The 57,671-nt window shown below is 72.2% G+C and carries 51 protein-coding genes; 36 read left to right on the top strand and 15 right to left on the bottom strand.

All coding sequences use genetic code 11. The annotated features are described in order from the left end of the window. Positions 1-61: 61 nt before the first annotated feature. On the top strand, positions 62-772 hold the full coding sequence (locus ABZX75_RS29780; RefSeq protein WP_355415931.1) for a ScbR family autoregulator-binding transcription factor: 711 nt from the start codon (positions 62-64) through the stop codon (positions 770-772). 209 nt (positions 773-981) lie between these two features. On the opposite strand, the gene ABZX75_RS29775 is transcribed toward ABZX75_RS29780, so the two are convergent. Then, positions 982-1,434, bottom strand: a complete 453-nt coding sequence (locus ABZX75_RS29775) for a DUF5959 family protein (RefSeq protein ID WP_355415929.1) — start codon at positions 1,432-1,434, stop codon at positions 982-984. A gap of 272 nt (positions 1,435-1,706) precedes the next feature. Between ABZX75_RS29775 and ABZX75_RS29770 the strand changes: the two genes are divergently transcribed. Together ABZX75_RS29770 and ABZX75_RS29765 are read left to right on the top strand one after the other, a co-directional pair. Further along, complete coding sequence (locus ABZX75_RS29770) at positions 1,707-2,129, top strand: hypothetical protein (protein ID WP_355415927.1); 423 nt, start codon at positions 1,707-1,709, stop codon at positions 2,127-2,129. 280 nt (positions 2,130-2,409) lie between these two features. After that, a complete protein-coding gene (locus tag ABZX75_RS29765; RefSeq protein WP_355415925.1) occupies positions 2,410-3,075 on the top strand; it encodes an IS5 family transposase in 666 nt (221 codons plus the stop codon). Positions 3,076-3,503: 428 nt separating this feature from the next. On the opposite strand, the gene ABZX75_RS29760 is transcribed toward ABZX75_RS29765, so the two are convergent. Continuing rightward, complete coding sequence (locus ABZX75_RS29760) at positions 3,504-3,638, bottom strand: hypothetical protein (protein ID WP_355415923.1); 135 nt, start codon at positions 3,636-3,638, stop codon at positions 3,504-3,506. 354 nt (positions 3,639-3,992) lie between these two features. Here ABZX75_RS29760 and ABZX75_RS29755 point away from each other — a divergent pair, with 354 nt between their 5' ends. The 8 genes from ABZX75_RS29755 (at position 3,993) to ABZX75_RS29720 (ending at position 18,692) form a co-directional block, all read left to right on the top strand. Next, on the top strand, positions 3,993-4,961 hold the full coding sequence (locus ABZX75_RS29755) for a helix-turn-helix domain-containing protein (RefSeq protein ID WP_355415921.1): 969 nt from the start codon (positions 3,993-3,995) through the stop codon (positions 4,959-4,961). A gap of 1,745 nt (positions 4,962-6,706) precedes the next feature. Then, entirely contained in the window at positions 6,707-7,552 is an 846-nt protein-coding gene (locus ABZX75_RS29750) for an AfsR/SARP family transcriptional regulator (protein WP_355415919.1), read from the top strand. A 372-nt stretch (positions 7,553-7,924) separates the two neighbouring features. Further along, positions 7,925-8,698 carry a ScbR family autoregulator-binding transcription factor gene (locus ABZX75_RS29745; protein WP_355415917.1) on the top strand — a complete coding sequence of 258 codons (774 nt, stop codon included), beginning with the start codon at positions 7,925-7,927 and terminating at the stop codon, positions 8,696-8,698. 1,706 nt (positions 8,699-10,404) lie between these two features. After that, positions 10,405-11,235, top strand: a complete 831-nt coding sequence (locus ABZX75_RS29740; protein ID WP_355415915.1) for an AfsR/SARP family transcriptional regulator — start codon at positions 10,405-10,407, stop codon at positions 11,233-11,235. Between the two features lie 1,313 nt (positions 11,236-12,548). After that, positions 12,549-13,937: a helix-turn-helix transcriptional regulator gene (locus ABZX75_RS29735; RefSeq protein WP_355415913.1), complete on the top strand. Its 1,389-nt coding sequence runs from the start codon at positions 12,549-12,551 to the stop codon at positions 13,935-13,937. Positions 13,938-14,006: 69 nt separating this feature from the next. Further along, on the top strand, positions 14,007-14,975 hold the full coding sequence (locus ABZX75_RS29730) for an SRPBCC family protein (protein ID WP_355415911.1): 969 nt from the start codon (positions 14,007-14,009) through the stop codon (positions 14,973-14,975). A 484-nt stretch (positions 14,976-15,459) separates the two neighbouring features. Continuing rightward, on the top strand, positions 15,460-16,401 hold the full coding sequence (locus ABZX75_RS29725) for a 4'-phosphopantetheinyl transferase superfamily protein (protein ID WP_355415909.1): 942 nt from the start codon (positions 15,460-15,462) through the stop codon (positions 16,399-16,401). Positions 16,402-16,517: 116 nt separating this feature from the next. Then, positions 16,518-18,692 carry a condensation domain-containing protein gene (locus ABZX75_RS29720; protein ID WP_355415907.1) on the top strand — a complete coding sequence of 725 codons (2,175 nt, stop codon included), beginning with the start codon at positions 16,518-16,520 and terminating at the stop codon, positions 18,690-18,692. Between the two features lie 264 nt (positions 18,693-18,956). Here ABZX75_RS29720 and ABZX75_RS29715 read toward each other — a convergent pair whose 3' ends face one another. Then, complete coding sequence (locus ABZX75_RS29715) at positions 18,957-19,778, bottom strand: AfsR/SARP family transcriptional regulator (RefSeq protein WP_355415905.1); 822 nt, start codon at positions 19,776-19,778, stop codon at positions 18,957-18,959. Positions 19,779-20,073: 295 nt separating this feature from the next. Continuing rightward, positions 20,074-20,244, bottom strand: a complete 171-nt coding sequence (locus ABZX75_RS29710) for a hypothetical protein (RefSeq protein ID WP_355415904.1) — start codon at positions 20,242-20,244, stop codon at positions 20,074-20,076. A 377-nt stretch (positions 20,245-20,621) separates the two neighbouring features. On the opposite strand from ABZX75_RS29710, the gene ABZX75_RS29705 reads away from it, so the two are divergent. From ABZX75_RS29705 to ABZX75_RS29690, 4 genes are all read left to right on the top strand, one after another. After that, positions 20,622-21,824 carry an aminotransferase class V-fold PLP-dependent enzyme gene (locus ABZX75_RS29705; RefSeq protein ID WP_355415903.1) on the top strand — a complete coding sequence of 401 codons (1,203 nt, stop codon included), beginning with the start codon at positions 20,622-20,624 and terminating at the stop codon, positions 21,822-21,824. Between the two features lie 231 nt (positions 21,825-22,055). Next, a complete protein-coding gene (locus ABZX75_RS29700) occupies positions 22,056-23,630 on the top strand; it encodes an acyl-CoA carboxylase subunit beta (protein WP_355415902.1) in 1,575 nt (524 codons plus the stop codon). Beyond that, positions 23,627-23,872, top strand: coding sequence for an acyl-CoA carboxylase subunit epsilon (locus ABZX75_RS29695; protein ID WP_355415900.1), 246 nt, complete (start codon positions 23,627-23,629; stop codon positions 23,870-23,872). The genes ABZX75_RS29700 and ABZX75_RS29695 overlap by 4 nt, the downstream gene beginning before the upstream one ends. Before the next feature lie 221 nt (positions 23,873-24,093). Beyond that, a complete protein-coding gene (locus ABZX75_RS29690; RefSeq protein ID WP_355415898.1) occupies positions 24,094-24,900 on the top strand; it encodes an SDR family NAD(P)-dependent oxidoreductase in 807 nt (268 codons plus the stop codon). Positions 24,901-24,995: 95 nt separating this feature from the next. On the opposite strand, the gene ABZX75_RS29685 is transcribed toward ABZX75_RS29690, so the two are convergent. Next, a complete protein-coding gene (locus ABZX75_RS29685) occupies positions 24,996-25,991 on the bottom strand; it encodes an AMP-binding protein (RefSeq protein WP_355415896.1) in 996 nt (331 codons plus the stop codon). A 322-nt stretch (positions 25,992-26,313) separates the two neighbouring features. Between ABZX75_RS29685 and ABZX75_RS29680 the strand changes: the two genes are divergently transcribed. The 3 genes from ABZX75_RS29680 (at position 26,314) to ABZX75_RS29670 (ending at position 28,407) form a co-directional block, all read left to right on the top strand. After that, positions 26,314-27,132, top strand: coding sequence for an NAD(P)H-binding protein (locus tag ABZX75_RS29680; RefSeq protein ID WP_355415895.1), 819 nt, complete (start codon positions 26,314-26,316; stop codon positions 27,130-27,132). A gap of 147 nt (positions 27,133-27,279) precedes the next feature. After that, a complete protein-coding gene (locus ABZX75_RS29675) occupies positions 27,280-27,912 on the top strand; it encodes a hemerythrin domain-containing protein (RefSeq protein WP_355415893.1) in 633 nt (210 codons plus the stop codon). Beyond that, a complete protein-coding gene (locus ABZX75_RS29670; RefSeq protein ID WP_355415891.1) occupies positions 27,913-28,407 on the top strand; it encodes an anthrone oxygenase family protein in 495 nt (164 codons plus the stop codon). A gap of 133 nt (positions 28,408-28,540) precedes the next feature. Here the strand turns inward: ABZX75_RS29670 and ABZX75_RS29665 are convergent, their stop codons facing one another. From ABZX75_RS29665 to ABZX75_RS29640, 6 genes are all read right to left on the bottom strand, one after another. Next, positions 28,541-29,209: a 4'-phosphopantetheinyl transferase superfamily protein gene (locus ABZX75_RS29665; RefSeq protein ID WP_355415889.1), complete on the bottom strand. Its 669-nt coding sequence runs from the start codon at positions 29,207-29,209 to the stop codon at positions 28,541-28,543. 13 nt (positions 29,210-29,222) lie between these two features. After that, the gene (locus ABZX75_RS29660; RefSeq protein WP_355415887.1) at positions 29,223-30,059 is read right to left on the bottom strand and encodes an alpha/beta hydrolase; all 837 of its coding nucleotides are present in this window, start codon (positions 30,057-30,059) and stop codon (positions 29,223-29,225) included. Then, complete coding sequence (locus tag ABZX75_RS29655) at positions 30,056-30,532, bottom strand: SRPBCC family protein (protein WP_355415885.1); 477 nt, start codon at positions 30,530-30,532, stop codon at positions 30,056-30,058. The genes ABZX75_RS29660 and ABZX75_RS29655 overlap by 4 nt, the downstream gene beginning before the upstream one ends. A 108-nt stretch (positions 30,533-30,640) precedes the next feature. Continuing rightward, positions 30,641-32,179, bottom strand: coding sequence for an FAD-binding protein (locus tag ABZX75_RS29650; protein WP_355415883.1), 1,539 nt, complete (start codon positions 32,177-32,179; stop codon positions 30,641-30,643). A gap of 30 nt (positions 32,180-32,209) precedes the next feature. After that, the gene (locus tag ABZX75_RS29645; RefSeq protein ID WP_355415881.1) at positions 32,210-33,772 is read right to left on the bottom strand and encodes an NAD(P)/FAD-dependent oxidoreductase; all 1,563 of its coding nucleotides are present in this window, start codon (positions 33,770-33,772) and stop codon (positions 32,210-32,212) included. Positions 33,773-33,782: 10 nt separating this feature from the next. Next, the gene (locus ABZX75_RS29640; RefSeq protein ID WP_355415879.1) at positions 33,783-34,679 is read right to left on the bottom strand and encodes a class I SAM-dependent methyltransferase; all 897 of its coding nucleotides are present in this window, start codon (positions 34,677-34,679) and stop codon (positions 33,783-33,785) included. A gap of 206 nt (positions 34,680-34,885) precedes the next feature. On the opposite strand from ABZX75_RS29640, the gene ABZX75_RS29635 reads away from it, so the two are divergent. Genes ABZX75_RS29635 through ABZX75_RS29625 form a run of 3 tightly spaced genes read left to right on the top strand, consistent with a single transcriptional unit; the run spans position 34,886 to position 36,887 of the window. Next, positions 34,886-35,140 (top strand): hypothetical protein, encoded by a 255-nt coding sequence (locus tag ABZX75_RS29635; protein WP_355415877.1) that lies wholly within the window; start codon positions 34,886-34,888, stop codon positions 35,138-35,140. Positions 35,141-35,151: 11 nt separating this feature from the next. Beyond that, positions 35,152-36,138, top strand: coding sequence for a ketoacyl-ACP synthase III (locus ABZX75_RS29630; protein WP_355415875.1), 987 nt, complete (start codon positions 35,152-35,154; stop codon positions 36,136-36,138). Then, positions 36,135-36,887, top strand: coding sequence for an SDR family NAD(P)-dependent oxidoreductase (locus ABZX75_RS29625; RefSeq protein WP_355415873.1), 753 nt, complete (start codon positions 36,135-36,137; stop codon positions 36,885-36,887). Before ABZX75_RS29630 ends, ABZX75_RS29625 begins: the two co-directional genes overlap by 4 nt. Positions 36,888-37,118: 231 nt before the next feature. Here ABZX75_RS29625 and ABZX75_RS29620 read toward each other — a convergent pair whose 3' ends face one another. After that, the gene (locus ABZX75_RS29620) at positions 37,119-38,021 is read right to left on the bottom strand and encodes a bacterial transcriptional activator domain-containing protein (protein WP_355415871.1); all 903 of its coding nucleotides are present in this window, start codon (positions 38,019-38,021) and stop codon (positions 37,119-37,121) included. 294 nt (positions 38,022-38,315) lie between these two features. Between ABZX75_RS29620 and ABZX75_RS29615 the strand changes: the two genes are divergently transcribed. The 12 genes from ABZX75_RS29615 (at position 38,316) to ABZX75_RS29560 (ending at position 49,708) form a co-directional block, all read left to right on the top strand. Then, positions 38,316-39,527, top strand: a complete 1,212-nt coding sequence (locus tag ABZX75_RS29615; RefSeq protein WP_355415869.1) for an aminotransferase class I/II-fold pyridoxal phosphate-dependent enzyme — start codon at positions 38,316-38,318, stop codon at positions 39,525-39,527. A gap of 46 nt (positions 39,528-39,573) precedes the next feature. Then, positions 39,574-40,827 (top strand): beta-ketoacyl-[acyl-carrier-protein] synthase family protein, encoded by a 1,254-nt coding sequence (locus ABZX75_RS29610; RefSeq protein ID WP_355415867.1) that lies wholly within the window; start codon positions 39,574-39,576, stop codon positions 40,825-40,827. Next, on the top strand, positions 40,824-41,681 hold the full coding sequence (locus tag ABZX75_RS29605) for a MaoC/PaaZ C-terminal domain-containing protein (RefSeq protein ID WP_355415865.1): 858 nt from the start codon (positions 40,824-40,826) through the stop codon (positions 41,679-41,681). Before ABZX75_RS29610 ends, ABZX75_RS29605 begins: the two co-directional genes overlap by 4 nt. Further along, positions 41,678-43,264 carry an AMP-binding protein gene (locus ABZX75_RS29600; protein WP_355415863.1) on the top strand — a complete coding sequence of 529 codons (1,587 nt, stop codon included), beginning with the start codon at positions 41,678-41,680 and terminating at the stop codon, positions 43,262-43,264. The genes ABZX75_RS29605 and ABZX75_RS29600 overlap by 4 nt, the downstream gene beginning before the upstream one ends. Then, positions 43,261-43,518 (top strand): phosphopantetheine-binding protein, encoded by a 258-nt coding sequence (locus tag ABZX75_RS29595; protein ID WP_355415861.1) that lies wholly within the window; start codon positions 43,261-43,263, stop codon positions 43,516-43,518. Before ABZX75_RS29600 ends, ABZX75_RS29595 begins: the two co-directional genes overlap by 4 nt. A gap of 54 nt (positions 43,519-43,572) precedes the next feature. Beyond that, positions 43,573-44,625, top strand: coding sequence for a hypothetical protein (locus ABZX75_RS29590; RefSeq protein WP_355415859.1), 1,053 nt, complete (start codon positions 43,573-43,575; stop codon positions 44,623-44,625). Positions 44,626-44,635: 10 nt separating this feature from the next. Beyond that, positions 44,636-45,598 (top strand): tryptophan synthase subunit alpha, encoded by a 963-nt coding sequence (gene trpA / locus ABZX75_RS29585; protein WP_355415857.1) that lies wholly within the window; start codon positions 44,636-44,638, stop codon positions 45,596-45,598. A 105-nt stretch (positions 45,599-45,703) separates the two neighbouring features. After that, a complete protein-coding gene (locus ABZX75_RS29580) occupies positions 45,704-46,078 on the top strand; it encodes an ectoine synthase (protein ID WP_030721055.1) in 375 nt (124 codons plus the stop codon). A gap of 78 nt (positions 46,079-46,156) precedes the next feature. After that, entirely contained in the window at positions 46,157-47,308 is a 1,152-nt protein-coding gene (locus ABZX75_RS29575) for an acyl-CoA dehydrogenase family protein (RefSeq protein WP_355415855.1), read from the top strand. Continuing rightward, positions 47,305-48,042 (top strand): N-(5'-phosphoribosyl)anthranilate isomerase, encoded by a 738-nt coding sequence (locus ABZX75_RS29570; protein ID WP_355415853.1) that lies wholly within the window; start codon positions 47,305-47,307, stop codon positions 48,040-48,042. Before ABZX75_RS29575 ends, ABZX75_RS29570 begins: the two co-directional genes overlap by 4 nt. Next, entirely contained in the window at positions 48,039-48,761 is a 723-nt protein-coding gene (locus tag ABZX75_RS29565) for an indole-3-glycerol-phosphate synthase (RefSeq protein ID WP_355415851.1), read from the top strand. Before ABZX75_RS29570 ends, ABZX75_RS29565 begins: the two co-directional genes overlap by 4 nt. Beyond that, entirely contained in the window at positions 48,758-49,708 is a 951-nt protein-coding gene (locus tag ABZX75_RS29560; protein WP_355415849.1) for an alpha/beta fold hydrolase, read from the top strand. Before ABZX75_RS29565 ends, ABZX75_RS29560 begins: the two co-directional genes overlap by 4 nt. 184 nt (positions 49,709-49,892) lie before the next feature. On the opposite strand, the gene ABZX75_RS29555 is transcribed toward ABZX75_RS29560, so the two are convergent. The 3 genes from ABZX75_RS29555 to ABZX75_RS29545 form a co-directional block, all read right to left on the bottom strand. Continuing rightward, complete coding sequence (locus ABZX75_RS29555) at positions 49,893-50,528, bottom strand: DUF6875 domain-containing protein (RefSeq protein ID WP_355415847.1); 636 nt, start codon at positions 50,526-50,528, stop codon at positions 49,893-49,895. Further along, on the bottom strand, positions 50,525-51,124 hold the full coding sequence (locus ABZX75_RS29550) for a hypothetical protein (RefSeq protein ID WP_355415845.1): 600 nt from the start codon (positions 51,122-51,124) through the stop codon (positions 50,525-50,527). Before ABZX75_RS29550 ends, ABZX75_RS29555 begins: the two co-directional genes overlap by 4 nt. Positions 51,125-51,303: 179 nt before the next feature. Continuing rightward, positions 51,304-52,647 (bottom strand): aminotransferase class V-fold PLP-dependent enzyme, encoded by a 1,344-nt coding sequence (locus tag ABZX75_RS29545; protein WP_355415933.1) that lies wholly within the window; start codon positions 52,645-52,647, stop codon positions 51,304-51,306. Between the two features lie 397 nt (positions 52,648-53,044). On the opposite strand from ABZX75_RS29545, the gene ABZX75_RS29540 reads away from it, so the two are divergent. The 3 genes from ABZX75_RS29540 to ABZX75_RS29530 all read left to right on the top strand — a co-directional run bounded on the left by ABZX75_RS29540 (position 53,045) and on the right by ABZX75_RS29530 (position 57,565). Next, positions 53,045-54,535 carry a multicopper oxidase family protein gene (locus ABZX75_RS29540; RefSeq protein WP_355415843.1) on the top strand — a complete coding sequence of 497 codons (1,491 nt, stop codon included), beginning with the start codon at positions 53,045-53,047 and terminating at the stop codon, positions 54,533-54,535. Between the two features lie 698 nt (positions 54,536-55,233). Then, positions 55,234-56,460 carry a methionine adenosyltransferase gene (gene metK, locus ABZX75_RS29535; protein ID WP_355415841.1) on the top strand — a complete coding sequence of 409 codons (1,227 nt, stop codon included), beginning with the start codon at positions 55,234-55,236 and terminating at the stop codon, positions 56,458-56,460. Between the two features lie 124 nt (positions 56,461-56,584). Beyond that, the gene (locus ABZX75_RS29530; RefSeq protein ID WP_355415839.1) at positions 56,585-57,565 is read left to right on the top strand and encodes a carbohydrate kinase family protein; all 981 of its coding nucleotides are present in this window, start codon (positions 56,585-56,587) and stop codon (positions 57,563-57,565) included. Positions 57,566-57,671: the final 106 nt, after the last annotated feature.

Raw genomic sequence — 57,671 nt, 5'->3', positions numbered from 1 at the left:
GGGTTGGGTGGGGGTTGTGGTTGGTGGGTTTCTCTTTTTTTGGGTTGGTTGTGGAGGTGTGGTGGCTCGGCAGGAGCGTGCGGTTCGTACGCGTCGCGCGATTTTGGAGGCGGCGGCGGCGGTCTTTGATGAGCGTGGTTATGACGCGGCTACGATCGCGGACATTCTTTCCCGGGCGGGTGTGACGAAGGGTGCGTTGTATTTTCATTTTTCGTCGAAGCGGGAGCTGGCTCAGGGTGTGCTTGATGAGCAGTTCGCGGAGGGTGGGGTGCCTCAGCGGGAGAGTAAGCTGCAGGAGTTGGTGGATGTGGCGATGGTGTTGGCGTATCGGATGAAGCGTGAGCCGATGCTGAGTGCGGGGGCCCGGTTGTCTTTGGGGCCGGGGATGCGTGAGGTTTTCGGTGCGGGTTCGGTGCCGGGGTGGATCGAGTTCACGCGGACGCTGTTGTGCCGGGCCAAGGAGCAGGGTGAGTTGCTGCCGCATGTGGATCCTGCTGAGACGGCCTGGGTTTTGTCCGCGTGTTGGACGGGCGCGCAGATTTATTCGCATACGTTGAGTGACCGCGAGGACATTGAGCAGCGGGTGGCGGCGGTTTATCAGCATATTTGTCCGAGTATCGCGACGCCGGCGATGCTCAACCGGCTGGATATGGCTGCGGACCGGGGGCGGCGGGTGACCGCGGAGATGGGGCTCGCGCCCGGACCCGGGCCCGGGCCGGGGCCGGGGGCGGGGGTGGGGGCGGGGCAGGAGCCCGAGACGGTGTTGTCCTGAGGGTCGGTTTCTCTGTGTGTCGGGGGGCTGCTGTTTTGGTGTGTGCTGGGGCTGCGGTGTGCGGGGTCGGGGCGGGGGTTGGTGGGGCTGGTCGGTTTCGCCTGTGGGCGGGAGCCTGACGGGGTGTTGTCCTGAAAGAGCGTTTTGTCCCGGCAGGGGTGTTTGAGAAGTAATCGATTTAGTTGATCTTTGGGGGCATGCGTACCGACTTAGCGTTTGCGGTTGGAGCTCCACTCGTAGGTCATGGGAGCCGTCTCCACGACTTCGCTGGGCCAGGTCTCTCGAAGGTGCTCAAGTCGCTGGTGGTGGTCCTGGATCCAGGTCTCCTGCGGTCCGATCCCTAGCGCGAGGCTCATGCGGTCGGGGTCCTGGACCATCAACGACAACGTGCGGTCCTCGTGCATGAAGAAGTCGAGACTCAGCCCGCGGTCGCCACCGATGGTTGCGCCTTTGCCCGGTGCGAGCTGTGTCAAGTCGTGCTGCCAGGTGTCGAGGTCCTGCTGGAACAGGTAGAGCTCAAGTCTGGCATCGACAAAGCACGCGGAGACCAGGACATCGGCTTGCAGAATGTCGTGGCCGGTCAGTACTCCGGGTTGGTAGCGGCCGGTCACGCGGACGACGCAGCGGTTGCCATCCGCGTCTCCCAGATCGATCAGGTTCACCGGGGCCGGTTCAGTCACCGTACGTCTCGCTCTCTTGAGAGGGGCTGACCTGCATCCTCTCGTGTCGCCGGGTGGGCTTGTCGGGCCGGCGAGTCTGCTTCTCGCGCTCTGACTATGAGTCCTTCCAGTTCGGAGTGGACTCTGGGGTGAGAAGTCGTTTCTCTACCGATCACGGTGGGCGTGAGTTCGAGTGTGACTGCCCGGCCGGGTGATCTTTCGGCGGTCTGGGTATCAAGCCAAGGGTGATCGGCGAGCGAGGGGGCGGACTTCGAATGGGGGCAGCGGACGAGCAGGACCTTGAGGACGGGGAAGGCTGGCTGACGAAGGCCGAAGTCCGGGAGATCTGGCCGCAGATCAGGCCGAGCAGCATCAGGGCCGTGGCGCGGGCCAACAGCGTACGTACGTCGGCTGGGCCCTCCCCGGACCTGACCCGCGAGCCGACCTACCACGCGGCCGACGTACGCCACGTGGCCGCGCGGATCGCCCGGGGTGAGGCCGATGTCGCGCCCTGGCAGCGCGCCGACTCCGACGCTGCACGCGACGACGCCACACCCGGCCCACCGGTTCGGGAGCCCGTCAGTTGGGGGCCCGAGAACGTGCCGGGGCTGATCCTGCTGGCAATCATCGTGGGGCTGATCCTCTGGGGCCTGGCCTCTCCCGACAACCACGGCACAGTAACGTACTTCGTGCGCTGAGTGCGTTAACTAGCGGTTTCTCTATCGATCTTGGTGATCGTGAGTTCGAGTCTGCCGACTCGGTCGGGCGATCTCCTGGTGGGCAGGGCATGAAAGTGGGGCCTCCCGTACAGCTCGTGGGTGTCGAATCCAGTCGAGCAGCAGGAGGCCCCTGGTGCCGCAGTTTTCCGTGTCCGTGACATTGCCGTCCAACTCCGCGTCGCTGTCGTGTGATTGCCTCGCTCACCGGTTCGGGAGCGCCGGGGACCGGCCGCACAGGCGTCCGAGGTACCCCTCGGACATGACCGGCGCGGAGTGGGCAGTCGTGCGCGACGCGATGCCCGTGCCCGCCTGGCTGGAGGGAAGGGGCGGGCAGCCGGAGAGCTACTGCCACCGGCAGCTGGTCGACGCGGTGCGCTACCTGGTTGCGGGCGGCATTGCCTGGAGAGCGGTGCCTGCGGACTTCCCCGCATGGGACCGCGTCTGCGCCTTCTTCCGGCGCTGGCGGGACAAGGGCCTGGTCGCCGAGTTCCACGACCGGCTGCGCGACCGGGTCCGCGAGGCGTCGGGCCGTGATCCGGAGCCGACCGCCGGGATCATCGACGCGCAGTCGGTGAAAGGGGCCGCGTCGGTGCCGGTTGCCAGCCGGGGGTTCGACGGCGGGAAGAAGGTGAACGGCCGCAAGAGGCACATCGTCGTGGACACCCTCGGGCTTCTGCTGGCCGTGATGGTCACCGCCGCATCCGTCACCGACCGCGAGGCCGGCCGGACGCCGCTGGAGCGGCTGCGGATGCGGCACTGGCGCATCTCGCTGGTGTGGACCGACGGCGGCTGCACCGGACGCCTGGTCGACCTCGCCCGCGATGTCCTGCGGATCGCGCTGACGGTGGTCAGACGCACCGACGACGCCACGGGCTTCGTGGTGCTGCCGAAAGGTGGCTGGTGGAACGGACGTTCGCATGGCTGATGCACTCACGCCGCCTGGTCCGCGACTGCGAGACCCGCACCGACACCTCCGAGGCGATGATCCGGTGGTCGATGAGCATCGTCATGAGCCGCCGGCTCGCCCGGCGAGCACGCTGAACATCCCCGGACGTTTCTCGGCCATCCAGCCCCGCGCGGCCAGGCGCTTCACCTTCGACCGCACTCCCTCCACCTTCGCCGCGACCACCTCCAGACCCAAGGCCGCCGCGAGCTGCCGGCAGTCCATCTCCTCCCCGCCCCGCCAGGACCTCCACGAGCCGTTGGTAGTCCGGCGCCAGTGAGTCGAGAGCGAGCCCTTCCCTTCCAGGCGGGAACCACCGAGCCGGGCACCGCCCCGGCGACCCGCGCAGGCCGTTCACCGGCCACCCCGGCCAGCGACGCCTCCTCGCCCACAGGAGGTTCTGCCAGGACTTAGGCCACCGTCTGACGGGCAACCACGAACCGCTCCCACGCGGCTTCCGCCTCCTGGAGCTCGGCCTGCAGGACCTCCACCCGCTGCCGAGCAGCACGCTCGCGCTCCTCAAGCAGCCCCATCACCGACGGCATCCGGCACCTCCACCGAAGAGACGACACCCCGCCTCTGCCACCGAGGCGCCGTCACTATGCCTGACCAGCGGAAACGCACCCGTCACTATCGGAAAGACAACGGCTTCTGAGGGCTGTTTTCTGTGTGTGGCCGGGGGTTGTCGTTTCGGTGTGCGCGGGGGCTGTGGCGTGGGGTGTGCGGGGTCGGGGCGGGGGGCTGGTGGGGTTGGGCGGGTTGGTGTGTGTGTGGGTGGGTGGGTGGGTGGTTTTCGGTTCGAGTGGGGTGCGAGTGGGGCTCTGGTGTCGGCGCGGATGGTGGCGGTGATGTGTTGGTAGCTCTTTGGTCAAACCGCGTTGGCGGTTTGTGGAGATTTCATGGTCACGCAGGAGCGTGCGGCTCGTACGCGGGAGGCTCTGGTCCGTGCTGCCGCGGAGGTGTTCGCGGGGCAGGGGTTTGCCGCGGCGTCGGTCGCGGTGATCAGCCGCCGGGCGGGTGTGAGTGCTGGTGGTCTGCATTTTCATTTCGAGAGTAAGACGGCGCTTGCGCGGGCTGTTGAGGACCGGGCTGCGCTGGCGTTGGGGCGGATCACTGTGGCCCGGCCCGGCGCGGCCGTGGCAGGTATACCGGGTGTGGCTGCTGCGGCGGGTGTGTGTGCTGGGTCTGGTGTCTGCGGTGTGGCTGGGGCGGCGGGTGGGTCTGGCACCTGTGGTGGGGCGGGTAGGGCTGGCGGGTGCGGGTGCGGGTGCGGGCAGGGTGTGGGGGTGGTGGGGGGTAATGCTCTGCAGGTGCTGGTGGATTCCACTCACGCGTTGATCGGTTTGCTCGCGGGGGACGTGGTGGTGCGGGCGGGTTTCGCTCTTTGTGCGGATGTCTCTCGCGGCAGCGGGGCTGACCTGCGCCGCCAGTGGCGTTTGTGGGTGGAGGAGGTGATACGGGCAGCGGCGTGTGAGGGGGTCCTGGCCGAGGGCGTGTGCCCGCAGGACGCGGCGAGGGCGGTGGTGGCCTGGACGGTGGGGCTGGAAGTCCTGGGTGCCCGTGAACGGGACTGGACCACCCCGCATACCCTGACCCGGCTGTGGACCCTGATGCTGCCGCTGCTCGCAGCGGGCGGGACTCTGGGCGCTGTGATGCCGCAGGGGACCGGGGGAGGGCCGTCCCGTCTGCGGCCTGGCGGCCCGTCAGATTCCGGTGCAGAGCGCTCTGCTGGTGCCGCCAGTCCCGCCGGTATGTGTTCCGCCGGTCCTGCCGGTCCCTCCGGTTGCGTTGGTCCTGCCGGTCCCGTTGGCCCGGGTGGTCCTGCCGGTTCTGGTGTCGGGCCGCCTTGCCGGGACGGATCGGGCTGAGGCGCCTGTAGCGTCCCGGTGTGCTGCTGTACCCAGTTCTGTTGCTCTGTCAGGTGCCGCTGCTCCTGTCGGTTTGGTCGCTGCTGGTCCCATTGGTCGGTCCCGCTGCCCCCGCCCGACCGGTCCTCCTGTGGACCCTGATGCTGCCGCTGCTCGCAGCGGGCGGGACCGTGGAGCGCTGTGATGCCGCAGGGGTTCGGGGGAGGGTTGTGCCGCCTACGGTCTGGTGGCCGTCAGGCTCCGGTGCGGAGCGCTCGGCTGGTGCCGGTGGTCTCGCTGGAATGTGTTCCGCCGGTCCTGCCGGTCCCGTTGGCCCGGGTGGTCCTGCCGGTTCTGGTGTGGGGCTGCCTTGCCGGGGCGGATCCGGCTGAGGCGTCTGTAGCGTCCCGGTGTGCTGCTGTACCCAGTTCTGTTGCCCTGCCAGGTGCTGCTCCTGTCGGTTTGGTTGCTGCTGGTCGCGTTGGCCGGTCCCGCTGCCCCCGCCCGGCCGGTCCTCCTGTGGACCCTGATGCTGCCGCTGCTTGCAGCGGGCGGGACCGTGGAGCGCTGTGATGCCGCAGGGGTTCGGGGGAGGGTCGTCCCGCCTGCCGTCTGGCGGGCCCGTCAGACTCCGGCGCTGAGTGCTCGGCTGGTGCCGGTGGTCCCGCTGGAATGTGTTCCGGTGGTCCCCCCGGTTCTCGTTGGTGCGGGTTCGGGTGGTTCTGCCGGTTCTGGTGTGGGGCTGCCCTGCTGGGGCGGATCCGGCTGAGGCGTTTGCAGCGTCCCGGCGTGCTGCTGGGCCTGGGGTCTGTTGTTCTGTCTGGTGCCGGTCCTGTCGGTTTGGTTGCTGCTGGTCCCGTTGGCCGGTCCCGCTGACCCGCCCGGCCGGTTCCTCGCGGGCGTGGGGTCTGCTGCTCTGCGGTGCCGGTCCTGCCGGTCGCGCCAGTTCCGCTGGTATGTGTTCCGGTGGTCCTGGCGCTGCCCGTCCTGGTGGTTCTGGTGTCGGGGCTGCCTTGTGGGGGCGGATCCGGCTGTCGCGTCTGCAGCGTCCCGGCGTGTTGCTGGGCGCGGTTCTGTTGCGCTGTCGGGTGCCAGTCCCCCAGCCCTGCCTCTTGCTGGTCCCGCTGACCCGGCTGGCGGGTCCTTGCCGGCCTGGGGTGTGTCTGCCCTGTCTGGTGCCGGTCCCGCTGGTCGGGTGGGTTGTGGGCTGCCTCGCCGGGTTGGATCGGGTGGGCAGGTGGCGGGTCTCTCGGTGGCCTGTTGGTTCTGTGGGTGTGCTGGTCTGGCGGGTGCTTTCTGCTGGTCTCGCCGGCCGGGCGGGTTGTGCTGGTTGTGAGGCTGTTGTTCCGTCAGGTGACCGTCCGCCCGTCCGCCCGTCCTGCCGGTGCCGGTCCCGCCGGTCGCGCGGTTCTGCCGGTTCTGTTGGTTCTGCCGGTTCTGTTGGTTCTGTTGGTTCGGCGGGGTGGCGGTGGGTTTTGGGGGTTCTGGTTTGGGTGGGTCTGGGTTGCGGCGGCGGATCAGACTGGATGGTCTGTTTGTGGGGGGTGCGGGGGTGTGTCTGTGGTGGGGTTGAGGGTGGCCGGGGCCTGCTGGGTTCCTTTGGGGGTTCGGGGTTTGGGTCTGAAGTGGCATGTGAGGGTGGTTAGTTGAGGGGGGTTGGGGTTCCGTTGGGCACCAAAACAGCACGACCGGTTTCATATTGACAAACCGTCGGTCCTGTTTTCTACTGGCGGTGCGACTCATCCAAGGGCAAAGGGGAGTACGGCGTGGACATCGATGTACTGGGTGCGTTGGCTGTGCGGGAGAACGGAGTTTCCGTCGCGCCGACTGCCCCCAAGCCCCGGCAGGTCCTGGCGCTTTTGGCGTTTCATGCCGATCGGGTGGTGCCTGTGTCGGCGTTGATAGAGGAGCTGTGGGCGGGTGAGCCGCCGCGCAGTGCGCGCACGACGCTGCAGACGTACGTGCTGCAGTTGAGGGCGTTGATCGCGGCCGCTTTGGAGCGGGGCGCGGAGGGTGGGGGGCAGCGGGGGGGGGGGGCGCGGACGGCCAAGGACGTACTGCTGACCCTGCCGGGTGGTTATCTGCTGAGCAGTGGTGGGGGGAGGCTGGATGTGCGGGAGTTCGACCGGCTCGCGGGGAGCGGTTACCGGGCGATGGACGCGGGGGACTTCTCCGGTGCGGCGCGGCTGCTGCGTGAGGCGCTGGCTTTGTGGTCGGGGCCGGCGTTCGCCGATGTGCAGAGCGGGGTCCAGCTGGATATGGAGATCCGGCGGCTGGAGGAGACGCGGCTGTGCGCGCTGGACCAGCGGATCGAGGCCGATCTGCGGCTGGGCCGGCACCGGGAGCTGCTGGCCGAGCTGACGGTGCTGGTGACCCGTTACCGCACGCACGAGAATCTGCACGGGCAGTTCATGCTGGCCCTGCACCGCTCGGGCCGGCGCGGGGAGGCGCTGGATGTGTACCAGCGGCTGCGCGGGACGCTGGTGCGCGAGCTGGGGCTGGAGCCGTCCGTGGCGCTGCGGCGTCTGCAGCGCTCGATCCTGATGGCGGGTCCGGAGAACCTGGCGGAGAGCGCCGCGCAGGCCGGCGGCGAGCGCCTCGTACGGGTCTGAACTCCCCGACACCCCCCCGGGCGGCCTGCGCCCCCCGGCGGACGGGCTGGGGACAAGGCTCCGGGCTCGGGGCTCCGGGCTCGGGGCTCCGGGGTGGGCTCGGGGCGTTGGGCTTCGGGGCTTCGGGGCTTCGGGGCTTCGGGGCTCGGGCTTGGGGCTTCGGGGCTCGGGGCGTTGGGCTTGGTGCTTGGGCGTTGGGCTTGGGGGCTTGCGGGTGGGCTTGGGACTTGGGCGCTTGGGCTCGGGTTTGGGGCGTTGCGCTTGGGGGCTGGGGGGCTCGGGGCGTGGGCGTGGGCTTGGGGGTTTGGGGCGTTGCGCTTGGGGGCTTGGGGGTTCGGGGTTTGGTCGGGGGTGGTGAGAGGAGACGGCTCGGTGCAGGAGAGGTCGGAGCGGACCCGTCGGCGGCTGGTGTATGCCGGGGCTCAGATGTTCCATCGCAACGGTTACGCCAACGCGACGCTGGGTGAGATCGCGGGCGCGGCGGGGGTGACGAAGGGGGCGCTGTATTTTCACTTCGCGTCCAAGGACGAGCTTGCGCTGGCGGTGCAGGAGCGGGGATGTGCGCTGCTGCACGAGTCGGTACGGGAACTGCGTGAGGCCGGTATCTCTCCGTTGCAGGCGCTGATCGACACCACGTACTGGCTGGCGCGGACGCTGCACGAGGACCCGGTGGTTCCGGCGAGTTTCCGGATCACCAGGGAGTATGGGACCCGGGTGTGGGGGCCGGTGGGGGCGCGGCCGGCGGTGGTGGACTTCCACGGGGCGTGGATCTCACAGGTCTGTACGCTGCTGCGGCTGGCGCGGGACGCGGGGGAACTGCCGGCGGCGGGCCGGGGGTGGCAGAGCGCGCAGGCGCTGGTGGCGGCCGCCTCGTGCGGGATCGAGGTCATGTCCGGGACGGGCATGTCATACGGGCAGTTGCAGCGCGAGGTGGCGGCGCTGTGGGCGCTGCTGCTGCCGAGCCTGGTGGCCGAGGGCAGGGCGCGCGAGTACCGCACGGAGCCGGAGACCCGTACCGGGGCCCGTACCGGCGCCGGTGCGGGCGCGGGTGTGGGTGCGGGCGGTGGGCTGTGGTGCCAGGAGGCTGCCGGGTTGGGTGTGAGCGGGCCGCCGGCGGCGCAGGTGGTAGGCGGCGCTGCGCTGTGAGGAGCGCCCAGGCCGTGGCCCGTTGCGGGCCGCCCTCCGCTGGCGGTGGCGGTGGTGTGTGGCTTTGTTCTGACGTGCGGGTTCTGGCTCACTTTCTGTGGGTCACCATGCTGAGTGGCGTTCGTCGGGCGGGCTCGCCTTCGGGTAGACGCCTGGAAAAGATGGCCTGTCCCCAGCGGGGTGTGGGTGAGGGTTCGGTCCGTGGGAGAAGTGGTGGGCGGGCTGGAGGAGTTACTGTTCCCGTCGTTCTCGGACGTGGCGGTGGTGTCGGCCGGCTGAACGATGAGGTGGTACGCATCGAGGCCCGCAACACGGTGGCCGGCTCCGTCTGCCTTGGCTGCGGGGGCTGGTCGCGGCGGATTCACAGCTCCTGCCGGTGGTTTCCGGGCTGATGTGACCAGTGGGGGCAGAGAGGCCGTCGTCTGTTGACGTGTCGGCCGGTTCCTCTGCCCGGTCGTCTCGTGCGGGCACCGGACCTTGGGCTTGGGCGCCGCGGGCCCCGGGGCACACGAACGCCAGCCTCTTCCTCCGCATCATCGAGATGGGCTGCACCGACGTATGTGTCCTCGCGGTGACCGGTCCCCTCACCGGCCGCGTCCTCAGGGGTAACAGCGACGGGTATGGGGGCCCCAACGTCTCCTCCGCCACCGACTTCCTCCACGGGTACGAACGCTGGCTCAACCCCATGAGCGCCGGACGCGACAACCGGGCCCTGGAACTCACCTCACCTCGGCTTCGGACCCGTCCGAACCGCCACCGCATGGCCCGAAGATCCAGCTCTCCGTAACGACTCCACGGAAGGTGAGCCAGAACCCGGACTCGCAAGCATGTCGAAAGGCCCAACGCGTGTTCTCTGCTGCTCATCCCGAGGTACGAGTGCTGCTCGCTGTCGCGGACAAAGCCAGCGTGTGGGAGCGCGGAGCCGGGGCGGCGTCCTGACTCGGCGGGGAGGGGATGGAGGGGATGCCGGTCAGGACGCCAGGGCGAGTGGAATGGGCCCGGGCGGCAGCGGGAGGGAAGGGGCGCCGCGCGCCAGGGAGCAGCCGCTTGCGGTGAGGTCGGTGCCGGGCCGAAGAAGGGCCCTGCTGTCGGGGCGAGCGGGGTGGGCGGGCTGTGCCAGGGGTGGTTTCGTGCCCGGTCCGCGCTGCGCGGGCGTGGCGGCGGGCGTGGTCCGTTGTGTTCTCTGGGTGTTTGTGGGGCTGTTCGCCGCGGGAGGGGGCTGTCGGGGGTGCGCCGGGCGCGGCCCGTTGTGAGAGCCGGGAGGATCACTACCGGCCCGCGGGCGCCGCTGGCGCCGGTCCGTGGGCTGTTTTCTTGACCGCCGGGCCGGTTGCCGTGCAGCGCCCGCCGTGCCCGTTGGGGGCGGGCGCCGGGCTGCGGGGGGGCGTGGCACCTGCGCCCGTTGGGGAGGGGGTAACCCGGGCCCGGCCGGGCCGGGGGCGGGAGGGTGGCAGGTCCCTGACGGCCCCGCACCCCCCTTCTCCTTTTTCTTTCTCTTTTTCTGTGTCTTTCTGGCTTTTTGTGTCGCCCTTGCGTGTGTCCGTACCGGGGGTGGCGGGCGGCCGGTTCAGGGGGTGGGTGTCCGGCGGCCTTGGAGGCGGGCTCGAAGGCAGCTCGAGAATCCGGTGACACGCTCAAGGGCCCGCTACGGTGCCCCCAGTCAAGGCCGGACAGCGAAGGGGACTGGACGAGTTGCGGAGGAGACCGTGAAGATTCAGGTGCTGGGTCCGTTGAGTGCCGAGGTCAACGGGGGTTCGATCGTTCCGACCGCGCGCAAGCCGCGCCAGCTCCTGACGCTCCTGGCGCTGCATCCGGGGCGGGTGATGCCGGTGTCGACGCTCATGGAGGAGATCTGGGGCACGGACCTGCCGCAGAGCGCGGTCACGACCCTGCAGACGTACATCCTCCAGCTGCGCCGCCGGCTCGGTACCGCCATGGGGCCCGGCGGCCCGGGCGGACCCGGTGGCGCGAAAGACGTCCTTGCCACGCGGCACGGCGGGTACCTGCTGCAGATACCGCCGCAGTCGGTGGATGTGCACGAGTACGAGAGCCTGGTCGCTTCGGGCCACAGCATCTGCGAGCGCGGCGACGACCAGGGCGCGGCGGCCACGCTGCGGGCGGCGCTCGCCCTGTGGCAGGGGCCCGCGCTGGTCGACGTACGGGTCGGCCCGGTCCTGGAGATCGAGGTGATGCGGCTGGAGGAGAGCCGGCTGGTCACCGTGGAGCGGCGGATCGACATCGACCTGAGGCTGGGCCGGCACAGCGAACTCCTGGCCGAGCTGACCGAACTGATCGCCCGGCATCCGCAGCACGAGGGACTGCACTCGCAGGCGATGGTGGCGCTGTACCGCTCGGGGCGCCAGGCCACGGCCCTGGACGTGTACCGCAGGCTGCGGGCCCGGCTGATCGAGGACCTGGGCGTGGAGCCCTCCCCGCAGCTGCAGCGCCTGCACCAGGCGATGCTGACGGTGGATCCGGCACTGGACGTGCAGGCGGGACCCAAACGCGGGTCGACCTTCGACCTGTACGCCGTCTGAGCCCCGCCGCACGCCGTGTGAGCCGCAGTTCTCCACCTCCCGGCGCTGATCCGTGGGCTGCAGAGCCCGCGCGGAGCGAGCCCGGGCCTGCGTGATGACCCGACGCCGCGTTCCTCCGCCACCCGGGGGGCTTGCGAAGAACGTGCCACGGCGTCCCTGCGCACTGCTGCCCCCGCAGGACGACGACCGGACGACCGGAAGAATTCTGGCCACCCCAGGGGACGCGTGGGGCGGCCGCCGCGGTTGATCTGCCCCGATGCCGTTTCCCGTCGGACCCGGACGGGAGGACCGCCCGGCCTGGGCCCCTGCGTCACCTCTGCCCTTCGAGTGAACGCCCCTGACGCAGTGACGCATTGACGCAGTGGCGCAGTGGCGCAGGAATGCGGGGATGCCGCGTGTCCGTTTGCCCGTGGCGCAAGGCGGCGGGCAGCCGCAGCATCCTCCCCAGCCCCGGGGGGCGGGCCACACGCTCTGCCCCGGCGGGCGGGCCCGCCGGCGGATGCCCGGGCAGAAGGTACGGGACCTTGCCGGGCCGGTGTGCTGCCGGTACGGGCAGCCGGCCCGCGTACGGGTACGGGTGCGGCGTGGCTGTACTTCCTGCCGCGGTCCGCCACGGCCAGTGGCCGGGCGCGGGTGCACAGGGCCACCCGCGCCCTCGCCGGGCCCCGGGCCGCTGCTGCCGGCTCAGGGCCGTCCGGCCGCGGCCGCGGCGGCTCTGCCTGCGGCTGTGCGTGCGGTACGGGACCTTGCCCGGGCCGGTGTGCTGCCGGTACGGGGCGGCCGGCCGGCGTACGGGTACGGGGTGCGGCGTGGCTGTACTCCCTGCCGCGGGTGCACAGGGCCACCCGCGCGCTCGCCGGGCCCCGGGCCGTTGCTGCCGGCTCAGGGCCGTCCGGCCGCGGCGGCTGTGCGTGCGGTACGGGGGTGGAGCGGGCGTCTGTCCGCTCGTCTCTTCGGCCAGCCGATGTCGTCGTCCGGCTGCGTGTCCTGGGCCGGGCCGGTGGTGGTGGCCGGCGCGGTGTGGGCTGCGGGCGTGCGGGAGCCGCGGGATGTGCGCACCGGTGGCCTCATCGTCGACTCCAAGGCGCTCACGTACGAGAAGAGCAGGGCGGGCGCCGGCCGGTATGAAGGCCGGGTTCTGGAGAGTCTGCCTCGACGGGGTCGAGGAACGCTCGACGAGCGCATGAGGTGCGCATGAGGCGGGCCGGAGACCGGTGGCGAAGACGTGGCAAAGGTTTGCCCGCGTGTTGCCGGGCCCCTACGCTCGGTGGCGGTTCCCGACAGATTTCTTGCCCGCGACCTCAGGGATGCTCATGCTGCGACAGCCCGCGTTCGGACACCGCCTGAGAAAGCTGCGGATGGCGCGCGGCCTGTCGCAGACGGCGCTGGCCGGCGAGGGCATGTCCACCGGCTACCTCTCCCGCCTGGAGTCCGGGGCACGTCAGCCCACCGACCGGGCCGTGGCGTACCTGGCCGGCCGGCTGGGCCTGGAGAGGGCCGACTTCCAGGAGCCGGCCACCGGTTCCCTGGCCCACGCGCTGACCCTCGCGGCGTCCACCGGTTCCCCCGACGCCATCGAAGCGCTCCGCCAGGCCCTGGCCGCCGAGGGCCACGAGAGCCCGGTACTGCGCTGGCAGGCGCTGTGGCTGCTGGCGCGGGCCGCCCGCGTCCAGGGCGACCACGCGGTGGAACACAGCCGGCTGTGCGAACTGGTCGAGCTCGGCGAGGACGTGGGCGTCAGCGAGCTGCGGGTGCGCGGTCTGACCCGGCTCGCCCGCTGCCTGCGCTCCATCGGTGAGATCCCCCCGGCCCTGGACGCGGCCGTCGAGGCCCACCGGATCGCGCTGGAGGAGAAGCTGGGCGTGGAGGACCGGGCCGCCGCCCTGCTGGCGCTGATCTCCGTACAGGCCGAGGCCGGCCGCGTCGGCGACGCCCGCGTGCACGCCGAGGAGTTGACCGCCCTGGTCGAGGGCCGCTGTGACGCGCTGTGGGCCGAGGCCATGTGGACGGCTGCCGCCGTCCACATGCGCCAGGGCGACTACCTCCGCGCCCAGGCCTGCCTGGACGAGGCACTCGACCGCTTCGGCAGCCAGGACGATCTGGTCCTGTGGATCCGGCTGCGTCTGGCCACCGCCCGGCTGCACCTGCAGAAACTTCCCGCCGACCCCGAACAGGCACAGCGCCGCGCCGAGGAGGCCGAGGCCGCCCTCGCCTTCGTGGGCACACCCGCCCTGCGGCAGGACCTGACCGCCCTCCAGGCCGATCTCGCCTTCGCCACCGGCCGCTACGGCGATGCGCGCGCCCTGCTCGGCGCGCTGGCCGGCGACCAGCCGAGGATGACCTACCGCGGCCAGGTACGGCTGGAGACCCTGCGCCACCAGCTGCGGATCCTGGACGGCGACCCCTCGGGAATCCAGGGCCTGCGCGCTCTGGCCCAGCAGGCCCAGCAGGACGCCAACATCGACCTGGCCGCCGAGATATGGCGGGTACTGGCCGATGCGCTCACCCGGCCCGACCCCTCCAACCCCCCCGTCCCCGGCCCCTCCAGCCCGTCCGTCCCCGACCCCTCCAACCCCCCCGTCCCCGGCCTCTCCGGCCCGTCCGTCCCCGGCCCCTCCAGCCCGTCAGGCCCCGGCCCCTCCGGCGCCGGCCCGTCCGGCCCCTCCGGTCTGTCCGGGCGGGCTTCGGCCGTCGGGGGTTGAGGAAGGCTCAAGTCCCCTGGTGCAGCCTTGAGGGTGTCGCGCACCAACGATGCAGGGGAGGCGGGTCTCATGTCGTCGCAGCGCGTGCACGCGAGCGAGCAGACGGCGTGGGTGGCCGCCCCGGCCGGTGTGGTCTACGGACTGCTGGCCGACGCCGTGCGCTGGCCCCTCCTGCTGCCCTCGCCCGTCCACGTCGAGCGCATCGACTTCGACGGGGTGCGGGAACGGCTGCGGCTGTGGCTGTGGGACGTGGCGCAGGAGCGGGTGCGTTCCTTCCACCTGCGCCGGGTGCTGCACCCGCAGTCCAGGACGGTGGAGTTCGAGCAGGAGGACACCGCCCGCCCGGGCGCGCCCACGACCGGCACCTGGACGGTCCGGGCGCGGGGCGAGAACACGTCCCTGCTGACACTGCGCCAGGAGCACACCCTTGAGGGCCTGCCCGGCGCCCAGAGCGCGCGCAGCCGCCAGGAATGGCAGGCGCAGGCGGCCGCGCAGCTCGCCGGCGTCAAAGAGATCGCCGAGCGCTGGGACCGCCTGGACGAACTGCTGCTGTCCTTCGAGGACAGCGTGCACGTCCAGGGCCCCGCCGAGCTGGTCTACGACTTCCTCTACCGCATCGAGGACTGGCCGCAGCGCGTCCCGCACGTGGAGGCGGCCAGCGTGAGCGAGGACCTGCCCGGCGTCCAGGTCGCCGCCGTGGACACCTGCGCCGCACCCGGCGGCCGGACGCTCACCACACGGGCGGTGCGGCTGTGTTTTCCCTCGGCCGTGCGGATCGTCTACAAGGAGCTGATCACACCCGAGCTGATCGCCGCACACAGCGGCGAATGGTCCCTGGTCCCCGAACGGGACGGCGTCAGGGTCCTGTGCAGCCGGCAGGTGATGCTGCGCGACGAAGCCGTCGAAGAAGTCCTGGGCAGCGGAACCGGACTCGTCGAGGCCCGCCGGCACGTGCGTACGTGGCTGGGGCGGGCCAGTACCGAGACGCTGCGCCTGGCCCAATGGCACGCACAGAGCACCGTGCGACGCCTGCGATGAGCCCCGCGACGAGCCCCGCGACGAGCCCCGTACTCAGCCCGGTGATGAGCCCGGGCCCGGCAAGGAGTCCCGTACTCAGCCCGGCGATGAGCCCGGGCCCGGCGAGGAGTCCCGTACTCGGCCCGGCGGTTGAGCCTGCGAGGAGTCCCGTACTCGCCCCGGCGGTTGAGCCTGCGAGGAGTCCCGTACTCGGCCCGGTGGCCAGTCCGGTGATGGGGTCCGTGTGGGGTGGGGCGGTTGAGTCTGCGATGTGGGGGAGAAGGTGGCTGTGGATGGCCCTGACCCGGCCCGGTCCGTGTTCAGAGGGTGAGGAGCGCACCGTACCGCCCGTGCCGTGGCCGTTCACCGCGCCGGAGCCGGGGACAGCGGCCGGGGCGGGGGCCGGCCCGCCGGGCCGGGCCCGGCGGCGGGGGAGCGGGGCCGGGCCGGCCCGGTGCGGTCCCCGGGGCGCCGGTCGCGGCGGGTATGTCACCGGGACACCGCGGTGAGCGGGCAGGCGCCGGCCCAGGGCCTCGGCGCGCCTCTGCACGTCCCGGGCCCGGAGGGTCCCTGGGAGGAGGTGAGCGACCGGCTGGAGGAGGCGGGCCGGGCGGTCATCTGCACGACGTGGGGCCAGTGGCTGACCGCCGTGCTGCTCGACCCGGCGCTGCGCCCGGTGCTGGGGGAGGACTGGGCGCGCTACCGGCAGGAGCCGGCCGCGGCCGGGCGGATGCGGTTCGCCGTCTCCCGCTTCGTGGTGAAGTACACCGCCGCGACCGCTCTGGAGGTGCCCGCGCACACCCTGGAGCTGGGCCGGCTCCCGGGCGGGCGGCCCGTACTGCGGGGGCCGGGCGTTGAGGTGGAGGTGAGCGTGGCGCACACCGGCGAGCTGATCGTGGTCGGTGTCAGCCGTACCGGGCCGATCGGCGTGGACGTGCAGAGCGCCGGGCGTGATCTCTCCTTCGAGCTGCTGCGCGAGCAGGTGTGCACCGCGCGGGAAGGCGCGGTGCTGGCCGCGCTGCCCGAGGGTGAACGCCGGGCCCGGCTGCTGGCGTTGTGGACCGTGAAGGAGGCCTACGCCAAGGCGCTCGGGCCGGGGCTGCGAGGCCCCTTGTCCGCTTTCGGGCTGGGCCGCGACCGTCAGGGCCGCCTCGTTCTGGACGAGGCACCGCACGCAGGGGCTGCGGGCGGGGCTGCGGGCGGGGTCGCGGGCGGGGCCGGGGGCGGTGAGTGGAGTTTCGCCACCCATCTCGTCCAGGACCGTTACCTGGTCGGTGAGGCGCACCAGCGGCGCCCCGCGGGCACGTCCGTCCGGGAGGCGGGGGCGGACACCGGTTCGCGAAGTGCTGCAGGCCCGCTTGAGGAAAGGGGGCCGGGCCCGGAGGGCGAACTACGCTTTCTGCGGCCGGTGACCTCCGGCCGTGACCAGGGAAGGCGGACGCGGTGAACGCAAGGGAAGGCGCCGTGGTGCCGTTCGTGCCGTGCCCGCTGTGTCGTGTCCGTGCTGAGGGCTGAGGCGGCGCGCCGCGCTCGCCCGCCCGCCGGCGGCGCCCAGGGCAGCGGGTGAGCGGCCGCGACGGCGCGGACGGGCCGGTCCGGCCGGTCCTCGCGGTGGTGCACGAGGTGGAGCGCGAGGTGGAGTGCGGGGTGGAGTGCGGGGTGCCCGGCTCCCCGCTCGTGCTGGAGCTGCGCGGTTTGGCAGACGACGCGGACGCCGAGCTGTTCGCCGCCCGCATCGCGCAGCGCCACCGAGGCTTCCAGGTCACCCTGCAGTGCCACGGGCCGGGCCGGCACACCCTGCGCCTGCTCCCGGACAGCCCTACGCCGCTGGGCCCCGCTCCGCTGAGCTCTGCCCCGTTGAGCTCTGCCCCGCTGGGCCCCGCTCCGCTGAGCTCTGCCCCACTGAGCTCTGACCCGTTGAGCTCTGCGCCGCTGGGCCCCGCCCCGTTGAGCGCCGAGTTGCTGGCCGATCTGCTGGGCCCGTATCGGGGTACCGGTGAGCCGCTGGCCCTGTGCGGGTATCGCGGCGAACTGCTCCGGCAGGCCCTGACCGGCCCCGGCGCGCCCGGGCGGCACCTGGAGCAGATCCACTGGAACTGGTCGGGGCCCCTGGACCGGGACCGCTTCCACAGGGCCTGGCAGTCCCTGTGCGAGCGGGAGTCGATCCTGCGGGCCGCCTTCGACTGGACGGCGGTCTCCCGGCTCGTGCTGCACCCGCGCGCCGCCCTCGACATCGTCCACCACACCCGCCGCGACATCAGCTGGAGCGACCTCCTGGAAGAGGACCGGCGCCGCGGCTTCGCCCTCCACCGCCCGCCGCTGCTGCGCGTCGGGGTGCTGGAGGCAGAAGCGGGGGAGGGGGCACGGGTGCTGCTGACCTGTCACCGCGCCCTGCTCGACGAGCGCGGCGTGCGGCTCCTGCTGCGCGAGTTCTACCGCGCCTACCTGGCCGAGGGCGTCCTGCCGGGCGGTGAACGCCGCCCCGACCTGCGCGACCACGCCCACTGGCTGGCCCGGCAGAGCAGCCAGGGCGCCCGGGAAGTGTGGACGCGCGCCGCGCCGGCGCCCCACGCCGCGACCGCGGTGGGCCGCCCGGGCGGCGACACCCGCCAGAGCGGCACCGGGCGCCTGCGCCGCCACCTCGGCGAGCCGCACAGCTCCCGGCTGCGGTCCTGGGCCGCGGCCCGGGGCGCCGGCGAGAGCAGCGCCCTGCACCTGGCGTGGGCGCTGCTGCTGTACCGGGCGGGGGGCACCCCGGGCCCGCTGCCGGTGAGTTTCGGTGTCCAGCTCTGCGCCCGCGACCTGCCGCTGCCCGGCGCCGCGGGCATCCCCGGGCTGCTCGCCGGCCCGCTGCCGATGACGGTGCGGGTGGATCCGCGGGCGCCGCTGGCCGGCCTGCTGCGGCACCTGCGCGACGCCCTGCTGGACATGGCGGCCTACCCCTGGGTCTGCGCGGACCGGATCCGCGAGTGGACCGGCCGCGGCGCGGGCGAGCCGCTCACCGCCACCGCTGTCTCCTTCGCCGGCCCGGCCCCGCTGCCGCCGCACCTGCACGCCGAACTGCGCGCGCAGGGCATCGAGGTGGACGAGCCGCGCACCGCCGGCGCCGCCGCGGCCCACCTGCCCCTGACCCTCGCCGCCCGCCACGACAGCGACGGCACGCTGGTCCTGGACGCCGTCTACGACCGGGCGCACCTGGCCGACGCCGACGCGCGTGCGGTCCTGGGACAGTGCGTCAGCCTGCTGGGTGCCCTGGCCCGGCTGCCCGGCCCCAGCCCCACCGTCGGCCAGGCCCTGGACGTGCTGGCGGATGCCGAAGTCCCCTCCATGGCCCCCCGCCCGCCCGCACCCCCGCGCGGCGCCACGGTGCGCACCCTGCGCAGGGGGGCGCCCGGGGCGGATGTGATCTGCCTGCTCACGGTCCCGGGCGCGGTGGGCGGCGTCCACGAGCGGTTCACCCGCCTCCACCAGGGCCCCGAGACGATCATGGCGCTGGATCTGGACGGCCCGCCGGGCCCGGTGGCGCCGGCCGGCGTACTGGCCGGCGTACGGGGCCCGGGCCGGCGGCTGGTGCTGTGCGGGTGGGGGCCCGGCGCCAGGGCGGCCTACGGCCTCGCGCGGGCTCTCGCGAACGCAAACGACCCCCTATACGTGGTCATGACACCCCTGGCCGGCGCCCACAGCAGCGCGGACGCACTCGCCCGGGGTGTTGCGGCGGTGGGGGCACGACGCCCCTGACCGCGCCCGGCCGCGCCCCGTGGTCCTGAGCCGGCCGCTCCACCGGCGGTGTGCGGGAAGGCCCCCGCACACCGCCCCGGCCCACCCAACCCGCCCCGCCCAACCCGACCCGCCCGCCCCGCCCGACCGGACCGACCGCCCGGCCGGGGCCGTCAGCCCGCGCCCGTGCAGAACGGCGCCCCGCCCCGCCCCGTCCGCCGCACTCACGGCCGGTCTGCCGCCGGCACGCGAGGAGGACCCGGATGCGGCGGCGGGAAGCAGTTCTCAGGCCGCGAAGAGGTCGAACGTCGAGGTGTGGCGCGGTCCGGCGAGCACGTCCAGCTGCGGGTCGACGGCCAGCATCGCCTGGTGCAGGCGCTGCAGTTGCGGGGAGGGCTCCACGCCCAGGTCCTCGATCAGCCGGGCCCGCAGTCTGCGGTACACGTCCAGGGCCGTGGCCTGGCGCCCCGAGCGGTACAGCGCCACCATGACCTGCGCGTGCAGTCCCTCGTGCTGGGGGTGACGCGCGGTCAGCTCGGTGAGTTCGGCGATCAGTTCGGTGTGCCGGCCCAGCCTCAGGTCGGCGTCGATCCGCCGCTCCACGGTGCCCAGGCGGCTCTCCTGCAGGCGCATCACCTCGATGTCGAGGATCGGCCCGACCCGTACGTCGACCAGTGCCGGGCCCCGCCACAGGTCCAGCGCGGCCCGCAGGCGGGCGGCGCACAGCCGGCTGTCGCCCGACTCGAAGGCGGCCTGGCCCTCGCGGACCAGGCGCTCGTAGTCGTGTACGTCGACACGGTCCGGGGGGATCTGGAGCAGGTAGCCGCCGTGCCGGGTGGCCAGGACCTCCTTGGCCCCGCCGGGCGCGCCCGGCCCCATCGCGGTCCCCAGCCGTCTGCGCAGCTGGAGGATGTACGTCTGCAGGGTGGTCAGCGCGCTCTGCGGCGGCTGGGTTCCCCAGATCTCTTCCATGAGGGTGGGTACGGGCAGCACGCGCCCGGGATAGAGCGCCAGAAGCGACAGGACCTGTCTCGGCTTACCCGCGGTCGGAACAATCGATCCCCCGTTGACCTCGGCACTCAACGGACCCAGAACCTGAATCCTCAACGTCTCCTCCGCAACTCGTCGAGTTCCTCGGCTCTTTTTCCTCCATCGGCCAAGGAACTGCCCCCGTTGCGGGCACGCTAGCCGGGGCAGGCGTTTTCCCTCTCCTTCCTGTAGCGGCTCTCAAGCCGCTTTCCGTCTGCGGCGCCGGCACCTCCACCCGCCCGCACCGCCCGCACATGCCGCCACGGGTATGCCGTCACGGGAACGCGGCAGCGCACTGCGCCCGGATCCGTGGGCCGGCCGCCGCGGCCGCGGCCGCGCGGTTTCACCGGGGCTGTTTCCGGATGGTTCGCGGTCACGGCCAGTCGATCTGTTCGGCGCTCTGGCCCGGGGCCGGGGCGGCGGCCGGGGCCGGGGCGGCCGGCCAGTCGATGTCGCCGCCGTCCGCGTGGGCGGCGCCGCCCACGGTGAGAACGGCCGCACCCAGCAGAGCGGCGGTGGCGACGAGGCGGGCGATGTTCTTCATGGTGACTCCTCCGGGGCAACGGGCTGATCCTGCTTGGCAACTCCTCTGCCGAAAAGATTGGCAACACCCGCTCGGAATTTGCTCGTCAATCGCTGGAGACCGGCTGGAGCAGGGACCGGAACACCCCCGATGACCACCCCCCCGGCCGCCTTTCAAACCCTCCCGGAAAGCTCTGACCTGCACGGAACACAAGGCGGCCGGAGCCGGACAGAACCTTGCCAAGAATTGCCAACACGCCCCGGACTAGAGCCTTGCCGGAGCGGGCGTTGCCAAAGCTCCCAAAGGATGGGCAAGGTATTGCCAAGCAGGTTGGCAACATTTGGTATTCCGGGTCGTGGACATTGCGGCGGCCCCAACAGCGGGGGGAGGCCCCTGAAGTGAACGCGCCTACGTACCACGGGGAACGGACGGCCCACCTGGACACCGCGGGAACGGGCCGGATGCCCGGCGCCGTACGCGCCGTGCTCGCCGACTGCACGGCCCGCGACGACCGCTCGGGGCACCGTGCCCTCCAAGCGCACCTCGGCGGCGTCCTGCACACCGAGATCCATCAACGCCTCGGCTCCCTGCTGGGCGTCCCCGCCCGCGACACGGCCCTGGCCGCCGGCGCGGCCGAGGCCTTCGAGGACTACGTCCGCCGCCTCCCGCTGGGCCCCCGCGACCGGATCTGGACCACGCCCCACGAAGGCGTGGCCAACCTGACCACCCTCTTCGACCTGCGCGACCGCACCCGGTGCAGGCTGGAGGTCGTTCCGCTGCGCGCGGACGGCGACCTCGACCTGGACTGGATGCGCGCCAACATCGACGAGGACCTCGCCCTGGTCTGCCTCGTCCACGTCTCCTCGGCCTGCGGAACCGTCAACCCGGTCGAAGAAGCCGGCCGGCTCCTGGCCCCCCACCGGGCCCGGTACGCCGTCGACGCCTCACACTCCGTCGGCCAGCTCCCCGTCGACGCCGCGCGCATCGGCGCCGACCTGCTGACGGCGGACGGCTGGAGGTTCCTGCGCGGCCCGCACGCCGCCGCCTTCGCCTACGTCAGACCCGGGGTGTGGGACGGCCTCACCCAGCCGCCCGCCCCGGCCGCCGCCGCCGCGCTGAACACGGCCCTGGCCCACCACACCGCCGCCACCAGCACGCCCCACGAGAACCTCCTGCCCCTGCTGCGCGCCACCATCGAGCGCACACCCGGCATCGCACCGCTGGCGGCCGGGCGCCGGCAGGCCGGCATCCTGGCCTTCCGGCACGGCGAGATCCCCGCCGCGCTCATCCGGCGCGGCCTGGCCCGGCGCGGGGTCGTCCTCGCCAAGACCGTCGCGCAGGAGAACCCGCTCCACCCGGCCGGACAAGACGGCGCCACCGCCGTACGCGCCTCGGTCCACTACGACAACACCGCATACGACATCCACCGCTTCGGGCAGGCGCTGGGGGAAGTCCTGCTGGAGGAACGCCACAACCCGGCACCGGCCCCGGCCCCGGCCGCAGGGGCACTCGCCGAGGCCGCGGCCGGCCACGGCCACCGGCCCTCCCCCCACCCCGCACCGCTCAGGCGCCGCCACCTCACCCTGCACCGCACCACCTGAGCCCGGCCCCCGCCCCGCCCCCGCCCCGCCCCCGCCCGGCCCCCGCCCCGGCCCGGCGGCGCCCTGCACGGCGCCCCGCCCCGCCCTGACGCGGGACCCGATCGTCCACCCGGCCGGCCGCCCAGGCGCCCACTGACCCGTGTCCCGCACGGTTCCAGTGGACTTCCACGGCGTCTTGAGCCCCGCCCCCCACGGTGGGCGCGATCCGGCCATCAGACCTGGAGGAGCCCCATGACCACGACAGACGCGCCACCCCTGCCGGACCGCGACCGCGTGGCCGAACTCGCCGGCATCAAAGCCCGCGCCCTCGCCGGGCCCGGCGAGGCCGCCACGAAGCGCCAGCACGCCAAAGGCAAACTCACCGCCCGCGAGCGGATCGCCCTGCTGCTCGACGCGGACTCGTTCCACGAGATCGAGGCCCTGCGCCGGCACCGCGCCAGCGGCCTGGGACTGGATGACCAACGGCCCTACACCGACGGTGTGATCACCGGATGGGGCACCGTCCAGGGCCGCACCGTCTTCGTGTACGCGCACGACTTCCGCATCTTCGGCGGCGCGCTCGGCGAGGCGCACGCGCAGAAGATCCACAAGGTGATGGACCTGGCCGAGACGACCGGCGCCCCGCTGGTCTCCCTCAACGACGGGGCCGGCGCCCGCATCCAGGAGGGCGTCTCGGCCCTGGCCGGCTACGGAGGCATCTTCCAGCGCAACGTCCGCAGCTCCGGTGTCATCCCGCAGATCTCGGTGATGCTCGGGCCCTGCGCGGGCGGCGCCGCCTACTCCCCGGCCCTCACCGATTTCGTCTTCATGGTCCGCGGCACCTCCCAGATGTTCATCACCGGCCCCGAGGTGGTCCGCGCCGTCACCGGCGAGGAGATCACCCACAACGGGCTCGGCGGCGCCGACGTGCACGCCGCGGTCTCCGGAGTGGCCGCCTTCGCCTACGACACCGAGGAAAGCTGCCTGCGCGACGTACGGCACCTGCTGTCGCTGCTGCCCGCCAACAACCGCGAGACCGCCCCGCGCGAGGCGGGCCGCGACCCCGCCGGCCGGCCAACCCGGGCGCTGTCACGCATCGTCCCCCTCAACCCGCAGCAGGCCTACGACATCCGCTCGGTCATCGAGGAAATCGCCGACGACGGCGACTACTTCGAGATCCAGCCCGCCTGGGCCACCAACATGGTGTGCGCACTGGCCCGGATGGACGGGCACGTCACCGGCTTCGTCGCCAACCAGCCCGCCGCCCTCGCCGGGGTGCTCGACATCCACGCCAGCCAGAAGGCCGCCCGCTTCGTGCAGTTCTGCGACGCCTTCAACATCCCGCTGCTCACCCTGGTCGACGTACCCGGCTTCCTGCCCGGCGTGGACCAGGAACACGGCGGCATCATCCGGCACGGAGCCCAACTGCTCTACGCCTACTGCAACGCCACCGTCCCGCGCATCTCCCTCGTCCTGCGCAAGGCCTACGGCGGCGCGTACATCGTCATGGACTCCCGCTCCATCGGCGCCGACCTCGCGCTGGCCTGGCCCACCAACGAGATCGCCGTCATGGGCGCCGAGGGCGCGGCCAACATCGTCTTCCGCCGCGAGATCGCCGCCGCCCCGGACCCCGGCGCGATGCGCGCACAGAAGATCAAGGAGTACACGACCGAGCTCATGCACCCCTACTACGCCGCCGAACGCGGCCTGGTCGACGACGTCATCGACCCCGCCGAGACCCGCTCGGCGCTCATCGCCGCCCTGGCCATGCTCCGCCCCAAGTACGCCGACCTGCCGTCGCGCAAGCACGGCAACCCGCCGCTGTGACCGCGCCCGAGGCGGCGCCCGCCGGCCCGGAGCCAGCCGCGCCCGGGACGTGGAAGATCACCGGCGGGCAGCCTGACGCGGTGCAGACGGCCGCCGTCCTGGCGGTCCTGACCGCCCTGCTCAGCAGGGCCCGGCCCCCCGCCCCCGATCCGGAGCCGGAGCGCACGGCGGCCCACCACTGGGCCCGCACGGCCCGCACGGCCCGTACGTTCAGCCACCCCGGGACCTGGCGCCGGCACTGAACCCCACCCCACCCAACCCGGCCGCCCGTACGCCGCCCCGCCCCCGGGCGGGCCCGTACGCCGCCCGGCCCCTGCCGTGCGCCCGTGCGCCGGCCGGGGTGTGGGGGAGGCGTACGCGCCCGGCAGGCGGGCCGGCGCGTACGCCTCCATCCCCCTTCCGCCGCGCCCCGAGTGGCCCCCGCCACGCTGGAAGCGTCCAAGCGCCAGACGGAGGGATGAGGATGACGGTGAAGGCGATAGACAAGGCTCCCCCACGGCCGGTGGCCCTGGTCACCGGCGCCACCAGCGGCATCGGCCTGGCCGTCGCCCGGGACCTGGGAGCCCGCGGGCACCGGGTGTTCCTCTGCGCCCGCACCGAGGCCGCGGTCAAACAGACCGTCACCGACCTGCAGGACGAAGGACTCAGCGTGCAGGGCGCCGCCGCCGACGTACGCGACCGCGCAGCGGTGCGGGCCCTGGTCGCCGCGGCCGTGGCAGCCTACGGCGCACCCGTCAGCATCCTGGTCAACAACGCCGGCCGCAGCGGCGGCGGCGCCACCGCCTCCCTCACCGACGAACTGTGGCACGACGTCATCGACACCAACCTCAACAGCGTGTTCCTGCTGACCCGCGAGGTCCTCACCCACGGCGGCCTCAGCGCCGAACCCTGGGGCCGCATCATCAACATCGCCTCCACCGCAGGCAAACAGGGCGTGCTGCTCGGCGCCCCCTACTCGGCGTCCAAACACGCCGTCGTCGGCTTCACCAAAGCCCTCGGCAAGGAACTCGCCCCCACCGGTACCACCGTCAACGCGGTCTGCCCCGGCTACGTGGAGACACCCATGGCGGCCCGGGTGCGCAGCGGATACGCGCAGGTGTGGGACACCACCGAGGAGTACGTCCAGGAGCAGTTCGAAGCCAAGATCCCCCTGGGCCGCTACTCCACCCCCCAGGAAGTGGCCGGCCTGGTCGGCTACCTCACCACCGACCTGGCCGCCTCCATCACCGCCCAGGCCCTCAACGTGTGCGGCGGCCTGGGCAACTCCTGAAACCCGCCCCCACCACCGGCGCACACACAGACGTGCGAAGGGCCCCGGCCGGCCAACCGCCCGGGGCCCTCGCGCCCACTGTCCGCCCGCGCCGCTCACCCAAGGCCCGACGCCCCCGCCACCTCCCGTACGACGGCCTGCGGAGCGATTTCGGCGGCCCGCCAGCCGGCCACGACCCGCGCGTCCACCGGCTCGTGCGACAGCAGCACATGCCGCAGCGCCGGCAGGCGCCTGCCGCGCGCCGCCACCGTCAGCCGCGCGAACGCCGACGGCAGCTGCGTGAGCACCTCCACCTCCCGCTGGGCCAGCAGTAGGGCGAACTCGCCCGCGTCGCCCGCCGTTTCCCCGCCCACGACCACCGCGCGCCCACCCGACAGCAGCGGCCCCCACATCTCCCGCATGCCCAACTCCAAGCTCAGGGAGTGGAAGTACGTCCACACCACCCCCGGCCCCACCTCCAGCACCGGCACACAGCCATCCACCCACGACAGCACGTCCATGTGGGTCACCGGCCGCACACCCGGCGCCCGCCCGCCCACGCCGCCCCCGCCCAGCGCCAGGAACGCCGTCTCGGGCGCGATGCGCCCGCCCGCCCCCGCCGCCCGCGGCCGTACCGCGATCACGAACCGGCCCGCCTTGGCCACCGGGATCTCCTCGCGCAGCAGCCCGCAGTCCGAGACCACCATCCGGGCGCCGGCGTCGCGCATCAAAAACTCCTGGAGCCCGGCATGGTGCCCGGGCTCCAGCGGCAGCACCGCCGCCCCGGCCCGCAGCGCACCCACCACGGCCGCGGCGGCCACACAGGAGCGCCGCGCGCGCACCGCGACGGCCGAACCCGGCCCCGCCCGCCCCGACAGGCGCCGCGCGATGTCGTCCGCCAGCCACTCCAGTTCCAGATAGGTCGCCTCCTCCTGCCCGTCCTGGGATGCGACCAGACCCGGATGGCGGGCGGCCGCGGCCGCGAAACGGATGTCGATGCGGTCCCGGCGCACGGGCCGCCCGCCGGCCGGGTCAAGCCCGATCCGTCCGAGCAGACCGGCCAGGTCGGCAGACAACTGGTCGAGCTCCGGATGATCCGGAGTGGCGTTCATGCGGCCTCCCACGAGCGGGTCGGTACTCCAGGCGCCGATAGTGGCGCGGCAGACCGGAGAACCGCTCAAGTCTCGCCGTACAGGGCCGCTCAGGAGCGGCTCAGCAGCCGCTCAAGACCCGCTCGCAGACCCGTACACCAACGCTTGAGGACAGCTCGGGACGCTCTGGCCCGCCCGCCGAAGGCATGCCTACGATTCACGCGCTCAAGCCGACGCCACACTGCGCGCCCCGCGCCGCGAGACGACCACTCGCAGACGCAACGACATGGAACTGAGCTTTGTGGCCACGGCCCCTCTCGCGAGACTGGACTTGACTGTACTCATGACTCAGAACACGCAGATCACCCTCGTCATCGGCGGTACCGGCAAGACCGGCCGGCGCGTCGCCGAAAGGCTCACCGCCCAGGGCCGCCAGGTCCGCATCGGCTCCCGCAACGGCCGGCCCGCCTTCGACTGGAACGAACCCGCCACCTGGATCCCGGCGCTGGAAGGCGTCGACCGGGTGTACGTCACCTACTACCCCGACCTCGCCTTCCCCGGAGCCGCCGAGCAGGTCGGCGAGTTCTCCAAGGTGGCCGTCGCCCACGGCGCCCGCCGCCTGGTCCTGCTCTCCGGCCGCGGCGAGGAGGCCGCCGAGGCCAGCGAGACCAACCTGAAGAACTCCGGCGCCCAGTGGACCATCGTCCGCTCCAGCTGGTTCAACCAGAACTTCTCCGAGAGCTTCTTCCTGGAGCCCGTACTGGCCGGCGAGATCGCCCTGCCGACCGGGGACGCCGTGGAGGCCTTCGTCGACGCCGACGACATCGCCGACGTCGTGGTCGCCGCGCTCACCGACGACCAGCACATCGGCAAGACCTACGAACTGTCCGGCCCGCGCCTGCTCAGCTACAGCGACGTGGCCACCGAACTGTCCAAGGCCACCGGACGCGAGATCAAGTACATCTCCGTCACCAACGACGAATACCGCGCCGTACTGCGCGAGAACAACCTCCCCGAAGAGTTCGCCGACCTGTTCACCATGATCCTCGACGGACGCAACGCCCACCTGGTCCACGGCGTCGAGGAGGCCCTGGGCCGCAAGCCCAAGGACTTCGCCGACTTCGCCCGCCAGGCGGCCGCCACCGGAGTGTGGAACGTCTGACCAGGCACCGCCGCCGCACCACCACCCCCCACTTCGGCACTCCCCGACCGGGCGGCGACTCTGGTACGGCCGCCGCCCGGCACCCGGGGAAACATCCCCGGCCCAACGCCGCACGCACCCTGCACAACCCACCGGCAGGAGGCTCCCATGCCCACGTCCCAGCCGTTCTCCAGCGAACACGGACTGCGCTTTCTGCCCCCGCACTTCCACGGCTTCGCGCTCATCCACATCGCGATGCGACGCGACGCGGCCCGGCTGCGCGCCGCCGCCCCCGCGTGGAACGGCGCGGGCGCCCCCTGGTGGCAGCGGCTGCGCGAGGTCATCGAATGGCACCACACCAGCGAGGACGACATCCTGTGGCCCCAACTGCGCCGCCACGACCGCGACTTCGATGCACAGGCCCGTGAACTCCACGACGACCACCAGGAACTGGACGCGGCGATGGCGGCCGTCTCCACGGCGATCGACCACCACGGCCAGGACCTGCCCCGAGCCGCGCAGACCTTCCAGGACGTCCTGCACGAGCACCTGCGCGCCGAGGAACGCATCGTCTTCCCCGTCTTCGACCGGCTCGGCGAGCACACCTACCTGGCCCAGGAACGCAAGGTCGTCGCCAGCGCCCCCCTGCGCGTCATGACCCACCTCCAGCCGTGGATGTTCGACGGCGCCCCCCGCCAGGCGGTCGCCCACGTCTCGGCCACGATCCCGCCACCGGTCCGGCTGATCGGTGCGACGCTGCTGCGCAGGCGATACGAGCGCACCCTGAAGGGAATTGTCTAAGTGACCAGCACCACGACCCAGTCGGTGACCCTGGTGGCGGCGACGGTGGGCACCGGCCTGATGGCCGGCCTCTACTTCGCCTTCGACATCTCGGTGATGCCGGGACTGGCCCGCGGCGACGACCACACCTACGTCAGCGCCATGCGCAACATCAACGAGGCCATCGACAACGGCCTGTTCGGCCTGCTCTTCCTGGGCGCCTTCCTGGCCACCGGAATGGCCGCCGCCCAGCAGCAGCGCCAAAGCCGCCCGGACGCGGCCCGCTGGGGCTGGTCGGCCTTCGCCCTCTACGGCCTGTCCCTGGCCGTGACCGCCCTCGTCAACATCCCCCTCAACAACCAGCTCGCCCGGGCCGGAGCCGACGCCTCCGCGGCCCGCTCCCGCTTCGGCGGCCGCTGGGCCTCGGGCAACATCGTCCGCACGGTCGCCTGCACGGCTGCCCTGGCCGCACTGGGCCGCGCACTGACCCTGCACGGCCGCGCGTCCGCGGCATAGAGCCCGCCCCGCCGCCGCGCACGGTGCTGCTGCCCCCCCGCCTGCCCCCCCGCCTGCCCCCCGGCCTGAAAACCGCCCCGCCCCGCCCGGCCCCGCCCCGCCTCGGCCCGGGCGGGCCCGGGGCCGGGTCCGTTTACGGTGTGATCCCGGCGGCCCCGCGGCCGGCGCGTGCCACCGCCGTCAGCACCAGGTCCCGGCCCGCCAGCCAGCGGCCCTCGAACACGGGGTCCACCGGCGCGGGGACCGCGGGGCGCAGGGTGGCCGTGAAGGTGCCCGCCCGGGACAGGACCACAGTGGCGTCGCGAAAACCCAGCCAGATGCCGGTGGCCGGATACCAGGCCTTGTAGGCGGCCTCCTTCGCGCAGAAGAAGACCCGGTCCCAGGGCACGGAGGGATCGGCCGCGGCCAGGCCGGCCAGGGCGGCGCGTTCCGCGGCACAGGCGATCAGGGCCAAGACGCCGGCGGGGAGCGGGCCGGCCGGTTCCGCGTCGATGCCCAGCGCCGCCACCGCGCCGTCCGCGGCCGCCACCGCCGCACGGTATCCCTCGCAGTGCGTGATGCTGCCCACCACCCCCGGCGGCCACTGGGGGGCGCCGCCCGGACCCGGCAGCAGGGCGGCCGCGGGGCGGCCCAGGTCCGACAGGCAGCGGCGGGCGCAGGCGCGGGCCGTCGCGAACTGGCGGCGCCGGCCGCTCCTGCGGCCTTCCATCAAAGCGGCCTCGGCGGGAAAGAGCACAACGGGCGCCGCGTCGTCGAAGGCTTCCGACGACGCGACGCCCGGCGGCAGGAGTTCCTCGATCACAGCCCGCTCCACCTCACCGCGAGGCGAGCGCGCGGACCGCCGCCACCGCCGCCAGCGGACGCTCCAGCGGCAGCATGTGCCCCGCGCCCACAACCGGCTCCCACCGGGCCCCGGGCAGGGCCCGCGCCAAGGCGTCCGCCAGCGCGATGTCGATCACCTTGTCGGCCTCGCCGTGCAGGACCACCGCCGGGACCGTGAGCGAGGCCAGCGCCTCGCGGACGTCCCAGCCGCGCGTGCAGCGGAAGAAGTCCGCCCTCACCCCGGGCCGTGTCGCGGCGAACAGCTGCCGGTTGACGTCCAGCACCACCCGCTCCACCCCCTTGCCCATGGTGGAGCCCAGCAGCCTGCGGCCCAGCCACGGGCGGCGAAGAGCCCACGAGAACAGGGCGCTGCCCATCATCCTCACCTCACTGTCCGCGGTGTCCTGGCCGTGCGCCGCCGTACCCAGCAGCACCAGCCCGCGCAGCCGGCCCGCCGACGGCGACGTGGCGGCGTACGACAGGGCCGCGAACCCGCCGCCCGAGTGGCCCACCAGCACCGCCTCGCGTACGCCCGTCTCGCCCAGCACCGCCGCCAGGTCCGCGCCCAGCCGCTCCACCGACACCGGAGTGCGGCCCAGCGTGGAGGCGCCGTGACCGCGCTGGTCGTACAGCACCACCCGGTGACCGGCCCGGATCAACCGGTCCGCGACCGTGCCCCACACCCGGCGGGCGTGCGCCCACCCGTGCACCAGGACCACGTCGCCGGCCCCGCCCGCCCCCGCCAGCGGGGCCAGGACAGTGACGGCCAGCTGCGCCCCGTCATCCGTAACGACCGTCAGCTCACCGGTGACATCGGCCGCGGCCGTCATCGCAAGGCCCCCGCCGACAGCTGCCGCTCCAGCGACCCGAAAGCCGCCAACGTGCCCTTGGAGTGCTCCGCACCCAGGTCCGCGACCTTCGCCAGCAGCCTCAGCCAGCCGTGCGCGGACCCCACGAAATGCATCGAAAGACGGGTACGGCCATCCGCCAGCGGCTCCAGCAGGAAGGTGCTCCCACCCCGGAACACACCCTCCACATACTCCACCTCCAGGCGCCGGCCCCGCTCCACCGCCACCGTCCGCGAGGTGAAACGCAGCTTCAGCCCGCCGTTGCCGGCGCCCTTGGTGTGCACCGTCACCGCGACCTCCCCGCCCACCGCGTCCGGCGCGCCGCGCAGTGCGGCGAACGTGTTGGACGGGACCCACCACTTCCCGGCCCCGCGCAGCTCCGCGAGGAGCGCGTCCCAGACGGCGTCCGCCGGGGCGTCGATCACCGCCTCGTCGATCAGGTCGTACGTCCTCATGTGCAAGCCTCCAGTGGATACAGCGCGGAACAGAAAAAAAGGGGCGGCGGGGACGGGGGTTTTCTCTCTCCCCGCCCCCGCCGCCATGTCACGACCCGTCACACGCGCTCAGGCGAAGAAACCCTGACCGGGCGTGAACAGGTTGTGGGGGTCGTACTTCTTCTTCGCGTTGACGAAACCGTTCCAGCGGTTGCCGAAGTGGGCCTTCCAGTCGGCGCCCGTCATCGGGATCGAGCCGACCAGGTACCGCTTGGCGCCCATGGCCACCGCGATGTCGTACAGGCGGCGGTTCTGCTCGATCATGCCCTGGATATTGGGCTCACCCGGGTTCGGGAAGCGCAGCAGGTCGAAGAGGTAGCCCACCGACTCGCCCGGCTGCACCGCCAGCGGCCGCTTGATCTTCGAGGTGAAGTACGGGTAGAAGAGCAGGAACCCGCCACCCAGCGAGTCGGCGTTCAGCTCCCGCTCCACCTGCTTCATGAACGTCTTCGTCTTCGACGCCGGCAGGAACAGGCTCAGCCACGGCTTGGGCTGGAACCAGTGGCCCGTCTCCTTCAGGTACGCCTCGTACGCGTCGAGCCGGAACATGTGCGCCCGGTAGGTGGTGTCCTCGATGACCGCCTCGGACCGTACGTCCTTCAGATCGCACAACAGCTTGGTGCGGTCCGGCGGGGTGGTGTTGTAGGTCGCGGCGACCTCCAGCTTGTACCGCCAGCCCGACCCGTCCGGCCGCTGCAGCATCTCACCCGCGTGGACCTGGAACCGGCCGTCGGCCAGCACCTTCTCCGAGTCGGCGAGGTACTGCTCCACCGTGTCGTAGAACAGGCTGAAGATGACCGACCGCTTCGGCGCCGCGATCAGCTTGACGTTGACCCGCACGATGATGCCGACCTGCCCGCCGCCCGACAGGGCCGCGTTGAACAGCTCCGGGCGCAGCCACGGCGTGGCCGTCACCAGCTTGCCGTCACCCGTGACGATGTCGATCGCCTGCACCGTGTCGCACAGCAGACCGTACTTCTGCACGGTGCCGCCGATACCGCCGATGCTGATGGTCCCGCCGACCGAGATGTACAGGTAGTCCGGGAGCGCCGGCGGGGTCTTGCCCAGCGCCAGCGTCGCGTCGGTCAGCTGACCCCACGTCACACCCGCCTCGACCACCGCGTAGTCACTGCCGATCGACAGGATCTTCGACATGCCCTTGGCGTCGATGGAGATACCGCCGGGGACCCGCGCCTGGCCGTAGACCGAATGCGACTCGATGTCGCCGCCCGTGCCGCCCTGACCGTTGACCGCGACCTTGATGCCGTTGGCGCGGGCGTAGTTGACGATCGTGACGATGTCGTCGATCCCGCCCGGCCGCAGCACGGCCCACGGCTTGTCGCCCGGCCCGTCCCACAGGTGGCCGAAGTCCTTGCCGAAGGACTCGACCACGGCCGGCGAGGTCTCCAGCGTGCCGGCCAGTCCCGGCACCGGCACGACGTCCGGATTCCCGGCGGCCTCGGCGGCCGTCGCCCAGCTCTGGTCGGCGGCGTTCCAGCCGACGACGGCGACGGCGGTGGCCGCGATACCCGACAGGATCCTGCGCCGCGACGGCTGCGCGACGGCGTCCCCAGCGGCGGCTGCGGTGGTTCTTGGGGTGCTGCTCATGTGCGTACGTCTCCCGATTCCCATGACGTCCTACTGGTGAGGTACCGGCTTGCTGGTGCGCACCCGCGAGGCGAGCTGGTACTCGCCGAGGTCGAAGCGCTTGGTCTGGCCGCGGAAACGCCACGTGTACGTCGGCCAGATCGACGGATTGCGCCCGCTCGCGTCCAGGTACCAGCTCTGGCAGTTGCCCGCGTTCCACACGGTGCCCGCCAGCTTGGCGTCGAGCGCCCGGTTGTAGGCGTCCTGCGCCTCGCGCCGGACCTCGACACTGGCCAGGCCCCGCTTCTCGATCTGCTTCAGCGCGTCCAGGACGTAGGCGATCTGCGCCTCGATCATCACGACCTGGGAGGAGTGCCCCAGCGTCGTGTTCGGGCCCAGCAGCATGAACAGGTTGGGGAAGCCGGCGATGGTGGTGCCGCGGTGCGCGGACATGCCGTCCTTCCACGCCTCGCGCAGCTGCACGCCGCCCCGGCCCCAGATCAGCCGGGCGACCGGACGGTCGGTGGCCTGGAAACCGGTCCCCAGGATGATCGTGTCGACCTCCCGCTCGACGCCGTCCCCGCCCACGACCGAGGTGGCGCGCACCTCCCTGATCCCGTCGGTGACCAGCTCCACGTTGGGCTGCTGCAGCGCCGGATACCAGGTGTTGGAGAACAGCAGCCGCTTGCACGCCATCACGTAGTCGGGCGTGAGCTTGGCGCGCAGCGCCTCGTCGGGGACCGACTTCTTCAGATGGTCGCTCGCCATCTTCTGCATCTTCCCGGCGACCTTCGGGCGGGCCATCACGAAGGCCAGGACCTCCCGGCCCCACATGTTGAAGTTCCGCCGGAAGTTCTGGTAGCCGGGCAGCGAGCGAAGCAGCCTGGCCTGGAGCGCGCTGGTGGGCTTGTCGTTCTTCGGGCCGATCCACGGGGGCGTGCGCTGGTAGAGGTCCAGCTGCCCGACCTCCGGCTGGATCCGGGGCACGAACTGGATGGCCGAGGCGCCGGTGCCGATGACCGCGACACGCCGGCCGGCCAGGTCGTGGCCGTGGTCCCACCGCGAGGAGTGGAAGACCTTGCCCTGGAAACCGGCCAGGCCCTTGATGTCCGGCACGGCGGCCTCGCTGAGGTAGCCGGTACCGGTGATGAGGACCTGCGCGGTGTACTGCCCTTGCGAGGTCTCGATCCTCCAGTGCCGCTGCTCCTCGTCCCAGCGGGCGGCGAGCAGCTCGTGCCCGAACCGGATGTGCGGGCGCACCCCGAAACGGTCGGCCGTCTCCCGCAGGTAGGCGTACAGCTCGTCACGCTTGCCGAAGGTGGACTTCCAGTTCGGGTTCTGCGCGAAGGAGAACGAGTAGAGGTGGGACATGACATCGCACGCACAACCCGGATAGCTGTTGTCACGCCAGGTGCCACCGACCTCGTCGGCCCGCTCGAACACCAGGAAGTCGTCGATGCCCGACTGCAGCAGCCGGATGGCGGTGCCCAGCCCCGAGAAGCCGGTGCCGATGACCGCGACCCGCAGATGCCGGGTCGGGCCGCGGCCGCCGGGAACCGTCTCGGTGCCCGTACGCGCCCCGCCGTCCGTGGCCGGCTCGAGAATGCTCGTCACGTCGGCCTCCTTAACGGCGCGTGATGGTGACGCGGAAGTTGTTGAAGAACTTGTCCTCGAGCGTGTACGCGAAGATGTCGAGGTAGCGCTCGAAGCGCGAGACGACCTCCTCGCCCTCCAGGGCCACCGCCTCGTCGCGGCGCTCGGCCAGCAGGACCAGCCAGGCACGGCAGGCCATCGCGAAGGACTCGCGCTCGTTGACGATCTCGTCGATCTCGAAGAGACCCTCCGCGGCGGCGCTCAGCTCGCTCAGGTGCGGGATGTGGCAGCCCTCGAACTCCGAGCGCTGGAGGAACTTCAGGTCGTCCAAAAGCGCCCGGTTCATCGCCAGCGCCTCGGCGGTCATGGTGTGCAGCACGAACTTCGCCCCCGGGTTCAGGGCGCCGGCGACCTGCTGGAAGAAGTACCGGTAGCGCTTGGTGCGCTCCTTGGGCGGCAGGTTGGAGGAGACGAAGTGCTCCAGCGCGTTGATGCAGAACGCGGCGTCGTACTTCTCGCTGTCGTCGCCGACCTTGTAATCCGCCCAGCTCTGGACCAGCGTGGTGATCCGCGGGTTGTCCAGGCCCGCGATGAAGGCCTCCTGGGTGCGCGACAGGGTCAGCCCCACGGCCTGCTGGGCACCGTGCACGGTGGTGAGGCGGTTGAGCATGGTGCCCCAGCCGCAGCCGATGTCCAGGACGCGCCTGGCACCGCCGGGCCCCACGTTCGCGAGCTCGGCGAACTTGTCGAGCTTGCGCTCCTGCGCCTCGTCGAGGGTGGCGACCAGGTCCTCGCCGTCTTCCCAGTAGCCGCCGGAATACATCATCGTGGGGCCCAGCAGGAGCCGGTAGAAATCGTTGCTGACCTCATAGTGGTGCCTGATCGCATCGACCTCGGGGTCCACCGACTTGGGGGCGACCGTTGTCATCCTGATCCTCTTTCCTGCGTGTCCGGCGGGCCGTGTTTCCTCAATTCGCGTCCGAGAAAACCCCAAGCACCGCAAGGCGTGCGCAAGACAGGACGCATTCACGGTCCTTGGCCGTGTTGCGCCTTCCTTGCGGGGCCGGGGATTTCATCGCTCTCGAAAACAAGACACGCACTGCCGAGTTGCACTGCGAAGAGAGGACCGACCCCATGTCGCTGCCCACCATCGAAGAACTGGCGAGCCAGCTCGAGGCCGTTTCGGGTGCCGCGGAGGTCAGCCCCGACGCCCCGCTCCAGCACATCGCGGACGTCGACTCCCTGGACCTGATGGAGTGGCTGTACGGCTTCCAGAACCAGTACCCGCACATCCCGGCCGACGAGTCGCTCTTCGCCGACCTCGACGACACGACCACCCTGCGTGACGTGTACGCGAAGATCGTCGGGCTCGTCCCGGCCCAGGCGTAGCGAGGGGTGACGTGACCGGCTTCGACATCACCGGGTGGGGCATGTCCGTACCCGAACGCATCGTCACCAGTGCCGAGCTCGCGATGCGTTTCGGCGTCGACGAGCACTGGGTCGTCAGCCGCTGCGGCATCCGCGAGCGGCGGGCGGTCGGCCCGGGGCAGACCACCGCCTCCCTGGCCGTCGAGGCCGGCCGGCGCGCGCTGGACAAGGCGGGCCTGACCGGCGCCGACATCGCCCACCTCATCGTCGCCACCGCCACGCCCGAGCAGCCGTCCCCGGCGACGTCCGCGTTCGTCCACCACGAACTGGGCATCTCCGGAAGCGCGCACGACGTCAACTCCGAGTGCGCCGGCTTCGTCTACGGGCTGGTGTCCGCGATGGCGCTGATCGCCATCGACCCCCGCCCGATCCTGCTCATCGGCTCCGACACCCACACCCTGACGGCCAACCCGGCCGACCGGGACCTGTCCATCCTCGTCGGTGACGGCGCGGGCGCCGTGGTCCTGCAGCCGGGCGCGGAGAACCGGGTCAAGGCCTGGAACCTCGGCGCCGACGGCGCCTGCACCGGCTCGCTCAAGGTCCTCGCCGGCGGCAGCCGGATGCCGACCACCCCCGAGACGGTCGCCGCGGGCCTGCACTACGCGCAGATCAACGGCAACGAGATCTACCTCAACGCCGTCCGCTACACCGTCCGTACGGTGCGCGAGACGCTGGAGAGCGCCAAGGTGGACGCGGCGGACGTCGACCACGTCGTTCCGCACCAGGCCAACATCCGGATCATCAACTCGATCCTGGCGCACACCGGACTGCGGCAGGAGGCTTTGATCACCAACCTGCAGAAATACGGCAACACGGCCTCGGCGTCGATCCCCATCGCGCTGACCGAGGCCCTCGAAGAGGGCCGGATCAAGACCGGCGACAAGGTCCTGCTGGCGGGCTTCGGAGCCGGCATGACGTGGGGTTCGATCCTGATGGAATGGGGCGGTGTCGCGGCATGAGCAAGAACAGTGCGGGTCAGCGGCCCCAGTCCCCGGTCGCGCTGGTGACCGGAGCCTCGGGCGGCCTCGGCCAGGCCCTGGCGCTGGAGCTGGACGCGCTGGGCTGCCGGATCGCGGTCCACTACAACAGCTCCCGGCAGGCCGCCGAGGCAGTGAGGGAGAAGCTGGTCAACCCCTCGGTGCTGGTCACCGGCGACGTCGGCTCGTGGGAGGCCACCCAGGCCCTCTACGAGCGGATCTCCACCGAGCTCGGCCCGGTGGACGTCCTCGTCAACAACGGGGCCATCCGCAAGGACAGCCTCATGGCGATGCAGAACCCGGCGGACTGGGCGCAGGTCATCCAGACCAACCTGATCGGCTCCTTCCACACCGCCCGCGTCTCGGTGCCGTACATGCTGCGCCGCCGGTGGGGCCGGGTGATCAACATCGTCTCCCCGTCGGGCCTCATCGCCACGGCCGGCCAGACGGCGTACTCCGCCTCCAAGGCGGGCCTGATCGGTTTCACCCGCACCCTCGCCGCGGAATGCGGCCGGCGCGGAGTGACCGTCAACGCCCTCTCTCCCGGCTTCATGATCACCGGCATGACGAACACCCTCCCCGACCGGGTCATCGAGGGCATGGAGGACAAGGCCCCCATCCCCCGCTTCGTCACGGTCGAAGAGGTCGCCCGCAGCGCCGGCCTCTTCCTGGACCAGGACTGCATGACGGGCCAGGTCATCAGCATCGACAGCGGCGTGTCCATCACCTGACCTCTTGCGCTGCCCCTCCCCGGCCCCGGCCCCCCTCTCCCTCCCCGGGGAGGCCGGGGCCGCTCCCCGTCCGCCCGCGCGCGTACGGGGATACACGCGCACGGGATGGACGCGCACGGGATGGACGCGCACGGGATGGACGCGTACGGGATGGGCGCGTACGGGATGGGCGCGTACGAAGGCCGCCGCCGCGGGAGTCCGCGGCGGCGGCCCTTTCCATGCGCCGGGGGATCAGGCAGCGGGGGAGGAGGAGACGCGGTGGGTGAGGCAGCCGTGGTCGGCCAGCGAGCACGGACGGGGCGCGGGCGCCCGGTGGTCCACCTCGAAGACCCCCATCAGCACCGGGTCCAGGCAGGTGAACGAGGGCAGCGCCGGCCGGGGTTCCGGCGTGCGCAGCAGCTCCAGGTACGCCGCCTCGGTCTCCGGCGCCGGGTCGATGCCCAGCTCCTCCGCCAGCACCTCGCGCAACTGCTGGTAACTGCGTAGCGCTTCCGCCCGGTTCCCGGCCCGGGTGTGGGCCGCCATCCGGCACCGGTAGGCGCTCTCCCGGAACGGAGCCCGGCGCACCGCCTCCTCCGCGTACCGCAGCGCGTGGTGCTCGTCACCCAGCGCGGAGGAGGCCAGACTCGCCGTCTCCAGCGCCTTGAGGCGGAGCTCTTCGAGCTGCTCGCGCATCGCATCGACCCACTCGCCCTCGTGCGAGGGCAGGAACGAGCCGCGCAGGTTCGACACCGCACCCGCCGCGAGCTGCTGGGCCACCGCGTAGGCGCCCTCCGCGTACGCCTCCGCCGCCTCGCTCACCGCGGCCTCCGCGCACTCCACGTCCACGGCCGCGTCCTGCGGTATCCGCAGGAGGTAACGGCCCCCCTGCGCGACCAGCGGAGTGACCCCCGGCTGGTCCTGCGGCGTCGTGACGAACGTACGCACCCGGCTCACCAGGCTGCGCAGCGCCGACGCCCAGGTGTCCGGCAGGCCCTCGGGCCATACGGTCTCGGCCAACTGGTCACGGTCCGTACCGCCGGCCCGCTCGATGAGCAGCCGGGCGAACGCCACCTGCGCCTGCGCGCTCGAGAGGTGTTGCGGCGGTGCTCCGTCCGGCTCGATCGTGACAAGACCTATGAGTCTGATCAGCACTATGCACTCTCCGAAACGGTCGGCTTCCGGCCGTGTCCCCCTAGTTCGCGCGATTCGAAGGATACCGGCGGGCCGTCTCCGCATGTCAACAGCGGCCGTCAACATTCCTTCCCGAATAAAACCCCAGGCCGGGGCGGTTCCTTTCGCTTTCCGACGACGGCTCTAGTCCCGCTCTTGCGCCGCTATTGCGCACCCCGAGTCTTAATGGAATTCCACTAGAGCCCGGCCGGAACAACGGCAGAGCGCCGATGGAGTTCCGGGCCCCTCCCGGACGATCGCGATGAGGAGAAGCACGTGAACGTATCCGCTGCCTGGGAGCGCCTGGAGCCGAAACTGGCCTACTTCCGCGACCGCGTCCGGTCGCTGGAGTACGAGCCGGGCCGCAAGAACAGCTTCGTCGCCTACACGGTCGAGCGCGATTCGGCGTACGCGGACCAGGACGGCCGGCGCCTGCTGATGATGTCCGGCTACAGCTACCTCGGCCTGGCCGGCGACGAACGCGTCGTGTCGGCCGCCAAGGCCGCCGTCGACCGCTACGGCACCGGCAACCACGGGGTGCGGGCGCTGGCCGGCTCCACCCCGCTGCACGAGGAACTGGAGGCCGAGGTCGCCAAGTTCGCCGGCCGCGAGCGGGCGCTGGTCTTCGGCTCCGGCTACGCGGCGAACGTGGGAACCGTCGGCGCCCTCGTCGGCCCCGGCGACACCGTCTTCATCGACAAGTACGACCACGCCTCCATCGTCGACGGCTGCAAGCTCTCCGGCGCCACCGTCACCCGCTTCCGCCACAACGACGTCGCCCACCTGGAGCGCCGCCTGGCCGCCGCCCCCGACACCGGCGTCCGCCTGGTCATCGTCGACAGCGTCTACTCGATGGACGGTGACATCGCCCCCCTCGTCGACCTGCGCAAGGTCTGCGACGCCCACAACGCACTGCTCATGGTCGACGAGGCCCACGCCCTGGGAGTCATCGGGGCCACCGGCAAGGGCATCGAGGAGCACTTCAACCACGAGGTGAAGGCCGACGTGAAACTCGGCACCCTCTCCAAGGCCATCCCCTCCATGGGCGGCTGGGTCGCCGGCTCCGCCGACCTCATCCACCACCTCAAGTACGCGGCCCGCCCCTTCCTCTTCTCCGCCGCCCTGGGCCCCGCCCAGAGCGCCGCCGCCCTGGAGTCCCTGCGGATCCTGCAACGCGAGCCGCAGCGCGTCCGGTTCATCCAGCGCGAGTCCGAACGTTTCCGCGGCCTGCTGAACGAGGCCGGCATGAGCACCGTCGACAGCCAGACCGCCGTCGTCCCGGTCATCGCCGGATCCGACACCGCCGCCTACGACTACGCCACCGTATGCCGCAAGAACGGCGTCATCGGCCTGCCGGTGGTCACCCCGGCCGTCCCCAACGACCTGGCCCGGCTGCGCATCGCCATCACCGCCGCCCACACCGAGGCCGACATCGACTTCGCCGCCGAGGCCTTCATCACCTCCGCGCGCCAGTGCCGCATCATCTGACCCCCCTCTTGACGTTCCACCGCCCATACCGCCTTAGGGAGCAGACATGCCTGGACCGTCCAGGGGCAGTTCGGCGCAGCCGCCCGTAGCCGTCACCGGCATGGGCGTGGTCACCCCCGGCGGGTGCACCCCCGACGACCTGTGGAACACCCTGCGGGCCGGCCGCTCCACCGCCGCCGCCCTCACCCACACCGACCTCAGCCGCCACCGGGTACGGATCGGCTGCACGGTCCGCGGCCTCGAGCACCTGGCCGGACTCCTCCCGGCCAAGGAAGCCCGCCGGATGGACCCCTTCGCCCACTACGGCACGGCCGCGGCCCTCGCCGCCCACCGCGACGCCGGATCGCCCACCGCCCAAGCCGGCCGCACCGCCATCGTCGTCGGCAACGCCGTCGGCGGCCGCGCCACCAGCGACCTGGAGTCCGCCCACTTCACCCAGGGCGGCCCGGCCCGGGTCAACCCGCTGATGCCGCTGATGACGATGCCCAACGCGGCAGCCGCCCACATCGCCATCCGGCTCGGCTGGACGGGACCGGCCCTGACCGTCGCCAACACCTGCGCCAGCGGCGCCGACGCCATCGGCCACGCCCTGATGCTGCTCCAGAGCGGCCGCGCCGACCTCGTCATCGCCGGCGGCACCGAACACACGCTCACCCCCGTCACCCTGGCGGGCTTCGGCAACCTCAACGCCGTCTCCCTGCGCAACGACGACCCCGAACACGCCTCGCGCCCCTTCGACAAGGACCGCGACGGATTCGTGATGGGCGAGGGCGCCGGGTTCGTCGTACTGGAACGGCTCGCGGACGCCCGGGCGCGCGGAGCCAAGACGTACGGCCTCATCGCCGGGTACGCCGCCACCGCCGACGCCCACCACCTCGCCATGCCGCTGCCCGACGGCGCGGGCGCCGCGGCCGCCATGGCCGGGGCCATCGCCGACGCCGGCCTGACCCCCCAGGACATCGTCCACGTCAACGCGCACGGCACCTCCACCCCCCACAACGACCGCTCCGAGGCCGCCGCCCTCACCAAGGTGTTCGGCGCCGCCCAGCCGCCCGTCACCGCCCCCAAATCGGTCATCGGCCACCTCATCGGCGCCGCCGGCGCCGTCGAACTCATCGCCACCGTGCAGGCCATGCGGCACTGCGAGGTACCGCCCACCGCCAACCACGAACAGCTGGAGCCAGGAATGGACATCGACGTCGTGCACGGCGCACCCCGCGCCGTGCGCCCCGGACCCGCGATCACGAACTCCTTCGGGTTCGGCGGCCACAACTCCTGCGTGGTGGTGGTGCCGGTATGACCCTGCTGTCACTGCCCTCGCCGGCCCGGACCCTCACCGTCACCGAGCCGCAGATCACCGACTACCGCGACGCCGCCCGGCGCGGACTGCCCACCGCCCGGCCCGGCCAGGCCTCACCCGTCCACACCTTCGTCCTCGCCCACACCCTCGCCGAGCAGACCATCACCGCTCTGACCGCGGCCGAACCGGGCCCCGTCTGCGTGATCCACCTCGGCCAGGACATCCGCACCCTGCGACCGGTCAGGCCCGGAGAACAGGTGACCGTACGCCTGGACGTACTGGGCATCCGCAAGGAGCCGCGCGGCGCCCGCATCGCCCTGCGGGCCCGCCTCACCGGCGAGGACGGCCCCGAACCCTTCGCGGAACTGGTCATCTCCGCCCTGCTGGCCGGCGCCACCGGGCTGGAACCCTTCGGCGACATCACCGCCGGCCCCGCCGCCCCCACCCCGCAGGGAGCCGGACAACCACACAGCGCCGTCCACGCCCTGACCACCGACTGGATCAGCACCTACGCCCAGGCGTCCGGCGACCTCAACCCCATCCACCTCGACGCCGACGCGGCCCGCGCGGCCGGCTTCGACACCGTCATCGCCCACGGCATGAGCGTGGTCGCCCTCGCGGTCGAGGAAGCCGTGGACCGCTTCGCGGACGGCGACTGCGCCCGCGTCCGCGGCCTGGGCTGCCGCTTCTCCGCCCCCGTGCCCCCCGGCATCCCACTGGAGATCACCCTCCAGCCCGACACCCCGGCCCGCATCATCCGCTTCACCTGCAAGACACCGCACGGCGCGGCCGTCAAGAGCGGCTGGATCGAGCTCACCCAGCCGCTGCCGCCGCAGGGAGGCGACCTGCCGTGACGAACACCCCGGCCCCCGCACCCGGCCTCCTCGACGGATTTCTGACCCAGGTCCGCGACCGCCCCCACGCCACCGCCCTCCTCTTCAACGGCGAGGAGACCACCTACCGCGAGCTGTACGAGCTCGCCGGCCGCGAACGCGACCGCCTCGCACTCCTACAACTGCCCCCCGCCGCCCCCGTCGGCGTCCTCGCCGACAAGTCCCCCGCCACCGTGGCCCTGGTCCTGGGATGCCTCCTCGCCCGCCGGCCGCTGCTCCTGCCGTCCCCCGCCCTCGCCGACACCCTGCTCGCCGACCTCTTCGCCCAGGCCGGCTGCGCCCACGTCCTGGCCCCCGGCGGCGAAAGCGCCCGCATCACACCCAACCCCGACGTCGCCGCCCAGCCGCTGCCCCCCGCCGACGCCGCCGACACCGCCGACACCGCCCTCATGCTCACCACCTCCGGCTCCACCAGCCTGCCCAAGATCGTCCCGCTGGGCCTGGACGCCGTGGACCGCTTCACCCGCTGGGCCGCGGGCGCCTTCGGCATCGGCCCCGGCCGCACCGTCCTGAACTACGCCCCCCTCAACTTCGACCTCTGCCTCCTGGACGTGTGGACCACCCTGGCCCGCGGCGGCCGCGTGGTCCTCGTCGACCCGGCGCTGGCCGCCCACGGCCGCCACCTGCGCGACCTGGTCCTGCGCCACGGCGTCCACGTCGTCCAGGCCGTCCCGATGGCCTTCGGGCTCCTGCAGGACGCGGCCGCCAAGACCGGCGACACCTTCCCCGGCGTCGAGCACGTCATGTTCACCGGCGACACCATCGCCGACCGCACCCTCACCGCCCTGCCCGCCCTCTTCCCCCAGGCCCGCATCCACAACATCTACGGCTGCACCGAGACCAACGACAGCTTCATCCACGAGGTCGATCCCACCGAGATCACAGCCACCGCCTCCCTGCCGCCCGTCCCCATCGGCCGCCCGCTGCCGGGCGTACGGGCCCTGGTCCTGGACCCCGACACCCGCACCCCCCTCGAAGGGCCCGGCAGCGGAGAACTGTTCGTCTCCACCCCCTTCCAGACCCGCGGCTACCTCGACCGCACCCGGCACGCCGACAAGTTCACCGCCCACCCCCTCGGCCTCGACGACCGCCGCTGGTTCCGCACCGGCGACCTCGTACGCCGCGACGCCGCCGGCACCCTGCACCTGACCGGACGCACCGACTTCCAGGTCAAGGTCCGCGGAGTCGCCGTCAACACCGCCGAGATCGAACGGGTCCTGCAAGAACACCCCGGCGTACTGGAGGCGGGCGTCGCCGCCCTGCCCGACGCCATCGCCGGCAAAAGACTCATCGCCGCCGTCCAGCGCGCCCCCGGCTCCACCCTGACCGGCCTGCACCTGCGCACGCACTGCGCCCGGCACCTGCCCAGGGCCGCCGTCCCCCACCAACTCACCCTCACCGACGCCCCGTTGCCGAAAACGGCCACCGGAAAAGTCGACCGCAAGGCGCTCGACCGCCTCGACCAGCTGACCCCCGCCGCCCCCACCACCACACCCGCCGCCACACCCGTCGCCACACCTCTCGCCGAAGGAATCCCGTCATGAGCAACGTCGACACCATCAAGAACTTCGTCATCACCGAGTTCCTCCCCGGCACCCCGGCCGGCGAACTCGCCGCCGACCACGACCTGCTCAACGACGGGGTCATCGACAGCCTGGGCGTCCTCAAGCTCATCGCCTGGGTCGAGGACCGCTTCGAGCTCGCCGTCGGCGACGGCGACCTGGACCCCGACAACTTCCGCAGCGTCCAGGCGATCGACACCTTCATCACCGACGCCCGCCGCACGGCGGCCGCATAGCCGCGGCCCCGCCCCGCCGCCCACCACCCCGACGAGAGAAGACGGAGACCGACCGTGCACGACGCACTCACCGCCCTGCTGGAACAACACGCCCCGGTCGGCCGCGAGACCTGGCGCACCTGGTGGGACCAGCTCGGCGACGGCAGCCTCGACAAGGCCGAAGTCCTCGCCCTGCTGGCCTCCCTGACCAGCCGGCTCCCCGACCACCACACCCTGCGCCACCTGCTGGACTCGCTCGCCGAACGCCGGCCGGCGCCGCCGGCGACCACCTGCTGGCAGGGCACCGTGAACGTCGTCGGCACCGGCGGCGGACCCAGGACCTTCAACATCTCCACCGCCGCCGCCTTCGTCGCCGCAGCCGCCGGCGTCAAGGTCGTCAAAACCGGCTCCCGCGCCTACACCAGCTCCCTGGGCTCCGTCGACCTGCTGGAACGGCTCGGTATCCGCCTCACCTCCTCCTACGCCCAGACCGAGGACACCCTCGCCGCCTACGGGATCGCCTTCGCCGGGCCGTTCGTCTACCCGGCGCAGCTGACCCGGCTGGCCCGCACCGTCGCCCCGCTGAGCATGAAGCCCTTCGGCCGCTTCCTGAACGCCCTGGGCCCCTTCTTCGCCGACCTGCCGGTGACCGCCCAGGTCACCGGGGTCTCGGCGGCCGCACCCGTGGACACCCTGCGCCGGCTCGCCGCCTCCACCACCAGCCGCCGGATCTGGCTGACCTCCAACGACACCGGAGCCGATGAGCTGCTGCCCTTCGCGACCAACACCATCCACGGCGACCGCTCCTTGACCCGGATCATCCGCCCCGGCGAACTCACCCCGCCCGACGGCTCCTTCGGCGACCTGCGCCCGGCCGCCGAAGCAGCCGCGGCTCCCGGCCACTTCCTCTCCGTGCTGTCCGGCACGGCCGGCCGGGTCGCCACCCGCACGGTCTGCCTGGGCGCGGCCGCCCTGGTGGTGGCCTCCGGCACCCGCCGGGACTGGCCCTCCGCCCTCTCGCTCGCCGAGGCGGCGGTCAGCTCGGGGGCCGCCCGCGACCTCGCCGACCGCCTGGCGGCCGGCGCCGCGGCCCCCGCACCGCGCACCCTGGCACCAGCCCATGCCTAGCCCCACGACGGTGACGCGGACACCGGCCGGGACCGCCACCACGAAGACGGGCTCCGCCCCGGCCGCGACACCGACACCAACGCCGACACCGACGCCGACACCGACGCCGGGACCGACGCCGGGACCGGCCGGGAGGCGACCCGCGCAGGCGGCGCCCGCCCCCGCCCCCTTCTTCGCCCACCGCACCCCGGGCGGCCCGCCCGGACTCGCCCTGTTCCTCAACGCCGGCGACCCGCCCCTGCCCCTCCTGCGCGAACTGGTCCTCATGCTCGACGAGGAGGGCGTGGACTGCCTGGAACTGGCCGTCCCCTTCCCCGACTCGGTCACCGACGGCCCCGTCATCCGCCGCTCGGCACACCGGGCGCTGGAGCGCGGCGGCGTCGGCCTGGACGACGTACTGGCCTTCATCGCCGACGTACGGCCGCACCTGGCACACCTGCGGATCGCCCTGCTCGCCGACTGGAGCCACAGCCTCAAACACCGCGACCTGGCCGCCGCCACCCGCGACATCGCCGCGGCCGGCACCGACGGACTGCTCATCCACGCGCTGCCCCCACGGCTGCGCCGCACGCACCTGGAATCGGCCGCGGCGGCCGCCCTCCCGGTCGTCACCACCTGCTACGCCCAAAGCCCGCCCCCCACCAGGGCCGAGGCCGCCGCACAGGCCCGCGCCTACCTCTACCTCGTCGCCCACTACGGACGCAGCGGCACCGCACCGGCCGGCGGACACGCCGCACTGGCGCAGACCGTCGCCGAACTGCGGGCCCACACCACGGCCCCGATCGCCGTCGGTTTCGGGGTCAGCACACGCCAGGACGTCCAGGCCGTCGGCGCCGCCGGCGCCGACGCCGCGATCATCGGCTCCGCCGCCGCGGCCGCCGTGGAGCGGGCCCGGGAAACCGGCCGCGATGTCACCGGCGCCTTCCGCGAGTTCGTCCGCTCGGTCCTGCCCCTGCCCCTGCCACCGCACTGACCGCCTCACCCGCACAGAGCCGCACTACCCGCTCCACCCGCACAGGCCCGCTCCACCCCTCATCCGCAACCCTTCCGCGCACCACCCTCACACCGGGAGACCGCCATGATCGTCCGCGACATCGAGTCCGTGAAGACCGTCGAGTGGGGCAACGGCCTCAGCCGCCGCTTCCTCCTGGCCGAGGACGGCCTGGGCTACTCGCTCACCGACACCACCGTGCTGGCCGGCACCAAGTCCCGCCTGGAGTACGTCAACCACCTCGAAGCCTGCTACTGCATCGAAGGCTCCGGCGAGGTCATCGAACTCGACGGCACCTCCCACGAGATAGTCCCGGGCCGGATGTACGCCCTCGACCAGCACGACGCGCACTTCCTGGTCGCCAGCCCCCATGAGGACCTGCGCCTGGTCTGCGTCTTCTCACCCGCCCTGCGCGGCGACGAGGTCCACAGCCTCGACGCCCACAGCTCCTCCGCCTACTGAAGCCCCGTACCGGGCCGGCGGCCGGCCGTACCCGCGCCGCCCCTCATCCGAAACACCATCGAATCAAAGGGGTCCGTCGTGATCCGTTGGAACGCCGACCAGGCAGATCTGCGCGAAGGCCTGGAGCGCTGGGGAGACGCACTGAGCGCAGACCACCTCGAACTCGACGAGCAGTCCGCCTTCTCCGAGGACAAGTGGAAACTCGTGCAGAAGACCGGAATCCTCGCCCTGCCCTTCGACGAGGACTACGGAGGCCTCGGCCAGTCACTGCTCACCACCATGTACGTACTGGAAGGCCTCGGCGAGTACAACCGCGACTCGGGCCTGAGCTTCTCCCTCACCACCTCCATCTGCTCCACCGGAATCCCGCTCCAGCAGTTCGGCACCGTGCAGCAGAAAGAGCGCTACCTGCCCCAGATCTGCTCCGGGGAGGCGATCGGCGCCCACGCCATCACCGAAGCCGAGGGCGGCTCGGACGCCATGGCGATGACCACCAGGGCCGTCCGTGACGGGGACGACTTCGTCATCAACGGCAGCAAGGTCTTCGTCAGCAACGGGCCCGTCGCCGACGTGATCGTGCTCTACGCCCGCACCCATCCGAGCGGCGGCCCGCTGGGCACGACCGCCTTCCTGGTGGACCGCAACACCCCCGGAGTGAGCGCCGGCAAACCCATCAAGAAGATGGGCCTGCGGACCTCACCGCTCAGCGAACTCTTCTTCGACGACGTACGCGTGCCCCGCAGCGCGGTCCTGGGACGGGTCGGAGGCGGATTCCTGGTCCTGGACCACGTGATGAAGCGGGAGATCCTCTTCTCCTTCATCGTCAACGTGGGCGAGATGCAGCACCGGCTGGAGCGGTGCGTCGAATACGCCAAGACGCGTAAGTCGTTCGGAAAGGCGATCGGTTCGTACCAGACGATCGCCAACAAGATCGTCGACACGAAGATCCAGCTGGAGACCGCCCGCAAGTGGCTCTACGACACCGGCGAAAAACTGGAGGCCGGCGAGAACATCACCGTGGACCTCGCCATCGCCAAGATCGTCACCAGCGAGAGCAACCTCGCCACCAGCCTCACCGCCGTGCAGATCTTCGGCGGCCACGGCTACATGTCGGAGACCGGCCTGGAACAGGAAGTCCGCAACGCCGTGGGCGGCACGATCTACTCGGGCACCAACGAGATCCAGTACAACCGCATCGCCTCGATGCTGGGACTGGGGCCGGGCACGTGAGCACCGTCCGCCCGCCGTCCCAGACGCTGCTGAAGGTCTGCGGGGCCACGACCCCCCAGGACATCGAGGCGGCGGCCGCCGCCGGGGCCGACTGCGTCGGCCTGTGGCACGGCGTACCCGGCGGCCCCTCGGAGCTGGACCCGGACAGGCTCGCCGCCCTCGCGGCGGCGGCCCGTTCGGCCGGCCTCCTGCCGGTGCTGGTCACCTTCCTCGCCGACGCCGCACAGCTCGCCACGATCGTGCGGCACAGCGGCGCCGGCTGGATCCAGCTCCACGCCTACCAGCCGCCCGCACTCGTACGGGCCCTGCGCCAGGCACTGCCCCCGCAGGTCGGCATCGTCAAGGTGCTGCACGTCCAGGAGAGCGGCGGCTGCGTGGAACGCCCCCTGATCACCGCCTACGAACGGGCCGGCACCGACCTCTTCCTCCTCGACGTCACCACCGGGGACGGCCGGATCGGCAGCACCGGCCGCCCCCTCGACCCCGCCCACCTCACCTGCCTGCTGCCCCGGCTGACCCGGCCCTTCCTGCTGGCCGGCGGACTGAGCCCGGCCAACCGGCCCGCCTACGAGGACCTCGTACGCCACAGCGGGTTCCGCGGCATCGACGTGGACACCGCGGCACGCGACCGCGCGACCGGCCGCTTCGGCGTCCCCCAGATCGCCGCCCTGGCCCGCGCCTGGCGCACGAGCGCCCCCACCCCCGACCACGCCCCACTGGAGCCCTCGCGATGATCAAGCACAACCGGAGCGACTTCCCTTTTCTCGAGGCCCTCCTGGCCTCCCCGACCCCCGTGGTGATGGAGGTCAAACGCCGCGACGCCCACGGCTACGACATGCTCGGCGGCCGTACCCCCGCCGCGATCGTGGAGGCGTACGAGACGGCGGGCGCCCCTTGCATCTCGGTCGTCACGGGCCGCTGGTTCGGCGGCTCCCCGGCCCTGCTGCGCGACGTGGCCGCGCTGACGGGCCTGCCCCTGCTCCAAAAGGACTTCATCACCCGCAAGGACCAGATCCGCACCGCGAAGGAACTCGGCGCCTCCGCGGTGCTGCTGACCGCCGCCCTGCTGCCCGCGTCGAGCATGCGGACCCTGGTGAGCGAATGCCTGCTGAACGGCCTGACGCCCTTCGTCGAGGTCACCAGGGAATCCGAACTCGAAGCGGTCCACCACGCCGCGCAATGCGTCATCGCCGTCAACAACAAGGACATCAAGACGCGCGAGCGCGGCGCCGGCGACCTCGGCCGCTCCCTGGACCTGCTCCCCGCGGTCCGCGCCACCGGCACCCCCTGCCCGGTGAGCGCCAGCGGCATCGACGGCCCCGCCACCGCCGCCGGACTCCTGGACGCCGGCTTCGGCGGACTGCTGGTCGGCACCTCACTGCTGCGCACCGGATCCCCGGTGGCGTGGGTGGACGCGCTGGCCGGCGCCCGCAAAGGGCTGGCGCTGCGATGACCACGACGAACCGGCAGGACCGCCACGTCCAGGACCACCACGTCCCGGACTCCTACGTCCAGGACCGCCACGTCCCGGACCAGTACGTCCAGGACCGTTACGTCCGGGAGCGTTACGTCGGGGACCGGTACGTCCTGGACGCCGGCGGCATACCGCTCTCCGCGATCCTCGCGGAACCCGCGGCGGGCACCGCCCGCAGGTCCACCATCCTGGCGATCCACGGCCGGGGCATGCGGGCCGCCTACTGGAACTCCCTCATCCCCCTCGCCACCGGCCTGGGCCACGCCGTCCTGGCCGTGGACCGCCCCGGCTACGGCGCCTCGGCCGGACTCCTCCCCGAAGGCCAGAGCCTGGCGGAACAGGCGCAGACCCTGCACGCCGCCCTGAAGGAACACGCCCGCACCCACGACATCGGCGCCGGCGTCTTCCTGCTCGGCCACTCCGACGGCGGCAAGGTCGCCCTCCACACCGCGGCCACGGACGGCGCCGTGCCGCTGCTGGGCCTGGACACCTCCGGCACCGGCTACCGCTACGACCCCCGGGCCCTGCACTTCCCCTCGACCCTGGGCGGCGGCGCCACCCGACTCAACTGGGGCCCCCTGAACCTCTACCCGCGCGGCACCTTCCAAGCCAGCCGCACCCTGCTCGCCCCGACCCCGCCCCGCGAATCGGCGGAAACCCTCCACTGGCCCCGCCAGTTCGAAGCCCTGGCCCCCGACGTCCGCATCCCCGTCCGCCTCACCTTCGCCCAGCACGAGGCCTGGTGGCACCTGGACGCCCCCACCCTGTCGGCGATGGCCAACCAGCTGACGGCATCCCCGCAGGTCACCATCGACCACCTCCCCGCCGCGGGCCACAACATCAGCCTGGGCCACTCGGCGCACGCCTACCACCTGCGCGCCCTGGCCTTCCTGGAGGACTGCCTCCAGGCGGCGCGGCGGCCCTGAGGCGTGTCGGCAAAGCCGGGCCGAAGCCGGCCCGTTCGCCGGGTCGGCCTTCGACCACCGCGACCTGGAACAGCCCGTCGCCGCGAGCACCCCACGACACGACACGGCACGGCGGGTGCAGGAAGTACACCTCCTGCACCCGCCGTGCCATGCCATGCCGTGCCGTGTCATGCGGTGTCCACGATCAGGCCGTCACCACCCGGCTCACCAGGTGGTCGCGGACACGGGCCGGGATGCCCGGGGCGAAGCGCTGGAGGTAGTGGTCCATGTGGGCGTCGTCGCCGAGCAGGAACGGCAGATCGAAGACCAGCAGCTTGCGCACCGCCAGCAGCGGCAGCGGGGCCCGCAGCGGGCGGAACGCCTCGTTGTACAGGCCCGGTTCCTCGCACACCGGATGGAACTGGCCGATCATCAGCCCCTCCGCCACGAACTCGTCCTTCGCCTTGCGCTGCAGCTCGTCCAGTTCCACCGAGTCCGTCGGGTCGAAGCCCGGCAGCACCAGGAGGATGGTCAGCAGCTCGCGGTCCTGCGCCGACAGCGGCTCGGACAGCACCGCGTGGCGCGTGCGCAGCGAGTCGACGGCCGAGGCCAGGTCATCGCAGCCCGCGGACGGCACGGCCAGGTGGAACAGATCCTTGCGCAGCGAGGGCTGGGTGTAGGGGCACACCGGCCCGGTGCGGCCCAGCTCGGGGTGGCTGGAGACCAGGAAGTCCCGGCTCCACATCAGCACCTGGAGCAGCGGCCCGAGGTGCTCGGGGGGCACGTCGCCGCGGGCGACCTCGCCCGCGGTCCACGACTGGATCAGGTCGTCTCCCCTCACCGGGGGTCCCTCCACATCGGTCGCAGTACGGGGCCGCCGTCCGGCAGGACGATGTCACCGCCCAGAGGCTCGAAGCCGGCCCGCCGGGTCGCCGCCTCACCGCCCGGCGAACTGGCCTCCGCATAGGCGCCGACGCCCTCGGCGTCCGCGCGGGCCAGCAGCCCGGCCAGCAGCCCGGAGATCAGCCCGCTGCGCTGCCGGCCGGCGCGCACCGCGCCGAACGAGACGGAGTAGTGCGCCGGCCCCTGCGGGTGGCGCTGCGCCTGGAGGCGGGTGATGGTGCGCAGTGCGTGCGCGTACTCGCCCAGGGCCCCGGCGAAGGCCGCGTCCAGGGCCGCCTCGTCCGGCTCGGCGCCGGGCGGCAGGAAGAGCAGCACGGCGTCGCCGTCCGGGGTGGTGAGCACCCCGTCGTACGCGGCGGAGAGCTCGACGAAGACCTGGAAGAACTGCGGCAGCAGCTCGGCCCGCACCCGCGGGTCGGGGATCATCCAGCGGGTCAGCGCGTCCTGGTGGAAGGAGGCCGACAGGAGCGCCGAGAGGTGGGTGAGGGTCGAACGGCTCAGCCGGTTCGCCGGGGAAGATGCGGTCGGGGACAAGAGGGGACCTCCGGTCGGAGAGAGGAACGAGCGGGCCAGGCCAAGGCCAGGCCAGGCCAAGGCAGGGGCAGGGCAGGGGAGTGGACGGGGGCGGGGGCGGACGGGGCGTGGGCGGGGCGTGGGCGAGGGGGGAGCGGGGGAATCGAGGGGGGCGTGGGGGAGGGGGAGCGGGGGAGGCGTCAGGCCGTCGCCGTGCGGCCGTGCGCCGCCAGTTCCTCCACCCGCGCGTGCAAGGCCGGCAGGTAGTGCTCCGACTCCGGCTTGATCAGGACGCTGCGGATCACCCGAGCCGCCGGCGCGTCGCGCCCCACGCGCGGATGACGCCGTACGAACGCGTCCGCGTCCGCGCGCAGCACGCTCAGGAACACCGGGTCCGCCTCCGCCGTCATGCCCGCCCGCAGCAGCCGGTCCGACGCCGCGTCGATCGAGGACAGGCAGTGGTCGGCGGTCACCGGGAAGTACGTCACGATGTCGAGATCCGGGCGCTGGTACAGCTCCAGCTCGCCCGAGGCGCTCAGCAGATCCGCCCACCGCAGCGCGGCCCGCCGGTTCGCGGCCAGGATCCGCCCGAAGCCGTCCGGGGTGAGCGGCAGCAGTTGCAGCGTCAGCCACAGACCGGCGGCCGCCGCGCCCGCCCGCGAGCACTCCAGGCTGATCTCGCCCAGGTGCAGGTCGGAGTCGGTGAAGTAGGTGTAGGGCGAGTCGTGCGCGAAGTGCCGGCCCGCACGCGGATCGGGGAAGAGGACCGCCCCGCAGCCGTACGGCTGCAACCCCTGCTTGTGCGGGTCCACCACCACCGAGTCGCACTCGGCGATCGCCCGCCACGGCGCCGCGTTGATGCCGCCGACACCCTCCCGGCCCAGGATCGCGTAGAAACCGCCGTACGCCGCGTCGACGTGCACCCGCGCCCCGTACCGGCGCGCCAGCGCCAGCACCTCGTGCACGGGGTCGACCGCCCCCAGCCCGGTCGTGCCGGTGGTGACGACGACGGTGCCGATCCGCCCGCCGCGCAGCGCGCCCTCCAGCGCGCCCAGGTCGATGCGCCCGCGCACGTCGGCCGGGATCCGGTGGCCCTCCATGCCCAGGACGTGGCACATCCGCTCGTGGGTGTAGTGGCACTCGCCGCTGTACGCGATCCCGCGGCCGGGATGCAGCTGCCGGGCGACGTACAGGGCCTCCAGGTTGGCCATCGTGCCACTGGTGGTCAGGTGCCCGACGTGCGCGGCGAGGCCGAACATGCCGGCCAGCTCGGCGACCGCCTCGCGTTCCATCTCGGTGGTCGCGGGCCCGCCCTCGGCGGCATGGTTGTTGGGGTTGAAGAGCATGGCGGTGAGGTAGCCCGTCACGGCCGCCGGGTGCGGCGGCTTGACCATCTGTCCGGCGTAACGCGGGTGGAAGAACGGATAGTTGTGATCCATCCGCTTGGCGAGGCGGTCGAAGGCCTCGGTGAACGCCTCGGGGTGCACGCGGTGCGCGTCGTGGGTCTCGTACGGGCCGAACTGCCCGCCCCACCGCTCCGCCACCCCGAGCGCGCGCGGCAGCCAGTCACGTAGGTCGTGCAGGTCGTGCAGGTCCACGGGAGCCTCCCCCAGCGGCCACACCGAGGCTCCGGGGCGGCACGAGTCGCGCGTGCGCCGTCGTGCGCACGCACCAGGAGGGTCGCGAAGCCCCCGCAAGGCCCGCGCAACGCCGAACGCCCGCACACCATCCGCGCTCCAGTGACGCGCAAGCCGCCTCTGGTGCACTCGCCGCGCGACACCCGTGCGACACCCCAGTACGGCGCACCACCCGCACGACACCCCCCGGTCCGGCACGCCACCCCGTGAGGCCGTCGGGCGCACCGCTCGCCGGCCCCCCACAGCGCGCCCGCCCTGCCCCCGGATGTCCGCCCGCACCCCGCCCTTCCCAGGAGGAAAACCCATGGTCACCAGACGCAGCGTGCTCAGCGGCGCCATCGCCGCCACCGGCGCCGGCCTGCTCACCACCGGGGGTCTGACGCCGCTGCTCAACGCCCGGTCCGCGCAGGCCACCGCCGCCCCCGCCACCGCCACCGGCGCCGGCACCGCCCGGGCGACGGCCGTGAACGTCCCACCGCCCTTCACCGTGCGCATGCCGGCCCTGCCGGTGCTCTCGCCGGTATCCGTCCTGGGCGGCCAGGACACGTACGCCGTCACCATCAAGGAGGTGACGCGGGAGATCATCCCGGGGGCGCAGACGAAGGTCCTCACCTACGACGGCCACTTCCCGGGGCCGGTCCTGCGCGCGCGCAGCGGACGCAAGGTGGTGATCCGCCACCGCAACACCCTGTCCATGCCGGTCTCGGTCCACCTGCACGGCGGCAACGTCTCACCGGAGAACGACGGCGGCCCGATGGACACCTTCGCCCCCGGCACCTCGCGCACCTACACCTACCCCAACCAGCAGCCGGGCGCCCCCCTCTGGTTCCACGACCACGCGCACCACATGGAGTCCGAGCACGTCTACCGCGGCCTGTCCGCCACCTACCTCCTCTCGGACGAGCACGAGCGGTCGCTGCCCCTGCCCTCCGGCCAGTACGAGGTCCCCATCGCCTTGCGCGACGCCCGCTTCGACGCGGCCGGAGCGCTGGTCTACGTCATGGACGACGTCTTCGGCCGGACCACCGTCCTCGCCAACGGCCGCCCCAGCCCGTACGTCGAGGTCGCCGCCCGCAAATACCGCTTCCGGCTGCTCAACTCCTCCAACATGCGCTTCTTCCAGCTGCGCTTGTCCGACGGCGGCCAGATGATCCAGATCGGCACCGACGGCGGCCTGCTGGAACGCCCCTTCACCACGGACACCGTCGCCCTGTCCCCGGCGGAGCGCGCGGACGTGGTCATCGACTTCTCCCGCTACCCGGTCGGTACGAAGATCGTCCTGGAGAACACCCTGGGCCCGGGCACACCCGACCAGGTCGGCAAGGTCCTGCGCTTCGACGTCGTACGGACCGCCCCCGACCCGAGCCGGATACCGGAGGTACTGCGCACCCTGCCGGCCCTGCGCACGGCGACGGTGCACCGCGACATCGTCCTCAGCATGGACGAGGACGGCCGCCAGGAGCCGCGGGGGCTCATGGACGGCCAGGTGTGGGACCACCAGCGCATCGACCAGACCATCGCGCACGGCAGCTCGGAGATCTGGACCGTCACCAACGCGAACAAGATCGTTCCGCACAACTTCCACATGCACCTGGTCCAGTTCCGGGTGCTGGAGCGCAACGGCGCCCCGGTGGGGCCGGCCGAAGCCGGGCTGAAGGACACCGTCAGCCTCTTCCCCGGCGAGACGGTGAAGCTGCACGCCACCTTCGACACGTACAAGGGGACGTACGTCTACCACTGCCACCTGCTGGACCACTCGGCGATGGGGATGATGGCCAACTTCCGCATCCGGTAGGGGCGCCGCGGACGGCGGGGACGGCGTCGCTGAGGGTCGAGCGGAGGTGGGGAACTCTCCCCGCTCCGCTCGACGCGCTCTCAAGGACGGGCCGAGGACCGGGCAGAAGGATTCTCGACAACAGACCATGTTTCGGCCGTGTCCCCCACGAGTCCCCGCATGCGTCCTTCCGTTCTTCGCCATGCCCTCAGGAGGCAGGTCATGCCCCCTTCCGTCCTCGAACCGCGCACGGCCGTACAGCATCCACCGCGGCAGCGGACCCGGCCTCAAGCGGGTTTCCGGTCGCTCTCCGGCAGGAGGCGCGAGGGTCGGGGACACAGGGGCAGGGAGGTTGATACCGCCCCGCTCCGGCCCGGACCGGCCGGAGCGGCCGGAGGGGGGCGGAGCGGAGCCGCGCTGGCGCCGCACACGCCGACGCCGCCCCGGCACACCCGCCCCGGCACACCCGCCCCGGCACACCCGCCCCGGCACACCCGTACCACCACCACACGCCCGCCCGGTCCCCACCGCCGTACACCGCCGGAGGACCGGACGCCCGGCGGCGCACCTCCACGCCGCACACGCCGCAGCACCGTACGCCCTGCGCCGGTGAGGCGGCGCCGCGTACCGCGCCGACCGCCGACCGCCGACCTCCGGCCGGCCGTCACCGCCCGGTCCCTACCGACCTGACGACCCGTCCCCCAACCCACAGGAGTGACATGTCCCGTCGTCTGTTCACCTCGGAGTCCGTGACCGAGGGGCATCCCGACAAGATCGCCGACCAGATCAGCGACACGATCCTCGACGCCCTGCTGCGTGAGGACCCGGCGTCCCGGGTGGCGGTGGAGACGATGATCACCACCGGCCTGGTCCACATAGCCGGTGAGGTCACCACGCAGGCCTACGCCCCGATCGCCGCCCTGGTACGGGCGAAGATCCTGGAGATCGGCTACGACTCCTCGCAGAAGGGCTTCGACGGCGCTTCCTGTGGTGTGTCGGTGTCGATCGGCGCCCAGTCCCCGGACATCGCGCAGGGCGTCGACACCGCGTACGAGCAGCGTGTCGAGGGTGCCGCCGCAGGTGAGGAGGGTGACGAGCTCGACCGGCAGGGCGCGGGCGACCAGGGCCTGATGTTCGGCTACGCCTGCGACGAGACGCCCGAGCTGATGCCGCTGCCGATCCACCTCGCGCACCGCCTCTCGCGCCGCCTTGCGGAGGTCCGCAAGAACGGGACCATCCCCTACCTGCGCCCCGACGGCAAGACGCAGGTCACCATCGAGTACGACGGAGACCAGGCCGTCCGCCTGGACACCGTCGTGGTCTCCACCCAGCACGCCTCCGACATCGACCTGGACGCGCTGCTGACCCCGGACATCCAAGAGATCGTGGTCGAGCACACGCTGCGCCGGCTCGCCGAGGACGGCATCAAGCTCCAGACCGAGGGCTACCGCCTGCTGGTGAACCCGACCGGGCGTTTCGAGATCGGCGGCCCGATGGGTGATGCGGGCCTGACCGGCCGCAAGATCATCATCGACACCTACGGCGGGATGGCCCGCCACGGCGGCGGCGCGTTCTCCGGCAAGGACCCCTCCAAGGTGGACCGCTCGGCCGCCTACGCGATGCGCTGGGTCGCCAAGAACGTCGTCGCCGCCGGACTCGCCTCGCGCTGCGAGGTCCAGGTCGCCTACGCCATCGGCAAGGCCGAACCGGTCGGCCTGTTCGTGGAGACCTTCGGCACCCACACCGTGCCCACCGACCGTATCGAGCAGGCCATCAACGAGGTCTTCGACCTCCGCCCGGCCGCCATCATCCGCGACCTCGACCTGCTGCGCCCCATCTACGCCCAGACCGCCGCCTACGGCCACTTCGGCCGCGAGCTGCCGGACTTCACCTGGGAACGCACCGACCGCGCCGGACAGCTGAAGGCCGCCGCCGCCCGCTCCTGAACAGCCGGGCCCGCACCACCCGCGACCCTGAGCAACACCAGCCCAGCCCCGCCCCGCCCCGCCCTGCCCCTCACCCCCACCCCACTCCGCCCCGCCGACATCAGAGCAGCTCACAGGAGTCCACGTGCGTATCGCGGTGACCGGATCCATCGCCACAGATCACCTCATGGCCTTCCCGGGCCGGTTCGTCGACCAGTTGCTCCCCGACCAGCTGGAACACGTCTCCCTGTCCTTCCTCGTCGACACCCTCCAGGTGCGCCGGGGCGGAGTGGCGGCCAACATCGCCTACGGTCTCGGCGGCCTGCGCCTGGACCCCCTCCTCGCGGGCGCCGTCGGCCCCGACTTCGCCGAGTACGAGGTCTGGCTCAAGGAACACGGAGTCGACACCGGCTCGGTGTACGTCTCCACCGAGCACCAGACCGCCCGCTTCATGTGCATGACCGACCAGGACTCCAACCAGATCGCCTCCTTCTACGCGGGCGCGATGGCCGAAGCCGGCCGCATCGACCTCCGCACCGTCCATGCCCGCACCCCCCTCGACCTGATCCTCGTCTCACCCAACGACCCGGACGCCATGGCCCGCCACACCGAACAGGCCCGGGACCTGGGCATCGACTTCGCCGCCGATCCCTCACAGCAGCTCGCCCGCCTCACCGGCGACCAGGTACGCGGCCTCGTCACCGGAGCCCGCTGGCTCTTCACCAACGAGTACGAGTCCGCCCTGCTGCGCGAACGCGCCCAGTGGAGCCACGCCGACGTCCTGGACCGCGTCGGCACCTGGGTCACCACGCTGGGCGCGCAGGGCGTGCGTATCGACACCAGGACGGAGCCGACCGTCACCGTCGCCGCCATCCCCGACGTCCACGCCCAGGACCCGACCGGCGTCGGCGACGCCTTCCGCTCCGGCTTCCTGGCCGCCGTCAGCTGGGAACTGCCGCTGGAAACCGCCGCCCAGCTCGGCTGCGCGATGTCCGCGCTCGTCCTGGAGACCGTGGGCTCGCAGGCGTACGAGATCCAGCCCGAGCGGCTCCTGACCACCATCCGCACGGTGTACGGAGAGCAGGCGGCCGGACTGCTGGAACCGAGGCTGGAGCAGTTGACATGACGACGAACGCGCAGACCCGGGCCGATGCCCTTCGTGAGGCGCTGGCGACCCGTGTGGTCGTCGCTGACGGGGCGATGGGGACGATGCTCCAGGCGCAGGATCCGTC

This window comes from Streptomyces sp. NPDC003038 (assembly GCF_040611115.1).
Lineage (GTDB): Bacteria > Actinomycetota > Actinomycetes > Streptomycetales > Streptomycetaceae > Streptomyces.
This window is presented reverse-complemented; position numbering and strand designations above follow the sequence as displayed.

What these genes read in the sequence shown, in the direction of transcription:
- ABZX75_RS29765 (WP_355415925.1), top strand. Translation starts at nt 2,410, where the DNA reads ATGACCGGCGCGGAGTGGGCAGTCGTGCGCGACGCGATGCCCGTGCCC.
- ABZX75_RS29565 (WP_355415851.1), top strand. Translation starts at nt 48,039, where the DNA reads ATGATCAAGCACAACCGGAGCGACTTCCCTTTTCTCGAGGCCCTCCTG.
- ABZX75_RS29690 (WP_355415898.1), top strand. Translation starts at nt 24,094, where the DNA reads ATGACGGTGAAGGCGATAGACAAGGCTCCCCCACGGCCGGTGGCCCTG.
- ABZX75_RS29760 (WP_355415923.1), bottom strand. Translation starts at nt 3,638, where the DNA reads ATGCCGTCGGTGATGGGGCTGCTTGAGGAGCGCGAGCGTGCTGCTCGG.
- ABZX75_RS29675 (WP_355415893.1), top strand. Translation starts at nt 27,280, where the DNA reads ATGCCCACGTCCCAGCCGTTCTCCAGCGAACACGGACTGCGCTTTCTG.
- ABZX75_RS29655 (WP_355415885.1), bottom strand. Translation starts at nt 30,532, where the DNA reads ATGAGGACGTACGACCTGATCGACGAGGCGGTGATCGACGCCCCGGCG.
- ABZX75_RS29640 (WP_355415879.1), bottom strand. Translation starts at nt 34,679, where the DNA reads ATGACAACGGTCGCCCCCAAGTCGGTGGACCCCGAGGTCGATGCGATC.
- ABZX75_RS29540 (WP_355415843.1), top strand. Translation starts at nt 53,045, where the DNA reads ATGGTCACCAGACGCAGCGTGCTCAGCGGCGCCATCGCCGCCACCGGC.
- ABZX75_RS29735 (WP_355415913.1), top strand. Translation starts at nt 12,549, where the DNA reads ATGCTGCGACAGCCCGCGTTCGGACACCGCCTGAGAAAGCTGCGGATG.
- ABZX75_RS29660 (WP_355415887.1), bottom strand. Translation starts at nt 30,059, where the DNA reads ATGACGGCCGCGGCCGATGTCACCGGTGAGCTGACGGTCGTTACGGAT.
- ABZX75_RS29730 (WP_355415911.1), top strand. Translation starts at nt 14,007, where the DNA reads ATGTCGTCGCAGCGCGTGCACGCGAGCGAGCAGACGGCGTGGGTGGCC.
- ABZX75_RS29610 (WP_355415867.1), top strand. Translation starts at nt 39,574, where the DNA reads ATGCCTGGACCGTCCAGGGGCAGTTCGGCGCAGCCGCCCGTAGCCGTC.
- ABZX75_RS29625 (WP_355415873.1), top strand. Translation starts at nt 36,135, where the DNA reads ATGAGCAAGAACAGTGCGGGTCAGCGGCCCCAGTCCCCGGTCGCGCTG.
- ABZX75_RS29770 (WP_355415927.1), top strand. Translation starts at nt 1,707, where the DNA reads ATGGGGGCAGCGGACGAGCAGGACCTTGAGGACGGGGAAGGCTGGCTG.
- ABZX75_RS29700 (WP_355415902.1), top strand. Translation starts at nt 22,056, where the DNA reads ATGACCACGACAGACGCGCCACCCCTGCCGGACCGCGACCGCGTGGCC.
- ABZX75_RS29680 (WP_355415895.1), top strand. Translation starts at nt 26,314, where the DNA reads ATGACTCAGAACACGCAGATCACCCTCGTCATCGGCGGTACCGGCAAG.
- ABZX75_RS29595 (WP_355415861.1), top strand. Translation starts at nt 43,261, where the DNA reads ATGAGCAACGTCGACACCATCAAGAACTTCGTCATCACCGAGTTCCTC.
- metK (WP_355415841.1), top strand. Translation starts at nt 55,234, where the DNA reads ATGTCCCGTCGTCTGTTCACCTCGGAGTCCGTGACCGAGGGGCATCCC.
- ABZX75_RS29685 (WP_355415896.1), bottom strand. Translation starts at nt 25,991, where the DNA reads ATGAACGCCACTCCGGATCATCCGGAGCTCGACCAGTTGTCTGCCGAC.
- ABZX75_RS29710 (WP_355415904.1), bottom strand. Translation starts at nt 20,244, where the DNA reads ATGAAGAACATCGCCCGCCTCGTCGCCACCGCCGCTCTGCTGGGTGCG.
- ABZX75_RS29605 (WP_355415865.1), top strand. Translation starts at nt 40,824, where the DNA reads ATGACCCTGCTGTCACTGCCCTCGCCGGCCCGGACCCTCACCGTCACC.
- ABZX75_RS29560 (WP_355415849.1), top strand. Translation starts at nt 48,758, where the DNA reads ATGACCACGACGAACCGGCAGGACCGCCACGTCCAGGACCACCACGTC.
- ABZX75_RS29635 (WP_355415877.1), top strand. Translation starts at nt 34,886, where the DNA reads ATGTCGCTGCCCACCATCGAAGAACTGGCGAGCCAGCTCGAGGCCGTT.
- ABZX75_RS29580 (WP_030721055.1), top strand. Translation starts at nt 45,704, where the DNA reads ATGATCGTCCGCGACATCGAGTCCGTGAAGACCGTCGAGTGGGGCAAC.
- ABZX75_RS29755 (WP_355415921.1), top strand. Translation starts at nt 3,993, where the DNA reads ATGGTCACGCAGGAGCGTGCGGCTCGTACGCGGGAGGCTCTGGTCCGT.
- ABZX75_RS29650 (WP_355415883.1), bottom strand. Translation starts at nt 32,179, where the DNA reads ATGAGCAGCACCCCAAGAACCACCGCAGCCGCCGCTGGGGACGCCGTC.